The 57671-nt window shown below is 71.3% G+C and carries 47 protein-coding genes, 1 tRNA gene and 2 pseudogenes (1 of these 50 running past the window's edge); 41 read left to right on the plus strand and 9 right to left on the minus strand.

Annotated features, from left to right (window positions below; all coding sequences use genetic code 11):
- A pseudogene (locus QCZ28_RS23645) lies at positions 1-219 on the minus strand (phytochelatin synthase); the annotation flags it as partial.
- 756 nt (positions 220-975) lie between these two features.
- A complete protein-coding gene (locus QCZ28_RS23650; RefSeq protein WP_279518702.1) occupies positions 976-2703 on the minus strand; it encodes a beta-N-acetylhexosaminidase in 1728 nt (575 codons plus the stop codon).
- 317 nt (positions 2704-3020) lie between these two features.
- Between QCZ28_RS23650 and ppdK the strand changes: the two genes are divergently transcribed.
- Complete coding sequence (gene ppdK, locus QCZ28_RS23655; protein WP_279518703.1) at positions 3021-5729, plus strand: pyruvate, phosphate dikinase; 2709 nt, start codon at positions 3021-3023, stop codon at positions 5727-5729.
- A 44-nt stretch (positions 5730-5773) separates the two neighbouring features.
- On the opposite strand, the gene QCZ28_RS23660 is transcribed toward ppdK, so the two are convergent.
- The gene (locus QCZ28_RS23660) at positions 5774-6274 is read right to left on the minus strand and encodes a roadblock/LC7 domain-containing protein (protein WP_279518704.1); all 501 of its coding nucleotides are present in this window, start codon (positions 6272-6274) and stop codon (positions 5774-5776) included.
- 253 nt (positions 6275-6527) lie between these two features.
- On the opposite strand from QCZ28_RS23660, the gene QCZ28_RS23665 reads away from it, so the two are divergent.
- From QCZ28_RS23665 to QCZ28_RS23675, 3 genes are read left to right on the plus strand one after another with little or no spacing between them, the layout of a single operon-like run.
- Positions 6528-6875 (plus strand): VOC family protein, encoded by a 348-nt coding sequence (locus QCZ28_RS23665; protein WP_279518705.1) that lies wholly within the window; start codon positions 6528-6530, stop codon positions 6873-6875.
- Positions 6872-8122, plus strand: a complete 1251-nt coding sequence (locus QCZ28_RS23670; RefSeq protein WP_279518706.1) for a deoxyguanosinetriphosphate triphosphohydrolase — start codon at positions 6872-6874, stop codon at positions 8120-8122. The genes QCZ28_RS23665 and QCZ28_RS23670 overlap by 4 nt, the downstream gene beginning before the upstream one ends.
- A gap of 21 nt (positions 8123-8143) precedes the next feature.
- Positions 8144-8992: a siderophore-interacting protein gene (locus QCZ28_RS23675; protein ID WP_279518707.1), complete on the plus strand. Its 849-nt coding sequence runs from the start codon at positions 8144-8146 to the stop codon at positions 8990-8992.
- An 8-nt stretch (positions 8993-9000) separates the two neighbouring features.
- On the opposite strand, the gene QCZ28_RS23680 is transcribed toward QCZ28_RS23675, so the two are convergent.
- Positions 9001-10206 carry a low temperature requirement protein A gene (locus QCZ28_RS23680; protein WP_279518708.1) on the minus strand — a complete coding sequence of 402 codons (1206 nt, stop codon included), beginning with the start codon at positions 10204-10206 and terminating at the stop codon, positions 9001-9003.
- 113 nt (positions 10207-10319) lie between these two features.
- Here QCZ28_RS23680 and dnaG point away from each other — a divergent pair.
- Together dnaG and QCZ28_RS23690 are read left to right on the plus strand one after the other, a co-directional pair.
- A pseudogene (dnaG, locus tag QCZ28_RS23685) lies at positions 10320-12222 on the plus strand (DNA primase).
- Entirely contained in the window at positions 12223-12759 is a 537-nt protein-coding gene (locus tag QCZ28_RS23690; RefSeq protein ID WP_279518709.1) for a hypothetical protein, read from the plus strand.
- Positions 12760-12768: 9 nt separating this feature from the next.
- Here QCZ28_RS23690 and QCZ28_RS23695 read toward each other — a convergent pair whose 3' ends face one another.
- On the minus strand, positions 12769-13788 hold the full coding sequence (locus QCZ28_RS23695) for a TAXI family TRAP transporter solute-binding subunit (RefSeq protein ID WP_279518710.1): 1020 nt from the start codon (positions 13786-13788) through the stop codon (positions 12769-12771).
- The gene (locus QCZ28_RS23700; protein ID WP_279518711.1) at positions 13785-16169 is read right to left on the minus strand and encodes a TRAP transporter fused permease subunit; all 2385 of its coding nucleotides are present in this window, start codon (positions 16167-16169) and stop codon (positions 13785-13787) included. Before QCZ28_RS23700 ends, QCZ28_RS23695 begins: the two co-directional genes overlap by 4 nt.
- A 196-nt stretch (positions 16170-16365) precedes the next feature.
- Here QCZ28_RS23700 and QCZ28_RS23705 point away from each other — a divergent pair, with 196 nt between their 5' ends.
- Positions 16366-17298: an ABC transporter ATP-binding protein gene (locus tag QCZ28_RS23705; RefSeq protein ID WP_279518712.1), complete on the plus strand. Its 933-nt coding sequence runs from the start codon at positions 16366-16368 to the stop codon at positions 17296-17298.
- 280 nt (positions 17299-17578) lie between these two features.
- Positions 17579-18118, plus strand: coding sequence for a hypothetical protein (locus tag QCZ28_RS23710; RefSeq protein ID WP_279518713.1), 540 nt, complete (start codon positions 17579-17581; stop codon positions 18116-18118).
- Positions 18119-18215: 97 nt separating this feature from the next.
- On the opposite strand, the gene QCZ28_RS23715 is transcribed toward QCZ28_RS23710, so the two are convergent.
- Positions 18216-18452, minus strand: a complete 237-nt coding sequence (locus QCZ28_RS23715) for a flavin reductase (RefSeq protein WP_279518714.1) — start codon at positions 18450-18452, stop codon at positions 18216-18218.
- A gap of 267 nt (positions 18453-18719) precedes the next feature.
- Between QCZ28_RS23715 and QCZ28_RS23720 the strand changes: the two genes are divergently transcribed.
- The 22 genes from QCZ28_RS23720 (at position 18720) to QCZ28_RS23825 (ending at position 45561) form a co-directional block, all read left to right on the plus strand.
- A complete protein-coding gene (locus QCZ28_RS23720; RefSeq protein WP_279518715.1) occupies positions 18720-19508 on the plus strand; it encodes a helix-turn-helix transcriptional regulator in 789 nt (262 codons plus the stop codon).
- Positions 19499-19690 carry a DUF397 domain-containing protein gene (locus QCZ28_RS23725; RefSeq protein WP_279518716.1) on the plus strand — a complete coding sequence of 64 codons (192 nt, stop codon included), beginning with the start codon at positions 19499-19501 and terminating at the stop codon, positions 19688-19690. Before QCZ28_RS23720 ends, QCZ28_RS23725 begins: the two co-directional genes overlap by 10 nt.
- A 330-nt stretch (positions 19691-20020) precedes the next feature.
- Entirely contained in the window at positions 20021-20809 is a 789-nt protein-coding gene (locus QCZ28_RS23730; protein ID WP_279518717.1) for an ABC transporter permease, read from the plus strand.
- 33 nt (positions 20810-20842) lie between these two features.
- Complete coding sequence (locus QCZ28_RS23735) at positions 20843-21652, plus strand: ABC transporter permease (protein ID WP_279518718.1); 810 nt, start codon at positions 20843-20845, stop codon at positions 21650-21652.
- A gap of 229 nt (positions 21653-21881) precedes the next feature.
- The gene (locus tag QCZ28_RS23740; protein WP_279518719.1) at positions 21882-22907 is read left to right on the plus strand and encodes a YihY/virulence factor BrkB family protein; all 1026 of its coding nucleotides are present in this window, start codon (positions 21882-21884) and stop codon (positions 22905-22907) included.
- A 261-nt stretch (positions 22908-23168) separates the two neighbouring features.
- On the plus strand, positions 23169-24347 hold the full coding sequence (locus tag QCZ28_RS23745) for an ROK family protein (RefSeq protein ID WP_279518720.1): 1179 nt from the start codon (positions 23169-23171) through the stop codon (positions 24345-24347).
- Between the two features lie 133 nt (positions 24348-24480).
- Entirely contained in the window at positions 24481-25989 is a 1509-nt protein-coding gene (locus QCZ28_RS23750; protein WP_030330410.1) for a sugar ABC transporter ATP-binding protein, read from the plus strand.
- Positions 25986-27113 (plus strand): ABC transporter permease, encoded by a 1128-nt coding sequence (locus QCZ28_RS23755; RefSeq protein WP_279518721.1) that lies wholly within the window; start codon positions 25986-25988, stop codon positions 27111-27113. Before QCZ28_RS23750 ends, QCZ28_RS23755 begins: the two co-directional genes overlap by 4 nt.
- Before the next feature lie 97 nt (positions 27114-27210).
- Positions 27211-28263 (plus strand): substrate-binding domain-containing protein, encoded by a 1053-nt coding sequence (locus QCZ28_RS23760; protein ID WP_279518722.1) that lies wholly within the window; start codon positions 27211-27213, stop codon positions 28261-28263.
- A 21-nt stretch (positions 28264-28284) separates the two neighbouring features.
- Entirely contained in the window at positions 28285-29493 is a 1209-nt protein-coding gene (locus QCZ28_RS23765) for a Gfo/Idh/MocA family oxidoreductase (protein ID WP_279518723.1), read from the plus strand.
- Positions 29494-30137: 644 nt separating this feature from the next.
- Positions 30138-31301, plus strand: coding sequence for an inositol-3-phosphate synthase (locus QCZ28_RS23770; RefSeq protein ID WP_279518724.1), 1164 nt, complete (start codon positions 30138-30140; stop codon positions 31299-31301).
- Entirely contained in the window at positions 31285-32262 is a 978-nt protein-coding gene (locus QCZ28_RS23775) for an SCO3242 family prenyltransferase (protein WP_279518725.1), read from the plus strand. The genes QCZ28_RS23770 and QCZ28_RS23775 overlap by 17 nt, the downstream gene beginning before the upstream one ends.
- A complete protein-coding gene (locus tag QCZ28_RS23780) occupies positions 32259-33212 on the plus strand; it encodes a sugar phosphate isomerase/epimerase (protein ID WP_279518726.1) in 954 nt (317 codons plus the stop codon). Before QCZ28_RS23775 ends, QCZ28_RS23780 begins: the two co-directional genes overlap by 4 nt.
- 53 nt (positions 33213-33265) lie before the next feature.
- The gene (locus tag QCZ28_RS23785) at positions 33266-33874 is read left to right on the plus strand and encodes an EboA domain-containing protein (RefSeq protein WP_279518727.1); all 609 of its coding nucleotides are present in this window, start codon (positions 33266-33268) and stop codon (positions 33872-33874) included.
- 1 nt (position 33875) lies between these two features.
- Positions 33876-34733 carry a TatD family hydrolase gene (locus tag QCZ28_RS23790; protein ID WP_279518728.1) on the plus strand — a complete coding sequence of 286 codons (858 nt, stop codon included), beginning with the start codon at positions 33876-33878 and terminating at the stop codon, positions 34731-34733.
- The gene (gene eboE / locus QCZ28_RS23795) at positions 34733-35932 is read left to right on the plus strand and encodes a metabolite traffic protein EboE (RefSeq protein WP_279518729.1); all 1200 of its coding nucleotides are present in this window, start codon (positions 34733-34735) and stop codon (positions 35930-35932) included. The genes QCZ28_RS23790 and eboE overlap by 1 nt, the downstream gene beginning before the upstream one ends.
- Positions 35929-37344, plus strand: a complete 1416-nt coding sequence (locus QCZ28_RS23800; RefSeq protein ID WP_030330400.1) for a nucleotide pyrophosphatase/phosphodiesterase family protein — start codon at positions 35929-35931, stop codon at positions 37342-37344. Before eboE ends, QCZ28_RS23800 begins: the two co-directional genes overlap by 4 nt.
- Positions 37341-38408, plus strand: a complete 1068-nt coding sequence (locus tag QCZ28_RS23805; protein ID WP_279518730.1) for a polyprenyl synthetase family protein — start codon at positions 37341-37343, stop codon at positions 38406-38408. The genes QCZ28_RS23800 and QCZ28_RS23805 overlap by 4 nt, the downstream gene beginning before the upstream one ends.
- 217 nt (positions 38409-38625) lie before the next feature.
- On the plus strand, positions 38626-41484 hold the full coding sequence (locus tag QCZ28_RS23810; RefSeq protein ID WP_279518731.1) for a PQQ-dependent sugar dehydrogenase: 2859 nt from the start codon (positions 38626-38628) through the stop codon (positions 41482-41484).
- Positions 41485-41559: 75 nt separating this feature from the next.
- The gene (locus QCZ28_RS23815; RefSeq protein WP_279518732.1) at positions 41560-43674 is read left to right on the plus strand and encodes a ThuA domain-containing protein; all 2115 of its coding nucleotides are present in this window, start codon (positions 41560-41562) and stop codon (positions 43672-43674) included.
- A 163-nt stretch (positions 43675-43837) separates the two neighbouring features.
- Positions 43838-44341, plus strand: a complete 504-nt coding sequence (locus QCZ28_RS23820) for an ATP-binding protein (protein WP_279518733.1) — start codon at positions 43838-43840, stop codon at positions 44339-44341.
- Between the two features lie 212 nt (positions 44342-44553).
- Entirely contained in the window at positions 44554-45561 is a 1008-nt protein-coding gene (locus tag QCZ28_RS23825) for a sugar phosphate isomerase/epimerase family protein (RefSeq protein WP_210865393.1), read from the plus strand.
- Between the two features lie 64 nt (positions 45562-45625).
- On the opposite strand, the gene QCZ28_RS23830 is transcribed toward QCZ28_RS23825, so the two are convergent.
- Positions 45626-46030 (minus strand): hypothetical protein, encoded by a 405-nt coding sequence (locus QCZ28_RS23830; protein ID WP_030330394.1) that lies wholly within the window; start codon positions 46028-46030, stop codon positions 45626-45628.
- A 297-nt stretch (positions 46031-46327) separates the two neighbouring features.
- Between QCZ28_RS23830 and QCZ28_RS23835 the strand changes: the two genes are divergently transcribed.
- Both QCZ28_RS23835 and QCZ28_RS23840 read left to right on the plus strand, forming a co-directional pair.
- A tRNA-Asn gene (locus QCZ28_RS23835) sits at positions 46328-46400 on the plus strand.
- A 376-nt stretch (positions 46401-46776) separates the two neighbouring features.
- Complete coding sequence (locus tag QCZ28_RS23840; protein ID WP_279518734.1) at positions 46777-48894, plus strand: MMPL family transporter; 2118 nt, start codon at positions 46777-46779, stop codon at positions 48892-48894.
- An 18-nt stretch (positions 48895-48912) separates the two neighbouring features.
- Here QCZ28_RS23840 and QCZ28_RS23845 read toward each other — a convergent pair whose 3' ends face one another.
- Positions 48913-50061 carry a class I SAM-dependent methyltransferase gene (locus QCZ28_RS23845; protein ID WP_279518735.1) on the minus strand — a complete coding sequence of 383 codons (1149 nt, stop codon included), beginning with the start codon at positions 50059-50061 and terminating at the stop codon, positions 48913-48915.
- 530 nt (positions 50062-50591) lie between these two features.
- Between QCZ28_RS23845 and lxmK the strand changes: the two genes are divergently transcribed.
- The 9 genes from lxmK to QCZ28_RS23890 all read left to right on the plus strand — a co-directional run.
- Positions 50592-51674, plus strand: a complete 1083-nt coding sequence (lxmK, locus tag QCZ28_RS23850) for a class V lanthionine synthetase subunit LxmK (protein ID WP_279518736.1) — start codon at positions 50592-50594, stop codon at positions 51672-51674.
- Complete coding sequence (locus QCZ28_RS23855) at positions 51671-52630, plus strand: T3SS effector HopA1 family protein (protein ID WP_279518737.1); 960 nt, start codon at positions 51671-51673, stop codon at positions 52628-52630. Before lxmK ends, QCZ28_RS23855 begins: the two co-directional genes overlap by 4 nt.
- Before the next feature lie 102 nt (positions 52631-52732).
- Positions 52733-52915: a hypothetical protein gene (locus QCZ28_RS23860; protein ID WP_030330389.1), complete on the plus strand. Its 183-nt coding sequence runs from the start codon at positions 52733-52735 to the stop codon at positions 52913-52915.
- A gap of 71 nt (positions 52916-52986) precedes the next feature.
- Entirely contained in the window at positions 52987-53175 is a 189-nt protein-coding gene (locus tag QCZ28_RS23865) for an LxmA leader domain family RiPP (RefSeq protein ID WP_030330388.1), read from the plus strand.
- Positions 53176-53260: 85 nt separating this feature from the next.
- Complete coding sequence (locus QCZ28_RS23870; protein ID WP_279518738.1) at positions 53261-54277, plus strand: methyltransferase; 1017 nt, start codon at positions 53261-53263, stop codon at positions 54275-54277.
- Positions 54278-54301: 24 nt separating this feature from the next.
- The gene (locus QCZ28_RS23875) at positions 54302-56071 is read left to right on the plus strand and encodes an ABC transporter ATP-binding protein (RefSeq protein ID WP_279518739.1); all 1770 of its coding nucleotides are present in this window, start codon (positions 54302-54304) and stop codon (positions 56069-56071) included.
- Positions 56068-57033 (plus strand): LLM class flavin-dependent oxidoreductase, encoded by a 966-nt coding sequence (locus QCZ28_RS23880; RefSeq protein WP_279518740.1) that lies wholly within the window; start codon positions 56068-56070, stop codon positions 57031-57033. The genes QCZ28_RS23875 and QCZ28_RS23880 overlap by 4 nt, the downstream gene beginning before the upstream one ends.
- Positions 57030-57665, plus strand: a complete 636-nt coding sequence (locus QCZ28_RS23885; RefSeq protein WP_279518741.1) for a flavoprotein — start codon at positions 57030-57032, stop codon at positions 57663-57665. Before QCZ28_RS23880 ends, QCZ28_RS23885 begins: the two co-directional genes overlap by 4 nt.
- On the plus strand, positions 57662-57671 hold the beginning of the coding sequence (locus QCZ28_RS23890) for a phosphotransferase (protein ID WP_279518742.1). 887 nt of this gene lie beyond the right edge of the window; the window shows 10 of its 897 coding nt (coding positions 1-10); its start codon is at positions 57662-57664; the stop codon falls past the right edge of the window. The genes QCZ28_RS23885 and QCZ28_RS23890 overlap by 4 nt, the downstream gene beginning before the upstream one ends.

Below are 57671 nucleotides of genomic sequence, written 5' to 3' on the forward strand. Positions count from 1 at the left end.
GGTGGCGGCGGGGCCGCAGTAGTAGAAGTTCGGCTGGGCTTCGTAGCGCACGCCGAGTTGACGCTCGCCGTGGCCCTTGCGGTCGGTCTGGGTCTGCGACGCCGGCTTGCTGGTGTTCGGGGCGGCGAAGGCGGTGGTGACGGGTCCGGCGATGGCGCCGCCGGTGAAGGCGAGGCCGGCGGCGGTCAGGGCGGTCTTGCGGATCAGATCGGTACGCATGATGGCGTGCTCCTCTGCATCGGGGGAAACCGCACGGGCACTCAATACGCGGGGGTGTGGCCGTGCGGGGACGTTCGCGGCGACGCCGGCGATCCGGGGGGACCTGCTCGGGCGGTGCCGGGGGGTGCAACGGTGGCGGCCTGGCGGGTGTTCCCGGCGGCTGCCGCACCGGCCGGCGGGGGCGAGGTGGTCTGCCAGGTATAACGACCCGGCCCGGCCCCCGATTCCGCCGTCGGGGTGGCCCCGACCACCCGACACCCCCATCCAAACCGGACACCCCGTCCGTCGGGTGACCCCGACACGACGGCCAGCGCGGCGTGATCGACTCGGGTTCCTGAAAACTGCGGTGTCCCGGAGCCAGGGATACCGCGACATCATGAAACCCGAGTGGATCAACCCCGTCTGCGCCGTTTCGTGCCTGGGGCGGTCCGCGCCGGGCGGGTCCGGGTCGGGGCTGGGCTGGGCGGTCCGGGTCGGGCGTTCCGGGCTGGGCTGGGCCGGGGCGGTCCGGGCCGGGCGGGTCGTTCGTGCCGCCTGCGGCGGACCGCGCCTGGGGACCGTGCCCGGGCGGGCCGTGCCTGGGCGGGCCGTTCCTGGGGACCGTGCGTGGGCGGGCCGTTCCTGGGGACCGTGCGTGGGCGGACGGCGGACCGCGCCGGGAGGACCGTGCTTGGGTGGGTCCGTCCTTGGGCGGGTCCGTGCCTGGGTCGACCGCGCCTGGCGGGCCGCGCCGGGTGGACTGGGTCGGGGTGGAGGTCAGGGCTTGGCGGGGTCGGTTTGTGAGACGTTGCGCTGTGTCGGGATGGTCGGTGCGCTGGACCAGGGGATCTCGGGCGCGCGGTGGAAGGTGATGCCGGCGGTCTCCCAGCGAGGGCCCTGGCCGGCCAGGCGGTCGCGGAAGCCGTTCCAGTCGTGGGTCGCCCGGGGCGACCAGCCCAGCTCGGCGATGGCGGGGAGCCGGGGCAGCAGCAGGAGTTCGATGTCGGCCAGCGAGGTGACCGATTCGGTCCAGAGCGGGGCCTCCACGCCGAGCACCGCCTCGGTGGGTACGTCGGCAACGTGTGTACCCGGATCCCAGTCGTACGCCTTTCGTACGTCGATGAGTCCGGCCCAGTCGTGTCCGATCGGGGTGTCCGGGGCGTACTTCATGTCCAGGTAGGCATGGTTGCCGGGGGAGATGATCAGCCGGGCGCCACGGCGTACGGCCTCGGCGGTGGCGGGGTCTTCGCCGTTCGTGCCCCACCACTGCAGCACCCGCCCGTCGAGGTGGGCGGCCGGTGCGAGCTGGTGCCAGCCGACGACGGTCTTGCCGAGGCCGGCCACGATGCGCTGGACCCGCTCGACGAAACCGGTGTAGACCTCGCCCTTGACCTTGAACGCCTCGTCGCCGCCGACGTGCAACCAGGGGCCGGGGGTGAGCGCGGCCACCTCGCCCAACACGTCGGCGACGAAGTCGTACGTCCGCTCGTCGGCTGGGTCGACGTAGCTGAAACCGACCTCGGTGCCGGTGTACGGCGGCGGCGCGATCTTGTCGGGTGCCAGTTCGGGGTACGCGACCAGCGCCGCGTTGGTGTGCCCCGGCAGGTCGATCTCCGGGACGACGGTGATGTGGCGCTCGGCCGCGTAGGTGACGATCCGCGTGTAGTCGGCCTTCGTGTAGTGCCCGCCGGGGCCGCCGCCGACCTCGGTGGTCCCGCCGAGGGTGGTCAGCTTCGGCCAGGAGTCGACGGCGATGCGCCACCCCTGGTCGTCGGTGAGGTGCAGGTGGAGATGGTTGAGCTTGTAGCGGGCCAGGTGGTCGACCACCCGCAGCACGTCCTCGACGGCGAAGAAGTGCCGTGCGACGTCGAGCATCGCGCCCCGGTAGGGGAACCGGGGTGCGTCGGTGATCGTCCCGCCGGGCAGCGCCCACCGTTCGGTGACCGGGTCAGGGCTCTCGATCGCCGCCGGCAGCAGTTGGCGCAGCGTCTGTACGCCGTAGAAGAGGCCGGCGGCGGTGCTGGCGGTGACGCGCACCCCGTCGGTGGTGATGTCGAGCCGGTAGCCCTCCGGGCCGAGGTCGACGGTGTCGTCCAGCGCCAACGCGATGCCACCCGCGGGCTCCGGCGTGGTGGCGTCGGTGACCGGCAGCGGGTAGCCGGTGGCCGGCCGCAGGAGGTGGGCGAGCTGCTCGGCGACCGCCAGCGCGGCGGGGTCGGCGCTGGCCACGATGACCGCTTCGACCGGCAGCACCCAGTCCCCGGTCGGGTCCGGCTCGACGTGCTGCGGGGCGGGGACGACGTCGGCCAGCCGGTGTGGGGCCGGCGGGGCGAGCAGGTCGCCCGCCGCCCGTTCGGCGGCCTGGGCCAGCGTGGCCGCGTCGGCTTGGGTCAGCGTGGCCGCGTCGGCTTGGGTCAGCGTGGCCGCGTCCGGTTCCCGCGTCGGCAGCGGCACCGCGTCGGCGGCGGGGACGGCGGTGGGGCCGGGGGAGGGGGTGGTCGACACGGCGGCGACTCCGGGGGTGTATTCGCGTCGGTTATGGCAAAAGTGAGGTTCACCGGCTGGCGTGGCGTCAAGCGTACGACGCTCGGCCGGGATGCGTGATGGTGCGCATGGAAGCGTTCCCAAAAACCGGTACGAACACGGATAGTCGTGATGGCTGTGCCAATTGTCACCGAACGGTCCCAGGTCACTCGATGTTCGCTTAACCTTCGCCCACCGACCGACGTTGACCCCGGGATTACCGGCGGTCCGTCTCGGGGAAGAAGAAAACTGAACCTTCGTTAAGTGTCAATCCCGGCGCGTGTGTTGTGGAGGCTCTGGTGGCAGCGCAAGAGACCGTCGATCACAAGTACGTCTACGACTTCTCCGAAGGCAACAAGGACCTCAAGGACCTGCTCGGCGGCAAGGGGGCGAACCTCGCCGAGATGACCAACCTGGGCCTGCCCGTCCCGCCCGGATTCACCATCACCACCGAGGCGTGCCAGGCGTACCTGTTGACGGGCCGGGAGCCGGACGGACTCGCCGGTCAGATCGAGGCGCACCTGGAGGCGCTGGAGCGCGCGATGGGCAAGCGCCTCGGCGACCCGCAGGACCCCCTGCTGGTGTCCGTCCGCTCCGGTGCCAAGTTCTCCATGCCCGGCATGATGGAGACCGTCCTCAACGTCGGCCTCAACGACCAGAGCGTGGTGGGGCTCTCCGCCCAGGCCGGACAGAACGACAGGTTCGCCTGGGACTCCTACCGCCGACTCATCCAGATGTTCGGCAAGACCGTGTGCGAGGTGCCGGGCGAGGAGTTCGAGCACGCGCTCGACGACGTCAAACACGCCAAGGGCACCCACAACGACCTGGACCTGGACGCCGACGACCTGCGCGGGCTGGTCGACGCGTACAAGAAGATCTTCTTGAAGCACACCGGGCGGGAGTTCCCGCAGCAGCCGCGCGAACAGCTCGACCTGGCCATCCGGGCGGTCTTCGAGTCGTGGAACGCCGAGCGCGCGGTGCTCTACCGCCGCCAGGAGCGGATCCCGGCCGACCTCGGCACCGCTGTCAACGTGGTGAGCATGGTCTTCGGCAACCTCGGGCCGGACTCCGGCACGGGGGTCGCGTTCACCCGTGACCCGGCCAGCGGAGCGCAGGGCATCTACGGCGACTACCTGGCCAACGCCCAGGGTGAGGACGTGGTCGCCGGCATCCGCAACACCGTGCCGTTGCAGGAGTTGGAGCAGCTCGACAAGTCCTCCTACGACGAGCTGCTCGGCATCATGGCCCGGCTGGAGGAGCACTACAAGGACCTCTGCGACATCGAGTTCACCATCGAGCGCGGCAAGCTGTGGATGTTGCAGACCCGGGTCGGCAAGCGCACCGCCGCCGCCGCGTTCGTCATCGCCGGGCAGCTCGTCGACGAGGGCCTGATCGACCTGGACGAGGCGTTGCACCGGGTCAACGGCGCGCAGCTCGCGCAACTCATGTTCCCCCGCTTCCAGCTCGACCACGAGTTCGAGGCGGTCGCGAAGGGCATCGGCGCGTCGCCGGGTGCGGCGTCCGGCACAGTCGTCTTCACCTCCGCCCGCGCGGTCGAACTGGCCGCCGAGGGGAAGTCGGTGATCCTGGTCCGCCGGGAGACCAACCCGGACGACCTGAACGGCATGATCGCGGCCAAGGGCATCCTCACCTCGCGCGGCGGCAAGACCAGCCACGCCGCGGTGGTGGCCCGGGGCATGGGCAAGACCTGCGTCTCCGGTGCCGACGAGATCGACGTGAACGTGCCGGCGAAGCGGTTCACGGTGGCCGGGCAGACCGTCAACGAGGGCGACGTGGTGTCCATCGACGGCACCACCGGCAAGGTCTACCTCGGTGAGGTGCCGGTCATGCCCTCCGAGGTCGTGCAGTACTTCGAGGGCAGCCTCGACCCCGAGCACATCGACAACGCGCTGGTCCGGGCCGTACACCGGATCATGACGCACGCCGACGGAAAGCGGCGGCTGGCGGTCCGCACGAACGCCGACACCGGCGCGGACGCGGCCCGGGCCCGGCGCTTCGGCGCCGAGGGCATCGGCCTGTGCCGCACCGAGCACATGTTCCTCGGTGACCGGCGGGAGTTGGTCGAGCGGCTGATCCTGGCGCGCGGCGCGGATGAGCGGGAGGCGGCCCTGGCGGCGTTGCTGCCGTTGCAGCGGGCCGACTTCGTGGAGATCTTCCGGGAGATGGACGGGCTGCCGGTCACCGTCCGGCTCATCGACCCGCCGCTGCACGAGTTCCTGCCGCCGTTGGAGCAGCTCGCCGTCAACGTGGCGGTCGCCCAGGAGCGCGGCGAGGACGTGGCCAAGGAGGAGGCGCTGCTCGCCGCCGTCCGGCGGATGCACGAGGAGAACCCGATGCTCGGGCTGCGCGGCGTCCGCCTCGGCCTGGTCATCCCCGGCCTGTTCGCGATGCAGGTCCGGGCCATCGCCGAGGCGGCCGTCACGTGCGCCCGGGAGGGCCGGGTGGCCAAGCCGGAGATCATGGTTCCGCTGGTCGGGGCGGTGCAGGAGCTGGAGACGGTCCGCACCGAGGCCGAGAAGATCATCGCGGAGGTGGTCGGGGACAGCGGCGTCGAGGTGCTGATCGGCACCATGATCGAGGTGCCCCGGGCGGCGCTGACCGCCGGGCAGATCGCCGAGGCCGCCGAGTTCTTCTCCTTCGGCACCAACGACCTGACCCAGATGGGCTGGGGTTTCTCCCGCGACGACGTGGAGGGCGCGTTCTTCTGGCGGTACCTGGAGCTGGGCATCTTCGGCATCTCGCCGTTCGAGTCGATCGACCGCGACGGCGTCGGCCGGCTGGTGCGGATCGCCGCCGAGGAGGGTCGGGCCGCCCGGCCCGGGCTGAAGCTCGGCATCTGCGGTGAGCACGGCGGTGACCCCGACTCGGTGCACTTCTTCCACGAGGTCGGCCTGGACTACGTGTCCTGCTCACCGTTCCGGGTGCCGGTGGCGCGGCTGGAGGCCGGTCGGGCGGTCGTGGAGAGCGGCGGGTCGGACAGCCGGTGACGCACGTCGACGGCGGCCCGGACGCCCCGGGCCGCCGTCGACGTTCAGATCGGCGGGCGACGCCAGGTGGGTCGGGACGAGCGGCGCAACTGCGCCGGCAGGGTCGCCATCGGGGTACGCGTGGCAAGCGGGGCGTGCGCGTCCGGCACGGAGGTGGCGCCGATGCCCGTGCCGCGGACGTCCAGGAACGATCCCGCCCGACGGGCCACCGCCCGCGCCTCCTCGTGCAACGCCTCCAGGTCCCCGACGGTCGAGCCGGTGACGACCGTCAGCAGGGCGCTGCGCCCGGCCGGGTAGGTCACCACGCAACCGGTGGTGGTGCACACCACCGACTCCCGGAACTCACAGTGCCCGACGGTGTCGGCCACCCGGTGACCGAGCCCGAAACTCGCGGCGGCGAGCGCGGCCAGATGGGTGGCGTCGGTGCGGGGCAGGTCGCTGGAGATGAGCAGCCCGTCGGTGCCGGCGAGCACCGCCCCGGCGATGTCGGGGCGGCGGTGGCGTAGCCCGCGTAGCTCCGAACCCATCACCGTGTCTGCGTCCACGAGCGTCACCCCTCATCGGTTGGCTCTGCGTGTCAGTGTGCTGGTCACTTTCCGCGCTGGGAACGCTACCGGTAGCCACTTCCGACCGCGAGCCCGTAACCCTCGGCGATCGGTTGGCAACTGGGGGCCAATCGGTGGTTGTGTGCCTTCCGTCGATGCGTCGTGGGTGCTTCGCGCGGTGGTGGCGGGCGTAATCTGGGCTCCCTCGCACACGGCCGATTGGGCGCCGCGTCGAACGGGAAGAGGTGACTGCATGACCAGTGTCTGGGAGAGCCTGACTGTCGACGCCCGCGATCCCGCCCGGCTGGCCCGCTGGTGGGCCGAGGCGCTCGGCTATCAGGTGGTCACCGAGAAGCCCGACGAGGTGGAGATCCGCCAGTCCGCCGACCGCCTGCCCGGCCTGGTCTTCGTGCCGGTCGCCGAGGGCAAGGAGCGCAAGAACCGCCTGCACCTCGACCTGCGCCCCGCCGACCAGGAGGCCGAGGTCGAGCGGCTGGTCGACATGGGCGCCCGGCACGTCGACATCGGTCAGGGAGACGTCGAGTGGACGGTGCTGGCCGACCCGGAGGGCAACGAGTTCTGCGTCCTGCGTCCTGCGTGAGCGGCAACCCGGAGGCGCGGTTGGTCGAGGAGCCGCCCAAGGACACCGGGCACCGCCGGTCGCCGTACGAGCGCGACCGGGCCCGGGTGCTGCACTCGGCGGCGTTTCGCCGGCTGGCCACCAAGACCCAGGTGCACACCGCCGGCACTGACGACTTCCTTCGTACCCGGCTGACGCACTCGCTGGAGGTGGCCCAGATCGCGCGGGAGATGGGTGCCCGGTTGGGCTGCGACCCGGATGTGGTGGACGTGGCGGGGTTGGCGCACGATCTCGGGCACCCGCCGTTCGGGCACAACGGCGAGGCGGCGCTCGACCTGCTCGCCACGCCGTGCGGCGGCTTCGAGGGCAACGCGCAGACCCTGCGGGTGTTGACCCGCCTGGAGGCGAAGGTGCTCGCCCCGGACGGCTCGTCCGCGGGGCTGAACCTGACCCGGGCGTCGCTCGACGCGATCGGCAAGTACCCCTGGCCGCGCCGGCCGGGTGAGCGCAAGTTCGGGGTGTACGCGGACGACGCCGCCGTCTTCGACTGGATCCGGGCCGGCGCGCCGGGTGAGCGGCGCTGCCTGGAGGCCCAGGTGATGGACTGGGCCGACGATGTGGCGTACTCGGTGCACGACGTGGAGGACGGCATCCACGGTGGTTACGTCACGCTGCGGCCGCTGTTGACCGACGCCGACGAGCGGGCGGCGCTCTGCGCGGACGTGGCCGCCGCCTATTCCGGGGAGTCCGCGTCGGACCTGGCCGAGGTCCTTGTCGATCTGCTGGCTGGTCCGTTGCTCGCCCCGCTCGCCGGGTACGACGGCAGCCACCGGGCGCAGGTGGCGTTGAAGGCGACCACCAGCGGGGTGACCGGGTTGTTCGTGTCCGCGGCGGTGGCTGCCACGGAGGAGCGCTTCGGCCCGGGCCCGCACCGCCGTTACGGCGCCGACCTGGTGGTGCCCCGACTGGTCCGGGCGCAGTGCGCGCTGCTCAAGGGCATCGCGTTGCGGTACGTGATGCGTCGCAGTGGCTTCCGGGGCCGCTACGAGCGGCAGCGGACGATGCTGGCCGAGTTGGTCGCCGCGTTGGTCCGGCACGCCCCGGAGGGGCTCGACCCGATCTTCGCCCCGCTGTGGCGGGCCGCCCCGGACGACGCGGCCCGACTGCGGGTGGTGATCGACCAGGTGGCGTCGCTCACCGACCCGGCGGCGGTGACCTGGCACACCCGCCTGGTCGGTACCGGTGCACCCCCGACCGGCCACCAGTGAACTTAGGCTAACCTAACTGGCATGACGGAACGCCCCAGGAACGTCACCTCGGCCCGGGTGCTGCGCACCGAGCGGCCCACCCCGCACCTGATTCGCCTCGTCCTCGGTGGGGACGAACTGGTCGGCCTGCCGGTGGGCGAGTTCACCGACCACTACATCAAGGTGGTGTTCCCGCAGCCGGGGGTGGCGTACCCGCAGCCGTTCGACCTCGCTGCGATCCGCCGGGACCTGCCCCGGGAGCAGTGGCCCCGGCTGCGCGCGTACACGGTGCGGCGCTGGGATCCGCTGGCCGGGGAGCTGACCGTGGACGTGGTGTACCACGGCGACGAGGGGTTGGCCGGCCCGTGGGCCGCCGCGCTGCGCACCGGCGACCCGGTGCGCTTCCTCGGGCCCGGCGGCGCGTACGCCCCGGACCCGGACGCGGACTGGCATCTGCTGGTCGGTGACGAGAGTGCCCTGCCGGCGATCGCCGCCGCCCTGGAACGCCTGCCGCCGGGCGCTCGGGCCCATGTCTTCGTGGAGATCTCCGACCCGGCGGAGGAGCAGAAGCTGCTCAGCCCGGGGGCGGTCGAGCTGACCTGGCTGCATCGCGGCGCACGCCCGGTGGGCGAGGCGCTGGTCGCGGCGGTGCGGGCGTTGGAGTTCCCGGCCGGCCAGGTGCACGCGTTCGTGCACGGCGAGGCGGCCTTTGTCCGGGAGTTGCGCCGGCTGCTGCGCGGCGAGCGGGGCGTACCAGTGGACCGGCTCTCCATTTCCGGCTACTGGCGGCGCGGGATGGACGACGAGGGCTGGCGCTCCACCAAGGCCGCCTGGAACCAGCAGGTGGCGGCCGAGGAGGCAGCGGTCCCGGCGGCGGCCGCGGCGGCCTGACGCGCCGGTCATCCCTCGGGCGTGTTCATCTCCTGACCGGCGCGGGCCAGGCGTCGGCTGAGCAGGACGGCGTACCCGACGATCGCCAAGGCGAGCAGCGACAGCATCAGCCTGGGTTGGTGCACCGTCGCGGTGATCAGCGAGACCGACACCACCCCGTAGGCGGCGATCGCCAACCGGGCGGCGCTCGGCCGGGTCCACAGCCAGTACAGGGCGAGCCCGCAGAGCGTCCACACGACCATCGAGGCGCCCAGCAGCAGCCGCAGCTCCAGCGGCAGCCGGTTGGCGTTGTCGTCGACCAGCCGGACCACCTGCCCGAGCGACCAGCCGAGCAGCAGCAGCGCACCGCCGAGCGGGATGTGCAGGTAGCTGTACGCCTGCCCGCCACGGAGCCGCCGCTGGAGCAGGCGGGTGGTGACGAAGGTGGTGTAGACCCACCAGACCGCCGCCGGGATCAGGAAGGCCAACGCGGCGGTGAGGATCATGTGCGGCGGGGGGTGGTCCGGCACGGCGAAGAGCAGGCTGGCTAGCGCGCTACCCAGCACGATGATGGTGAACTGGCCGATCCGTTCCGGCAGGTGCCGGTTGTCCACCGGCCAGCGGTTGAGCCAGCGCACCCCGACCCAGGGGGTGGCCAGTTCGATCACCATCGCGACGATCCACAGCACCGGGCGCAGCTCGGTGGGCGCGGCCAGCGACACCAGCCAGAGCGTCCAGCCCGACCCGAAACCGATCAGGTAGACCGTCGTGACCATCCGGGCCATCGGGCTGGTGGGGCGGGCGCGCAGGTACAGCAGGAGCAGCACGCCCCGCACGATCAGGTACCCGACCGGCAAAAGCACGCTCTCCGGCACCTCGTCGACGCCGAGGGTCATCGCGCCCGCGCCGACCAGCGCGACGAGCACCAGCACCCGGTGCAGGGCGTCGTCCGGGTCGAAGCGGGTGTCGTAGTAGACCTGCCCCAACCAGGCCCACTGGACCACCACGAAGAGCCCGATCACGGCCAGCACCGCCCTCGGCGACGGGCTCGGTTCGTCGCCCAGCCGGGCCACCACCGCCGCCAGCGCGTACACGAAGATGAGGTCGAGGAAGAGTTCCAACCAGGTGGCGTGCCGATGCCCGGCCTCGTCCCCGCCCGGGGTCTGGTCGGGTAGCCCGACCAGACCGGCCAGCCATCTCGGCAGGCGGGGGGCTTGGGTCCGTACCCGGCGCATCTGGTCATGGTCCCCGCGCGGACCCGGCTCGCGGGTCGGAACCGTCCAGCCGGCAGCGGCCGCCGCCACACCGGCGTCCCCCGGCCGGCGTGTCGTCGGTCCGGCAGGGCAGGATGTACGGGGAGGGGGTGGCGAATGGCTGGGCGGATCCGGGACGAGGACGTCGCACTGGTCCGGGAACGCACCTCGATCGGGGATGTGATCTCCGAGACGGTCACCCTGAAGTCCGCCGGCGGCGGCAACCTCAAGGGCCTGTGCCCGTTCCACGACGAGAAGAGTCCGTCGTTCAACGTGTCTCCGGCCCGCAACGTCTGGTACTGCTTCGGCTGCGGGGCCGGCGGCGACGCGATCAAGTTCCTGATGGACGCCGACCACCTCAGCTTCGTGGAGTCCGTCGAGCGGCTGGCCGGCCGCGCCGGCATCCAACTGCGCTACGTCGAGGACGACAAGGGCACCCCTCGGCCCCGCCCGCAGCAGGGTCAGCGGCAGCGTCTGGTCGCCGCGCACGCCGCCGCCGTCGAGTTCTACCGGGCGCAGCTCGGCACCGCCGGGGCCCGGCCGGCCCGGGAGTTCCTGGCCCGACGGGGCTTCGACCGGGCCGCCGCCGAGCGCTACGGCTGTGGTTTCGCGCCGGACGGGTGGGACCTGCTCACCAAGCACTTGCGCCAGCAGGGCTTCACCCACCAGGAGCTGGTCACCGCCGGGTTGTCCCGGGAGGCCCGCTCCGGCAGCCTGATCGACCGGTTCCGTCGGCGGCTGCTCTGGCCGATCCGCGACCTCGCCGGTGACGTGATCGGTTTCGGGGCGCGCAAGCTCTTCGACGACGACGACGGCCCGAAGTACCTGAACACCCCCGAGACGCCGATCTACAAGAAGTCGCAGGTGCTCTACGGCATCGACCAGGCCAAACGGGAGATCGCCAAGCAGGGGCGGGCGGTGATCGTCGAGGGTTACACCGACGTGATGGCCTGTCACCTGGCCGGGGTGACCACGGCGGTGGCGACCTGCGGCACCGCGTTCGCCGCGGACCACATCTCGGTGCTGCGGCGGCTCCTGTTCGACAGCGACGAGGTGGCCGGCGAGATCATCTTCACCTTCGACGGCGACGCCGCCGGGCAGAAGGCCGCGCTGCGCGCCTTCGAGGACGATCAGCGTTTCGTCGGGCGTACCTTCATCGCGGTCAGCCCGGACAACATGGACCCGTGCGACCTGCGGCTGGCCAAGGGCGACCTGGCGGTGCGGGACCTGGTCGCCCGCCGCGAACCGCTCGTCGACTTCGCGCTGCGCCACGTGATCGGCCGCTTCGACCTGGACACCGTGGACGGCCGGGTCGAGGCGATGCGGCACGCCGCGCCGCTGGTCGCCCGCCTCAAGGACCGGGAGAAGCGCCCGGAGTACGTGCGCAAGCTCGCCATGGACCTCGGCATGGAGATCGAGCCGGTGCAGCGGGCGGTGCTCGCCGCCGGCAACACCGCGTCGCCCGGCACCCGCGACGCCGCCCCCGCCGCCCGGCCCACCTCGGCCCGCCCCGAGCCGGCAGTGGACAGCCCACAGTCGATGGTCGAGCGGGAGGCGCTCAAACTCGCCCTCCAGCAGCCGGTCCTGGCCGGGCCGATGTTCGACGCGGTGGAGGCCACCGAATACCGCCACCCGGTGCACGTCGCGGTGCGTACGGCCATCGCCGCGGCCGGTGGTGCCGCGTCGGCGACCGGCGGCGCGGTCTGGATCGAGTCGGTCCGCGACGCCTGCGACGACCTGGCGGCAGCGGCGCTGGTCGGTGAGTTGGCCGTCGAACCGCTGCGGATCGACGGCGAACCGGACCCGCGCTACGTGTCGATCACCATGGCCCGGGTGCAGTTCGGGTCGGTGACCGGCCGGATCCGGGACCTCAAGTCACGCATCCAACGGATCAACCCGGTCAACAACAAGGACGAGTACTTCGCCGCCTTCGGTGAGCTGCTCTCCCTGGAGCAGCACGCCCGGGCGCTGCGCGAGCAGGCTGCGGGAGGCCTCTAGATGGGACTGTTCAGCCGAAAGCCGAAGCTGCCGCCGGCCGACCGGCCGCCGCTGACCTCCGACGAGCGGGTGGTGGCCTGGGCGGCCGTCGGCAACGGCGAGGGCGACGGGGTGATGGTCGCCACCAACCTCGGGTTGTGGCTGCCCGGTCGGGGGCAGCGGCTCGGCTGGCACACCATCCTCAAGGCGGTCTGGTCCGGCCGGGAGCTGACCGTCACACCCGCCGAGCCCGTCGCCGAGCGGGACGGCTACACGGTGGTCGTCGACGGTCCGGCGGAGACGTACCTGCTGCTCGACCCGGGAGAGCTGCCGCACCAGGTGCGAGCGCGGGTGACCCGCTCGGTCGCGTACACCGAGCACCAGCCGGTGCCCGGCGGCGCGGCGCGGGTCGCGGCCCGACGCGTGGCCGGAGTCGACGGTCTGACCTGGACGGTCCGACTCGACCCCGGCACTGCGGCCGACGACGAGGCCCTTTTCGCCGAGACCGACCGGCTGGTCGCCGTGGCCCGCGCCGCCACCGCGCCGGCCGACGTCTGAGCGGCCGGGTCAGCTAGCGCCGAGGTCCTGCAGCGCCTTCTCCGCGCCGCGGTGCAACGGCACCGGCAGGGTCCTGCGGGCCCTCTCCAGCGAGATCCCCTTGGCCGCCGGGTTGGCCTGGGCCAGCGCGTCGCGCTTGTCGAACACCGTCCGGGTGATCGCGCACGCGACGTTGGCGTCCAGGTCCTTGCGGACCAACAGCACGTTGGGTACGACGATGGTCGGGGTGTCGGTCGCCGTGCCGTACGCGTCCCGCCCGATCGTGCCCTCCTGGTAGCCGGGGCTCAGCGCGGCCATCTTCGGCAGCAACGGCGAGAGGTCGACGAACTTCACCGCGTCGCCGGCCGTGGTGAACAGGTCGGTGAGCCCCCCGGTGGGCAGACCGCCGGACCAGAAGAAGCCGTCGACGCTGCCGTCCTTGATCCCCTCGACCGTCTTGGTCAGGTCTAGTCGCTGGGCCCGGATGTCCTTCGCCGGGTCGAGGCCGGCGGCCTCCAACAGCCGGTTGGCGATCACCTCGGTGCCGGACTTCGGTGAGCCGGTGGAGATCCGCTTGCCCCGCATGTCGGCCACCGAGGTGATCCCGGAGTCGTTGCGGACCACCACCTGCGTGTAGTTGTCGTAGATGCGCGCCAGCGCCTGCACCGGCTGCGGCGCGGAGAAGCTGCCCTTGCCCTCGACCGCGTTCACCGCCGTGTCGAACAGCGAGAACGCCACGTCGTACTGGCCGCCGACGAGCTGCTCGACGTTCTGCACCGACGCGCCGGTCTCGGCGGCGGTGCCGGTGAGCTTGCCACCGGTCGCCCCGGACAACTGCCCGGCCAGGGCGTTGCCGACCACGTAGTAGACCCCTGTCGCGTTGCCGGTGGCGATGCCGACGCGGGTCTCCTTGGTCACCTCGCAGGTGACCTCACTGGCCGCGTCGTCAGTGGCCGCACCGCCCTGCTGACCTCCACACCCCGCAGCGCCGACCGCGACGAGGGCGAGCACGCTCAGGCTCGCGGCGAGCCGTACGTCGATTCGTCTCACAGTTTCTCCTCCACAGGATCGGACGGTTGTCGGTCGGCGGACCGGTGTCGGATGAACACACCCGCCGCCGCGACGGCGGCCAGCGCCGCGCCGACCGTGACCGGCACGGGTTCGAGCCAGAGCAGAGTGACGCCGGCGAGGACGCCCAGCAGCCGTTCCGGGGCGCCGACCGGCCCCACGCCGGGCAGCCAACCACCGGCGGCGACGGCGAGCACGGCCACGCTGAGCGCGGTGACCACGGCGGCGAAGGCGATGCGCCCGACGCCGCCGATGCCGAGCAGACCGAGCCCGGCCGGCGTGATGACGAAGGCGATCGGGGTCAGGTACGCCGGCAGCGCGTACCGCAGGGTCTGCCACATGGTGGGCACCAGCCGGCCGCCGGTGACCGCGGCGGCGGCCACCGCGGCGAGCGCGGTCGGCGGGGACACCTCGGACAGCACCGCGAAGTAGAAGACGAACATCGCCGCAGCCGGTGCGGCGACGCCCAGGTCGAGCAGCGCCGGGCCGACGATCACCCAACCGATCACGAACGACGCGGTGACCGGCACGGCCAGGCCCAGCAGGCTGAGCGCGACAGCGGCGAGCAGCGCGGTGAGCACCAGCACCAGCGTCGGGTCCGACGTGGCCGCCTTCGCCCCGCCGATCAGCAGCGCCGCCGCCTGCGGCCCCAGGCCGGTCTTCGTGGTGGTCGCCGTGATGATGCCGGCGGCGGCGCAGACGGCGGTGACGGCGAGGACGCCGCGTACGCCGGTGACGAGCGCTGTCACCAGCCTGCCCGGGGTGAGCCGGTGCGCGCGGTCCAGGAAGGAGAGCGCGACGGCCAGAACGGTGGCGAACACGACCGCCCTCGTCGCGGACATTCCCATCGCGAGGAACACGATGATGGCGATCAGCGAGGCGAAGTGGTAGCCGAACCGGCCCAGCAGACGCCAGGGCGAGCCGACGTCGACCACCACCGGGCGTACGCCGGAGCGGCGGGCGTCGATCTCCACGGCGAGCAGGATGCCGAGGTAGTAGAGCACCGTCGGCACTGTTGCCCAGCCCAGCACCTGAAGGTACGAGACGCCCAGGTACTCGGCGATGATGAACGCCGCCGCGCCCAGGGTCGGCGGGGAGAGGATGGCGCCCACCCCGGCCGCGGCCAACATGCCGCCGGCCCGCTCCGGCGGGTAGCCGGCACGGCGCAGCAGCGGCCAGGTGACCGCGCCGATGCTCACCGTCGTCGCCGCCCCGGAGCCGGAGACGGTGCCGAGCAGGAAGCCGGAGGCCACAGCGGTCCGGCCGGCGGCGGTACGCGAGCGCCGGAACGCCGCGGCCGACAGGTCGACGAAGAACCGCCCGGCCCCGGACAGGTCCAGGACCGCGCCGTAGATGGTGAACAGCACGATGTACGAGGCGGCCACGTCGAGCGGCGTGCCGTAGAAGCCGCTGTCGGAGTTGTAGAACGCGTCGACCAGTTGACTGAAGTCCAGCCCGGCGTGCGCGACCGGCCAGGACTGCGGCAGCAACCCGCCGTAGTAGCCGTAGCCGAGGAACACCAGGCAGATGGCGGGCAGGATCCAACCGGTGGTCCGTCGACAGGCTTCGAGCAGCAGGAGCAGCAGGACGGTGCCCAGCACCAGATCCGTCGGCGACAGCAGGCCCTGCCGGTCGAGGAACGCGTTGTAACCGCCGCCACCGTCGCCGATCCGGATCGGCACGACGGGGTAGAGGCAGGCCGCGACGGCCAGCGCGACGAGCACCCAGTCGGTCACTGTGGGCCGCGTCGACGCGGGTCGCCGCCGGATCCGGAGGCGGGCCGGCAACCGCAGGTCGGCCGGATAGGCGAGGAAGACCAGCGGGAGTACGCCGGCCAGGAAGATGATCAGGTAATACTTGCTGCCCTGCGACAGGGGTTGGAACACCTGCCACAGGGCGAGCGCGCCGACCGCCAAGGCCGCGATGGTGAGAAGCAGCCCGGTCGGCCCGGAGAGCACCCGTCCCGGCTTCTCGTCCTCGAACTGGGCGGCCAGGTCCCGAGTCGCCTGCCCGGCGACGTCCGGCCCGGCCTGGTCGGGCTTGCCCGGGTCGGGCTTGCCCGGGTCGGGCTTGCCCTGGCCTGGTTTGCTCGGGTCGGGCTCGGTCTGGTCGGGCCTGGCCTGGTCGGGCTTGCCCGGGTCGGGCTTGCCCTGGCCTGGTTTGCTCGGGTCGGGCTCGGTCTGGTCGGGCTCGGTCTGGTCGGGCCTGGCCTGGTCGGGCTCGGTCTGGTCGGGCCTGGTCGCCGGGGTGGTGGGGTGGGGCGGGTGGGTGCCGTCGGATTCGGTGGGTTCCGCCGGCCCGGTTCCCGGTCGTGGTCGGGGTGGCCCGCCGCCGGCGCGCGCCGCGGTCTCGTCGGCGGGCAAGTTGGCTGGTCGGGTAGGTGACGACGAACCATCGGGCGAGCTGATGGGCGACACAGGGGGACGATACACGTCGATCAGCTGACGGGTGGGGCATCGATCGGTGTTTCGCCATCGCCGGCACGGGCACCGGCGCTACCGGCTGGTGCGGGCGGTATTTGCGTGGAGGTCTGTCGGACCCGGCGGTTAGTGTCGGGCGGTGACTTCGGGGCGACCACTGATTCAGGCTCGTGGGCTGGTGAAGCGGTTCGGCGATTTCACCGCCGTGGACGGCATCGACGTCGAGGTCCGCTCGGGTGAGGCGTTCGGCTTCCTCGGGCCCAACGGCGCGGGCAAGTCGTCCACCATGCGGATGGTGGGCTGCATCTCCCCGCCCAGCGGTGGCGAGCTGCGCATCCTCGACATGGATCCGGTGGCCGACGGGCCGGCGATCCGCGCGCGCCTCGGAGTGTGCCCGCAACTGGACAATCTCGACCCGGAGCTGACCGTTCGGGAAAACCTGACCGTCTACGCCCGCTACTTCGGCATCTCCCGCCGCACGGCTCGGGAGCGGGCCGCCGAGCTGCTCGACTTCGTGCAGCTCACCGAGCGTGCCGACAGCAAGGTCGAGCCGCTGTCCGGTGGCATGAAACGTCGACTGACCATCGCCCGTGCGCTGGTCAACGACCCGGAGATCGTGTTGCTCGACGAGCCGACCACCGGGCTCGACCCGCAGGCCCGGCACCTGGTGTGGGAGCGGCTGTTCCGGCTCAAGCAGCAGGGCGTCACGCTGGTGCTCACCACGCACTACATGGACGAGGCCGAGCAGCTCTGTGACCGGCTGGTGGTGATGGACGGCGGGCGGATCGTCGCCGAGGGCTCGCCCCGGGCGTTGATCGAGCAGCACTCGACCCGCGAGGTGGTCGAGCTGCGCTTCGCCGCCGAGTCGCAGGAGCCCTTCGCCGGCAAGCTCGACGGGCTGGGAGAGCGGGTCGAGGTGTTGCCCGACCGGGTGCTGCTCTACGTGCCCGACGGTGACACGGCGGTCGCCGAGGTCGCCGCGTTGGGGCTCCAGCCGGCCAACGTGCTGGTCCGGCGCAGCGGCCTGGAGGATGTCTTCCTGCATCTGACCGGCCGCACCCTGGTCGACTGACCGCCCACGCCTGATCGGCCGCACCCTGGTCGACTGACCGCCCACGCCTGATCGGCCGCACCCTGGTCGACTGACCAGCCCCGCAGGGTCGCCGCCAGCTCGGCCGCGACGTCTCCGGCGTACCGACGCGGCCCGCGAAGATCCACTCGGATTCCTGAAAGTCGGGGTGACGCGGCGGGTCCGACCGCCCGACTTCCTGAAACCCGAGTCGATCATGGAACCTGCGGGGAGCGGGTCGCCGTAGGGTGACCGGCGGTATGTCGTATCCCGAAGGAGCTTCATGTCTGATCTGGTGACCGCCAACCGACGTCAGGCCGGGCTCACCGCGCTCTACCTCGGCTTCTTCGCGATGGTCTGGTTCAGTGTGCCGGCAGCGGAGCAACCGCTGCGCGCCCTGCTCGTGGCGGGCAGCATCGCCGCGCTGCTCACCGCCGTGCTGGGCGGCGTGTTGTCCGCCCGACTCCGGGGGGCCGGCAGCCCCCGGGACCGGGCAGCCGACCGCCCGTACCTGCTCATCGTCGTCGCCGAGTTCGCCGCCGCCGGGCTGGGTGCCGCTGTGCTGGTCGCCGCCGACTGGTCCGAGTACGTTCCGGTGCTGGTCTGCCTGGTGGTCGGTCTGCACTTCTTCCCACTCGCGCCGCTGTTGCGCGACCCGCTGCTTCGTCCGCTCGGTGTCGCGCTGTGCCTGGTGGCGGCGGCAGGGCTCGGCATCGCCCTCGCCTCGGCGGTCTCCGCCGGTCTGGTGGTCGGCGTCGGCGCGGGAGTGCTGCTGCTCGGTTACGCCGTGCAGGCGCTGGTCCGCGCGTACCGACCGGCCTGACCGGTGGCGGCCGGCGAGGTCGACCCGTTCGGATCGTTGGCAGCTCAGCAGCGCGACACGCGGCAACGGTTGCTGCTCAGCTGCCAACGATCACCGCTCAGCGGGCTCTGGCCCCGGTGAGGAACCGGTCGCACAGCCGGTCGTTGTCGACCTGGCCGGCGAGGTCCCCGGCGGCCTCGTGGTGCACCGTGGCGAGGTAGACGAGCAGGCTGATCCGGTCCTCGCGGTACTCGCCGAGCAGCGCCAGACGGGCCGGCGAGCAGGGCCACGCCGCACCGCAGACCCGGCAGCGCCAGGACGGCCGGGCCGCCACGTGCGGGCGGTACCGGGGCATCAGTGCCCGCCACCGTCATGAGTCGACCGGGTGAGTGGCACGAGGGGACCTCCGTCGGGTGGGTGGGAGCGCCCCGGATCGGGGGGTCACGGGGCGCTCCCGGCCTGGTTCCGCCCGCCGTCCGATCCCGTGAGCGGTTCCGCTGCGTGACAGTCTGCTGAGGATCCGACTACGGTGGGAGGTTCCGCACGCCGACGACCAGCGCGTACGGCGGCCGGCCCGGCACGGTACGAGGATGTACGGGGGTTGTCCGTGGAGAGTTCGTCCATGCTGGAGCACTTCGCCGAGGAGCTTCGGTTGGCCCGGGCAGCCAGTGGCATGTCGCAGACGGCGCTGGCCGAGGCGCTGAGCTACTCCGGGGCGCTGGTTGCCAAGGTGGAGACGTCCGAACGACGGCCGAGTCTCGACTTCGCCCGCCGGTGTGACGCCGTGTTCTCAGCTGACGGACGGTTCGAACGCATCCAGCGGCGGATCAGCCGCGAGGCCGTGGTGCCGTGGTTCCGCGACTGGGCCGCCATCGAGCAGGAGACAACGGCACTGCGCTCGTTCGAGCCGCTGTGTGTGCCAGGTCTGTTGCAGACCCAGGGGTACGCCCGCGCCCTACTGACCGGCGGCGGGTTGTTCGCGCCGGACGAGGTAGAGCAACAGGTGGCGACCCGGCTGGACCGTCAGGGACTGCTCACCCGCGACCGGCCTCCACTGCTCACAGCCGTGATCGATGAGCACGTGCTGCGCCGCTCGGTTGGTGGGCCGGCAGTGATGGTCGAGCAAATTCAGCACCTCGTGAAGCTCGGTTCGGCGTTTCCCAGGGTCCGAATACAGGTGGTGCCGACCGCTGCCGGTGCTTACGTTGGGCTCGGGGGGCCCTTTGTGATCGCTACCTCGACGCAGGGGGAGGACCTCGTTTACCTCGCCGGACAGCGCCATGGGCAGGTGATCGACCGTGCCGAGTACATCCGGCAGATGGTCGAGGTGTGGGAGTCGATCCGCGGTGAGGCACTATCGCACAGGCAGTCCCTCGATCTGATGGCGGAAGTAGCGGAGACATGGATTTAACCGGCGCCCGGTGGCGCAAGACCATCCGTAGCGGCCCCGATGGCGGCAACTGTGTGGAGGTTGCCGACAACCTTCCTGGTGTGGTCGCCGTTCGCGACTCCAAGGACCCGGGCGGCCCCGTGCTGCTCTTCCCGCCTGGCGCGTGGCGGGCGTTCGTCGGGTCCGACCCCGTCGGCCGGTAGGTTGCGGTCGTCGCTCCGATCGGTTCCGCGGCCGAACTCGGGTGGACGCTGGCCGGGGGAGTTCCCGATGCCGGTCGACGCCGTCGGCACCGACCCGTCTCGGGTGCGGGTCGCCCCGCTGATCGACTCGACTTTCAGGAAGTCGGGCCGACGCGCGGCCGTTGACACCCCGACTTCTTGAAACCCGAGTTGATCAACGAACGGGCCTCGGGTGGCGCGCGGCGAAACCCGGGCGACACGTCGGCGGGCCCGTCGTAGGGTGACCGGCGGTCTGTCGTACCCCAGGGGTAGACAGGTCGTGGTGGACGGCGCGGTGGGCGGGGTGATCGGGTGAGTGTGGCGGGATCGGCGCGGTTCCCCTGGGTGCCGGCCTATGCGGTGTTCGAGCACTACCTGGTGGGTCTGCGACGCACCTGGCGGGCCGGCGTGTTCTCCTCGTTCCTGCTGCCGGTGCTGACAGTGCTCGGCTTCGGGCTGGGCGTCGGCGCCTACATCGACCAGGGCGTCGGCGGGGTGCGTTATCTCGACTGGCTGGTCCCCGGGCTGATCGCCTCGACCGCGCTCCAGGTGACCGTCGGTGACTCCACCTGGCCGGTGTTCAGCAACTTCCAGTGGGTCAAGACCTACGTCGCGCAGGGCGCGTCGCCGCTGCGGGTGGGTGACATCGTGGCCGGGCACCTGGCCTTCGTGCTGTTCCGGGTGCTCACCACCATCGCGGCGTTCCTGCTGGTCACCGGGGTGTTCGGGGCGTTGCGCTCGCCGTGGGCGGTGGCCACCCTGCCGGTGGTGGCGTTGCTCGGGTTGGCCGTCGCCGCGCCGACCTTCGCGTACGCCGCGTCGGTGTCGAGCGACAGTTGGCTGGCGATGCTGTTCCGGTTCGCGGTCATTCCGATGACGCTCTTCGCCGGGGTGTTCTTCCCGGTCGAGTCGTTGCCCGACGCGCTGCGCTGGCTGGCGTACGTGACGCCGTTGTGGCACGCCGTGGACCTGTGCCGGGCGGCCACGCTCGGTGTCGCCCCGCAGTGGTCGATCGTCGGGCACCTGCTCTACCTGACCGCCTGGGCGGCCGCCGGCTGGTTGCTGGCGGTGCGCGCGTTCCGCCGCAAGCTCGTCGTCTGAACAGCAACCCGAAGCACAAGCAGAGAGGGTGTCGTGGTCACGCTGATCCTGCCCCGGCTGGTCGACGTCTCCGCCGCGTCCCGGCGGTCGGCGTCGGTGCTCGGGCGCAACGTCGCGGCGCTGAAGTCGGTCTACTGGCTGCTGCTGCTCTCCGGCTTCGTGGAGCCGCTGCTCTACCTGCTCTCCATCGGGGTGGGCGTCGGAGCGCTCGTCGGCGACCTGCCGCTGCCCGACGGGCGGCTGGTCTCGTACGCCGGGTTCGTGGCCCCGGCGATGCTCGCCGCCTCGGCGATGACCGGGGCGCTCGCGGAGACCACCTTCAACTTCTTCGGCAAGATGAAGTACATGAAGCTGTACGACGGGATGATCGCCACCCCGGTACGGCCGTTCGAGATCGCCGTGGGCGAGCTGGGTTGGGCGATGCTGCGGGGCGGCGCCTACTCGGCGGCGTTCCTCGGGGTGATGGTCGCCCTGGATCTGACCAGCGTCGCCCGCGCGCTCACCGCCTTCCCGGCCGCGGTGCTGGTCGGGTTCGCGTTCGGGGCGCTCGGCATGACGATCGCCACCCTGATGCGCAGCTGGCAGGATTTCGACCTGATGGGCTCCGCGCAGTTCACCCTCTTCCTCTTCTCCGGCACCTTCGTGCCGGCGCAGGCCTATCCCACGGTGCTGCACTGGCTCGTCGAGATCACCCCGCTGTACCGCTCGGTGCACCTGATCCGCGGGGTCACGCTGGGCAGCGGCGGCTGGCTCTGGTTGCTCGACGTGCTCTACCTGCTGGCGATGGTGGTGCTCGGTCTGCTGGTGGCTTCCCGGCGAATGGCCAGGTTGCTCTACACGTAGGGCCTGTTTCGTAGGAACTGGCCGGCCTGCGGCGGGCCCGGACGACGACCGGCGGCGTTGGGGTTTCGTCCGGATACAACACCGGTATCCGGACGAAACCCCGCCTTGCCGGATCGCCGCCCGGACTCCGCCTCGGCTCGACCGCCCCTACGAAACAGGCCCTAGGGGTTATCCGCGCCCGTCGACGGGGCATGACCGGAGGTGACACCGCCGACCAGGAGGAGGGGCGATGGCCTCGGACGAGTCTTCCGCCCAGCGCGAGCGTGAGCGCGATCCCGCCACCACGCCCGTTGGCCCCGACGCGGGCCCGGCCGGCCCCACCGACCTGCCCGGCAGTGGCTGGAAGGCGGCGTTCCGCCGGACGATCACCGAGTTCCAGGACGACAGCCTGACCGACTGGGCGGCGGCACTGACGTACTACGGGGTGCTGTCGATCTTCCCCGGCGTGCTGGTGCTGATCTCCCTGCTCGGCCTGCTCGGTGAGAGCGCCACCGAGGGCGTCAAGGACACCGTCAACCAGGCGGTGCCGAACGACAGCATCCAGAAGATCATCGAGGGTGCGATCGACACCGCGAACCGCAACGGTGGCCTGGCCAGCATCGCCGCGATCGTCGGTCTGGTGGCCGCGTTCTGGTCGGCCTCCGGTTACATCGGCGCGTTCATGCGCGCCTCCAACAGCATCTACGACGTGCCGGAGGGGCGGCCGATCTGGAAGACGCTGCCGATCCGGCTCGGCGTGACGGCGGTGATCGGGGTGCTGCTGCTGGCCAGCGCGGTGATCGTGGTGTTCACCGGCCGCCTCGCCGAATCGGTCGGTGACGTGATCGGGGTCGGCTCGACGGCGGTGGCGGTGTGGGACGTCGCCAAGTGGCCGGTGCTGCTGGTCCTGGTCAGCCTGATGTTCGCGATCCTCTACTGGGCCTCGCCCAACGCGCGGCACGGCGGCTTCCGCTGGGTCAGCCCGGGTGGGGTGCTGGCCGTGGTGATCTGGCTGGTGATCTCCGGCCTGTTCGCCTTCTACGTGAGCAACTTCGGTTCGTACGACAGGACGTACGGGACGCTGGCCGGGGTGATCATCTTCCTGGTCTGGTTGTGGCTGAGCAACATCGCGATCCTGCTGGGGGCGGAGTTCGACGCGGAGTTGGAACGCGGTCGCGCGATCTCCGCCGGCCACCCGGTGGACGACGAGCCGTACGTCGAACTGCGCGACGATCGCAAGCTCCGCAAGAAGCGCAACTCCGCCAGCCGCCGCTGACGACCCGGCGCCAATCGCCCCGCCACCGAGGATCGGCTGGCGGGGCGATTGCATGCCTGTCGATGAAACTGGTGGCGAGGGGTCGCCGGCCGTCCGTGATCCTTTCCTTGATCGACTAGTAGCTTTTGTTCTTTCGGACAAAAGTTGGTCTCGGAACGGTTGAAGCTCTGGACAGGCGGCGCTGAGCGCTCTTACTGTGTCGGACACAACACATCGGCATTGCGTCGATGTGAACGCTGCCAATGAAGAGGGGGCTCCCCGGTGCGCACCGTCGACCCCCTGCACGTGCGACTGTTGCGGTTGCTCCGCGACGAGGGGGCCGTGTCCCGCGCCGAGCTGGGTGACCGCCTCCAGATGCCGCGTCCGCGCATGCTGGCCGAGCTGGATCGCCTGGTGGCGTTGGGTTACGTCGCCGAGGCGGGGCTCGCCGCGTCCCGAGGTGGGCGTCGCTCGACGCTCGTCGAGTTGAACCCGAAGCTGCGCTTCGCCGCCGTCGACCTCGGCGCCAGTTCGATGGACGTCGAGGTGGTCAACGGTCGCCTCGAACCGGTGGCGCACTACGCCGAGGCGGCGGACATCCGCAACGGGCCGAAGGTGACTCTGCAACGGGTCAACGAGCTGCTGCACAAGGCCCGGGTCGACGGCGCGTACGAGCGACTGGACGCGGTGGGCATCGGCGTACCCGGCCCGGTCAGCTTCCGTGACGGCGTACCGGTCTCGCCGCCGATCATGCCGGGCTGGGACCGGTTCCCGGTGCGTGAACTGCTCAGCCGGGAGCACGGCTGCCCGGCGGTCGTCGACAACGACGTCAACATCATGGCGATCGGCGAGCGGCACGGCGGTGTCGCCCACTCGGTGGACGACTTCCTCTTCGTGAAGATCGGCACCGGCATCGGCTGCGGCATCTACCTCACCGGCGAGGTCTACCGCGGCACCGACGGCTGTGCCGGCGACATCGGCCACATCCAGGTCGACTCGCACGGTCCGATGTGCTCGTGCGGCAACGTCGGCTGCCTGGAGGCGCTGTTCAGCGGCGCCGCGCTGGCCAAGGACGCGGCAGCCGCCGCCCGCAGTGGCACGTCGCCGGCGCTCGCCGAGCGGCTGGCCCTGCGTGGTGCGGTGACCGCCCTGGACGTCGCCGAGGGCGCCGTCGAGGGCGACGTGACCTGCATCCAGTTGATCCGCGACGGCGGACGGCGGGTCGGCGGTGTGCTCGCCGGCCTGGTCAGCTTCACCAACCCGTCGATGATCGTGATCGGCGGCGGGCTGGCCCAGCTGGGTCACATCCTGCTCGCCGAGATCCGCAGTGTGGTCTACCGCCGGTCACTGCCGCTGGCCACCGGCAACCTTCCCGTCGTCCTGTCCGAGCTGGGCGGCCGGGCCGGTGTCACCGGCGCGGCGGTGCTCGCGAGCGACGTCGCCTTCGGGGAAGCCGCATGAAGCTGTTCGAGATTCCGTCGTGAGCGAGGAGGAGACTGTGGCCCTGCCCGAGGATGACCCCGCCACCGCGTCGGCCGAGGCCGTCGCCGAGGCGCCGCTGGTCGAGGCTCCCGCCGACACCGTCGCGGGCGAGGTGGTCCTGCGCCTCACCGATCTGGTCAAGACCTTCCCCGGCGTACGCGCGCTCGACGGCGTGCAGCTGGAGGTGCGTGCCGGCGAGGTGCACTGCCTGCTCGGGCAGAACGGCGCCGGCAAGTCCACTCTCATCAAGGTGCTCGCCGGGGTGCACCAACCGGATTCCGGGCTGGTGGAGTGGCGCGGTGAGCCGACCACGTTCGCCAACCCGCAGGCCGCCATGAAGGCCGGCATCGCCACGATCTACCAGGAGCTCGACCTGGTCGAGGATCTGTCGGTGGCGGAGAACGCCTTCCTCGGGCACGAGTACCGCCGCTTCGGGTTCGTGCGGCGCGGCCGGATGGCCCGGCACACCCGGCAGATCCTCAGCCGGCTCGGGCACGGCGAGATTCCGCCGGGGCGGATGGTCAGGTCCCTGCCGGCGGCGGGCAAGCAGATCGTCAGCATGGCCCGGGCGCTGTCGCACGAGGCGCGACTGATCATCATGGACGAGCCGAGCGCGGTGCTGGCCCACGACGAGGTCGGCAACCTGTTCCGGATCATCCGTGAGCTGACCGCGCAGGGCATCGCCGTCATCTACATCTCCCACCGGTTGGAGGAGATCCGCGAGATCGGCGACCGGGTCACCGTACTCAAGGACGGCCGGACCACGGCGGCGAACCTGCCGGCGCGCGACACCCCGACCCGCGACCTGGTGAGCCGGATGACCGGCCGCACCATCGAGTACGTCTTCCCGGACCGGCCGGCCGACGACCCGGCGGGTGCCGACCTGCTCCAGGTGGAGGGGTTGACCCGCGAGGGCGAGTTCGCCGACGTCTCGCTGAACGTGCGGGCCGGGGAGATCGTGGGCATCGCAGGGCTGGTCGGCTCCGGTCGTTCCGAACTGCTGGAGACGATCTACGGTGCCCGCCTGCCGGAGGCCGGCACGGTGCGGATGGACGGCAAGGTCCTGCGGCCCGGCGTCGGCGCTGCGGTTCGCGCCGGCATGGGGATGGCCCCGGAGGAACGCAAGAGCCAGGCGTTGCTGCTCGGCGAACCGATCTACCGCAACGTCACGCTGGCCACCTTCGGCCGGTACGCGCGGCTCGGCTTCACCAACGCGGCCAAGGAACGCGCCGAGGCGGACCGGATCGCCGAGACCCTGGAGCTGCGTCCCCGCGACGTCGACCGGCCGGTCCGCACACTGTCCGGCGGCAACCAGCAGAAGGTGGTGGTGGGGCGGTGGCTGCTCGGCGGCACCAAACTGCTGCTTCTCGACGAGCCGACCCGGGGCGTGGACGTGGGCGCGCGGGCTGAGCTCTACCAGGTCATCCGGGCATTGGCCGCTCAGGGCGTCGGGGTGCTGCTGGTCTCCAGCGAGGTGCCCGAGGTGCTGGGTCTGGCCGACCGGGTGCTGGTGATGCGGGAAGGGCGGGTCGTCCGCGAAGCCGCGGCCGGCGAACTCGACGAGAACACTGTGCTTGACCTCGTGATGGCGGGGTCCTTGATGGAAGGCGCACCGGCATGAGCGACGCGACTCCCACTCCCACCGCGACACCGGAGCGCCCGCAGCTTCCGGCACAGTCGCCGCCGGTGGACCCGGCGGAGACTGCGGTGGCCAGCGACAAAGCATCCTCCGGGGGGAAGCTCTCCTGGTGGCGGGGTGACGGCGGCGACGGCGCGAAGCGCAACCTCGGTCTGATCGGGGTGCTGGCCGCGCTCATCGTGGTCGGCGCGGTCACCAAGCCCGACCTGTACGGCGACCCGAACTGGGTCTGGAACAACGTGCTGGCCATCCTCCAGTTGGCCTCCGTCGTCGGCGTGGTCACGGTCGGGATGACCTTCGTGATCATCGGTGGTGGTATCGACCTGTCGGTCGGTGCGATCGTCGCGCTGGCCGGGGTCTGGTGCACCACTGTGGCCACCCAGAGCTACGGCGCCGGCGGCATGATCTTCACCGCCCTGGTGGTCGGCATCTGCGTCGGCCTGGTCAACGGTGTGCTCATCTCGTACGGGCGGCTGGTGCCCTTCATCGCGACGCTGGCGATGCTGGTGGCGGCGCGCGGCCTCGCCGCGTCGATCTCCAACAAGCAGACCCAGGTGTCGAGCAGCACCTTCATCAACGACATCGCGGCGCGCAAGGTGATCGGCATCCCGATCCTCGTCTACATCCTCGGCGCGGTGGTGCTGGCCGGGTGGGTGGTGCTCAACCGGACGACCTTCGGCCGGCGGACCATCGCCGTCGGCGGCAACCCGGAGGCGGCCCGGTTGGCCGGCATCAACGTCCGGCGGCACACCATGCTGCTCTACGCGCTCTCCGGTCTCTGCTGCGGCATCGCCGCCATCATGCTCACCTCGCAGGCCACCTCGGCGCAGGCGGCGATGGCCAACCTGTACGAGTTGGACGCGATCGCCGCGGCGATCATCGGCGGGACGTTGCTCAGCGGCGGCCGGGGCACGATCGTCGGCTCGCTGCTCGGCGTCATCATCTTCGCCACGATCACGAACCTCTTCGCCATCAACGGCCTCTCCATCGAGGCGCAGAACATGGTCAAGGGCGGCATCATCGTCGCCGCCGTCCTGATCCAGCAGTTCCAGTTCAAGTCCGTCACTCGGCTCCTCGCGCGGAACAGGGTCACCACCGCAACCTGACGCACCGCACCGTTGTCCTGGCGACGTCGAGACATTCGACGGTGGCCGGGCCCCGCACACCCTCACAAAGTCAAATCCCGCTCCCAGGAGGTCATTCATGACCCAGCACAGTCGCGACCTGTCGCGCCGCCGGTTGCTCTTCGGTGGGGCCGCAGTGGGCGCTGCCACCCTTCTCACCGCGTGCACCAGCAACGAGACTCCGGCCGCCAGCACCCAGACCAAGGCCGCCGGAAACGCCGAAGGCAACAACGCCCCGGGCAAGAAGGTCGTCATCGGTTTCTCCGCGCCGGCCGCCGACCACGGCTGGATGGGCGCCATCCACGCCAACGCCAAGGCGCAGGCCGCTGCCTACTCGGACGTGGAGTTCAAGGAGGTCGACGGCGGGTCGAACTCCGAGGCCCAGCGCTCCACGCTCGGCACGCTGATCGCCCAGAAGCCGGACATCATCGTCGTGCTGCCGCACGACGGCAAGGAGGTCAACGCCGTTGCCCTCCAGGCGATGCAGGCGGGCATCCCGATCGTGAACCTGGACCGGGCGTTCCCCGACGCGCTGGCCTCGCGGCTGGTCATCAAGGGCGACAACTACGGCATGGGCGTCTCGGCCGGGCACTTCATCGGCAAGATGCTCAAGGACAAGGGCGTCGCCAACCCGGTCATCGGTGAGATCGCCGGTCTGGAGATCCCGCTGACCGTCGAGCGCAGCGAAGGCTTCAAGGCCGCCCTGGCCACCTACGGGTTCACGGTGAGGAACCGCCGTTCGGCCGAGTTCACCTCGGACAGCGGCCAGCGCGAGGCGTCCCAGCTGCTCCAGGCGCTGCCGAAGATCGACGCGATCTGGAACCACGACGACGACCAGGGCATCGGTGTGCTCGCGGCCATCAAGCAGGCCAACCGGTCGGAGTTCTTCATGGTCGGCGGCGCGGGCTCCAAGCTCGCGATCGACGCGATCAAGGCCGACAACAGCGTGCTGAAGGCCACTGTCACCTACAACCCGTCGATGGCCTCGTCGGCGATCTCACTCGCGCGGCTCATCGCGCAGGGCCGGGGCCTGGGCGACCTGACGGAGCTGCAGGTGCCCAAGGAAGTGACCCTGGCCTCGGAGACGATCACCAAGGAGAACGCGAGCAGCTACGACAAGCTCGGGTTCTGACATACCGGGGGGAGACCCACCTTGTCCACGAACGACAAAGAACTGCGGGTCGGCATGATCGGCTACGCGTTCATGGGCGCCGCGCACTCGCAGGCGTGGCGCACCGTGAACCGCGTGTTCGACCTGCCGGCACGGGCCCGGATGGCGTTGATCTGCGGCCGAGACACAGCGAAGGTGGCCGACGCCGCCGACCGGCTCGGCTGGGACGCGTACACCACCGACTGGCGTGACCTGATCAACCGGGACGACATCGACGTCGTCGACATCTGCACCCCGGGCGACAGTCACGCCGAGATCGCTCTCGCCGCATTGGCCGCCGGTAAGCACGTGCTGTGCGAGAAGCCGTTGGCCAACACGGTGGAGGAGGCACGGGCGATGACCGCCGCGGCGGACACCGCCCGTGCCGCCGGAGTGCGGTCGATGTGCGGGTTCAACTACCGCCGGGTCCCCGCGGTCACGATGATGCGCCAGTTGGTCGCCGACGGACGGCTCGGGGTGATTCGACACGTCCGTGCGACGTACCTGCAGGACTGGATCGTGGACCCGCAGTTCCCGCTGGTCTGGCGGTTGCAGAAGGACAGGGCGGGCTCCGGCGCGCTCGGGGACATCGGGGCGCACATCATCGACCTGACCCAGTACGTGACGGGTCAGCGGATCAGTGGCGTCAGCGCGGTCACCGAGACGTTCGTCAAGGAGCGGCCGTTGCCGGCCGAGTCGAGCGGCCTGGCGGCCACGGTGGACGGCGGCAGTGCGCCCACCGGGCCGGTCACCGTCGACGACGCCGCGGTCTTCGTGGCCCGGCTCGACGGTGGGGCGTTGGCCACGTACGAGGCCAGCCGCTTCGCGACCGGCCGCAAGAACGGCCTGCGCGTCGAGATCAACGGATCGCTGGGGAGCGTGGTCTTCGACCTGGAGCGCCTCAACGAGCTGGAGTTCTACGACGCCACCCGACCGGCCGCGGAGCAGGGCTTCAGCCGCATCCTGGTGACCGAGGGCGAGCACCCGTACATGTCGGCGTGGTGGCCCCCGGGCCACATCATCGGCTACGAGCACTCGTTCACGCACGAGATGCGCGACTTCATCGAGGCGGTCGCCACCGATGTCGACCCGACTCCCTCCTTCGCCGACGCGTTGCAGGTCCAGCTGGTGCTGGACGCGGTGACGCGCTCGGCGGAGCTCGGCTCCTCCTGGGCCGAGGTGGCGCCGACGCTGACCGCGGCGGCCGTCTGACCTTTGACCATCCGCGACGGCGGTGAACGCGCCGCCGTCGCCCGACGGGCTTTCCGACGCCGACCGGCGAGGGACCAGCCACGGATTGCGCCCCGTGGCCGGGACAGAGGTCGGCATCGGGGAGCGTGCAGCCGGGCCGTACGGCCCGGTGGCGCACGAGCAGGACGGTCGTCCGGTGTGACCGGACCGGGATTCCCCGGTCGCACCGGAGGACCGCCACCACCGGTGAGGATCCACAGGACCTGATGAGACCGTCCGCCGCTACCCCGAGCCCTGCCGTACCCGCCCGCCGCTTTCCGGCGGGTCGTGGTCCGGTCGGTGTTCCGGTGGGCGCGGCGGCCTGAGGCGCCCGGCCGGGGCATGCCAACGCCCCGACCGGCCGGATGCGGGGGAGGCAGGGTCGAGACGCCGACCCGACCCTGCCTACCAGCCCCGTCTGCTCGCACCTGCCGGAACCGGTCCGGCGTCGTCGCCGCCGACGCCGACGTCGGAAGCCGGTGTTGTTCCGGTGCGGGACGGGCGGACGGGGCCCATCCACCCGGCCCGAAAACTTTACGAAACAAGCCCGTATCTTTCCGAAACATATTCTGATATTCCTATATTTAGCGGTACCGACGGTTCCTCGTGAACGGGGAAGGAGCACCATGCGAACAGGTGTCTGGCTGGTAGGAGCGCGCGGGTCCGTTGCGACCACCAGCATCGTCGGGGGGCTCGCGCTGCGGGCCGGCCTGGCCGGGCCGACCGGCTGCGTCACCGAGCTGCCCGAGCTGCGCGGCCCGGCCCTGCCGGCCTTCGCCGACCTCGTCTTCGGCGGGCACGATCTGGCCACCACCCCGCTGTGCAAGCGCGCCGAGGCCCTCGCCGACGCCGGTGTCATCCCCTGGCGGCTGGTCGCCGCGCTCCGCGACGAGCTGGGCGTGGTCGAGCAGGAGCTGCGCCCCGCACCGCTGGGCGACACCCAGGCCGACCGGGCCGCCGTCGTGGTCCGCGATCTCACCACCTTCCGGGAGCGGCACGAGCTGGACCGGGTGGTGGTGGTCAACGTCTCCGCCACCGAGCCGGCCCCTCGACCGCACCCCGGGCACGCCGACCCGGCCGCGCTGCGCGCCGCCCTCGACGGCCCGGACGAGGTGCTGCCGGTCAGCTCCCTCTACGGCTACGCGGCGCTGCTCGCCGGTTGCCCGTACGTCGACTTCACCCCGTCCACCGGGCTGCGGCTGCCGGCGCTGGCCGCGCTGGCCGAGGAGGCCCGCCTGCCGTACGCCGGGCACGACGGCAAGACCGGCGAGACCCTGGTCAAGTCGGTGCTCGCGCCGATGTTCGCGATGCGCAACCTGGCCGTGGGCTCCTGGTCCGGGGTCAACCTGCTCGGCGGCGGCGACGGCGCGACTCTCGCCGACCCGGCCGCGAACGCGGCGAAGGTGCAGAGCAAGCAGCGGGTGCTCGGTGAGACGTTGGGCTACGTCCCGCAGGGCGGCACCCGCATCGAGTACGTCGAGGAGCTGGGCGACTTCAAGACCGCGTGGGATCTGATCACCTTCACCGGTTTCCTCGGCACCGGCATGCGGATGGAGTTCACCTGGCACGGCTGCGACTCGGCGCTGGCCGCGCCGCTGGTGCTCGACCTGGCCCGACTCACCGCCGCCGCGCACGCCGCCGGGCAGGTGGGACCGCTGGTCGACCTGGGCTTCTTCTTCAAGGACCCACTGGGCGCGCCCACCCACTCGCTCGGCGAACAGTGGGCCCGGCTGACCGCCTTCACCCGGCAACTGCACGGCGGGGACGGTGCCCATGACAACGTTGGCTGATCTTGCCGAACTGGTCCGCGCTCCAGCGGCGCTCTCGGTGCCCGGTGACGTGATCGCCGGGGCCGCGGCGGCCGGCGCGTTGAGCCCGCGTACCCCGGCTCTGGCCGGCGCCTCGGTGTTGCTCTACTGGGCCGGCATGGCCGCCAACGACTGGGCCGACCGTCGCCTGGACGCCGAGGAGCGGCCCGAACGGCCGATCCCGAGCGGGCGGGTCACCCCGGCCGCCGCGGTCGGTCTCGCGGCGGGCCTCACCGCCGCCGGCGTGGGCCTGGCCGCCGCCGTGGGCGGTCGCCGCGCCGCCGCGCTCGCCGTGCCGCTGGCCGCCACCATCTGGGGGTACGACCTGCTGGCCAAGAACACCGCAGCCGGCCCGGCGGTGATGGCCGCCTGCCGGGGCCTGGACGTGTTGCTCGGCGCGTCCGGCGGCCGGCTGACCCGGGCGTTGCCGGCGGCGGCGACAGTCGCCGCGCACACCTGGACGGTCACCGCGCTGTCCCGCCGGGAGGTCACCGGCGCCGACGCCACCCTGCCGATGCGCACCCTGGCCGGCACCGCGCTGGTCGCCGCCAGCGCCGCCGTCGCCGCGCCGGGGGCCCGCCGCGCCGCCGCTCGTACCGCTGACCAGGCCGGAGTCACCGACCGCGCCGGAGCCACCGACCGGGCCGGGGCCGTCGGCGAGATCGGGATGAGCGCGGGTCGCCGCCGCGCGGCCGGGATCGCCGCGGCGCTGCCCGCCGTGCTGGCCGGCTGGTACGCCGCCCGGTACGGCGCGGCCCAGGCCCAGGTTGTCCGGGACCCGTCGGCCGGACGGGTCCGCGCCGCCGTCGGCGCCGGGATCACCGGGCTGCCGGCCCTCCAGGGGGCCCTCACCGCGCGGGGTGGAGCAGGTCTGCTCGGGGTGGCCGTCGCGGCTGCCGCGCCGCTGGGTCGGCGGCTGGCCCGGAGGGTCTCCCCGACATGAGCGTCCCCGAGCCCCGACCGGGCGCGCCGGCCGCCGACGCCACCACGCTGCGCCTCGGGTACGGCACCAACGGTTTCGCCAACCACCGGCTCGACGACGCGCTCGCCGTCATCGCCGAACTCGGCTACGACGGGGTGGCGCTCACCCTGGACCACGACCACCTCGACCCGTTCGCGCCTGGGCTCACCCGCCGGGTCGCCGCCGTCGGTCGCCGGCTGGAGTCGTTGGGCCTGGCCGTGGTCATCGAGACCGGGGCCCGTTACCTGCTCGACCCGTGGCAGAAGCACGCCCCCACGTTGCTGCACGACGACCCGACCCGGCGCATCGAGTTCCTGCGGCGGGCCGTGCGGATCGGTGCCGACCTGGGTGCGGAGGCGGTCTCGTTCTGGGCCGGCGTCCGACCCGAGGCGGTGCCGCAGCAGTGCGCCTGGGACCGGCTGGTGGCCGGGTGCGCCACGGTGGTCGACGCGGCCGACGCCGCCGGCGTCACAGTCGGTTTCGAACCGGAGCCCGGCATGCTGGTGCAGGACATCGCCGACTGGCGTCGGCTGTACGCCGCCCTTGGCAGCCCGGCCCGCTTCGGCATCACCCTCGACATCGGCCACTGCCGGTGCCTGGAGCCGTGGCCGGTGCCGCAGTGCGTCGCCGAGGTGGCCGATCACCTGGTCAACGTGCAGATCGACGACATGCGCCGGGGCGTGCACGAGCACCTGGAGTTCGGGGTCGGCGAGATCGACTTCCCGCCGGTGCTGGCCGCGCTGCGCGACGCCGGCTACCGCGGCCTGGTCGCCGTCGAGCTGCCCCGCGACTCGCACGCCGCACCCGCCGTGGCCGCCCGGTCGATCGAGTTCCTGCGCGCCGCCGGGGCTACCGATCGCCACCCTGCCAGCCCCCTTTGCTCTGCACCCGCCGAGGCGACACCCACTGGAGAGGCCCCGGCGCATATGTAGGTGCAGAGCAAAGGGTGGTGGGGCGCCTGGAGCAGCAAGAGGGAGGAGACGGGATGACACCGGATTCACTACGGGCCGCGCTGGGAGGCGTACCCGATCCCGACTGGCTGGACACGGCGTTGCGCCGGGTCACCACCGAGCCCACCGCGATCACCCGGCTCTTCCCCGCCGCCGGCCGACGCTGCGGTCGGGCCGCGCTGCCCGACGCCCCCGGCTGGACCGCCGACGACGCCGCCCGGGTGTTGCTGCTGACCAGCCTGCCCGGCGAGCACGCCGAGTACGCCGAGCGCCTCTACCAGCACGGTGACGCGGCCGAGCGGCGAGCCGTGCTGCGGGCCCTGCCGCTGCTGCCGATCGGCGCCGCCGGCGTGCCGTTGCTGCACGACGCGATCCGGACCAACGACACCCGGCTGGTCGCCGCCGCGCTCGGCCCGTACGCCCGGCACCTCGACCCGGCCGCCTGGCGACAGGCGGTGCTCAAGTGCGTGTTCAGCGGCGTCCCCCTGGCCGCGGTGGCCGACCTGGACACCCGGGCCGACGGCGAACTGGCCGCGATGCTGGCCGCGCTCGCCGCCGAACGGCACGCCGCCGGACGGGACCTGCCCGCCGACGCCACCGACCTGCTCCACCGGCTCACCGCCGCACTGCCCCGGGAGGCGTGACATGCGCATCTTCGACCCCCACATCCACATGACCTCACGCACCACCGACGACTACGAACGGATGGCCGCCGCCGGCGTGCGCGCGGTGGTGGAACCGGCGTTCTGGCTGGGTCAACCGCGCACCAGCGCCGCCTCGTTCACCGACTACTTCGACTCGCTGATCGGTTGGGAGCCGTTCCGGGCCGGGCAGTTCGGGGTGCGGCACTTCGCCACCATCGCGCTGAACCCCAAGGAGGCCAACGACCCGCGCTGCCGTCCGGTCCTTGACCTGCTGCCCCGCTACCTGGACAAGGACGCGGTGGTCGCGGTCGGCGAGATCGGGTACGACTCGATGACGCCCGAGGAGGACGAGGCGTTCGCCGCGCAGCTCGCCCTCGCGGTGGCGTACGACCTGCCGGCGCTGGTGCACACCCCGCACCGGGACAAGGCGCGCGGCTGCGAGCGGACCCTCGCCGTGGTCGCCGAGTCCGGCATCGACGCGGGTCGCGTGGTGGTCGACCACCTCAACGAGGTGACCGTCAAGCTCGTCAGGGACAGCGGCTGCTGGCTGGGCTTCTCGATCTACCCGGACACGAAGATGACCCCGCAGCGGATGGTGGAGCTGCTGCGCGAGTACGGCACGGACCGGATGCTCGTCAACTCGGCAGCCGACTGGGGGCGCTCCGACCCGCTGCTGACCCGGGCCACCGGCGAGGCGATGCTGCTGGCCGGCTTCAGCGACGACGACGTCGACAAGGTGTTGTGGCGCAACCCGGTGGAGTTCTATGGACAGTCCGGGCGGCTCGACCTCAGCGACCTGGACGTCAGCGCCGCCGTGGACCCGCAGACCGGCAACTCGATCCTGCGCGGCGGTAGCTGATGCGGCTGCGACATGCCGGCGGTGAGACCGTCCACCTCGGCTACTGCACCAACGTGCACCCCGCCGAGGACCTCGCCGGCATCCTCGGCCAACTGGACACGTACGCCGTGCCGGTGCGTCAGGCGCTCGGCAGCGACCTGCTCGGGCTCGGCCTGTGGCTGGCCGCCCCGGTCGCGGCCGAGCTGGCCGCCGAGGAGACGCTGCGCCGCCGGCTCCGCGCCGAGCTGGACGCGCGCGGGCTGGAGGTGGTCACCCTCAACGGCTTCCCGTACGCGGCCTTCCAGGCGCCGGTGGTGAAGCAGGACGTGTACCACCCGGACTGGACCACCGAGCAGCGTCTGACGTACACGCTGGACCTGGCCCGGGTGCTCGCCGACCTGCTGCCCGACGACGCGGCCCGGGGCTCGATCTCCACCCTGCCGCTGGCCTGGCGGCAACCGTGGGACACCGGCCGCGCGGACGCGGCGCGACAGCGACTGGACCAGCTGGCCGCCGGCCTTGCCGCGGTGCAGCGGGACACCGGCCGTGAGGTGCGCATCGCCTTCGAGCCGGAGCCCGGTTGTGTCGTGGAGAGCACCGCTCAGGCCGCCACGCTGCTGTCCGGAGTGGACACCGAACGGTTGGGTGTCTGTGTCGACCTGGCCCATCTGGCCTGCGCCTGGGAGGAGCCCGCCGAGGCGCTCGACCGGCTGCGGGCCGCCGGCCTTCCGGTGGTGAAGGTGCAGGTGTCGGCCGCCGTCGAAGCCGCCGACCCGGAGGGTGGGGCCGAGGCGCTGCGCCGATGGGTGGAGCCCCGCTTCCTGCACCAGACCCGGGGTGCCGGTTGTGCCGGTCTGGCCGATCCGGCCGACCCGACGTACGCGGCCGACGACCTGGACGAGGCGCTGGACCGGGCGCTCCCCGGCCCGTGGCGGGTGCACTACCACGTGCCCCTGCACGCCCCGCCCGAGGAACCGCTCGGCTCGACCCTGCCGGTGCTCCGCGCGGCCCTGAGAGCGCTCTTCGACGGCCCGAGCGCCGGCTGCGACCACCTCGACGTCGAGACGTACACCTGGGGGGTGCTGCCGGCCGCCCGACGGCCCGGCACCGACGCGGAGCTGGCCGCCGGCATCGCCGCGGAACTGGCTTTCGCCCGCGACGAACTGGTCGGCCTCGGCCTGACCGCAGAGCGATCCGTGAGTATGGGAGTGACGCGATGAGCCGGCGACTGGTGGTCCTCGACGTGGTGGGGTTGACGCCCCGACTACTGGCGCACATGCCGCGACTGCGGGGAGTCGCCGACGGCGGCTTCCGGGCCGAGCTGGGCACCGTGCTGCCCGCCGTGACCTGCTCGGTGCAGTCCACCTTCCTCACCGGCGAGCCGCCCAGCGGGCACGGGATCGTCGGCAACGGGTGGTACTTCCGGGAACTGGGCGAGGTTTTGCTGTGGCGGCAGCACAACGCGCTGGTCGGCGGGGACAAGCTCTGGCAGGCCGCCCGCCGGGCCGAACCCGGCTACACGGTGGCCAACGTCTGCTGGTGGTACGCCATGGGCGCGGACGTGAACTGGACTGTCACGCCCCGGCCGGTCTACTACGCCGACGGGCGCAAGGAGCCGGACTGCTACACCGACCCGCCGGAGCTGCACGACGCGCTCACCGGGCGGTTGGGCACGTTCCCGCTGTTCACCTACTGGGGGCCGACGGCCGGGTTGCCGTCGTCGCGGTGGATCTGCCAGGCGGCCGAGCAGATCCTCGCCGACGTGTCACCCGACCTGACGCTGGTCTACGTGCCGCACCTGGACTACGATCTGCAACGCTTCGGCCCCTCGTCGGCCGAGGCCGCTGCGGCGGCGGCCGAGCTGGACGCGGTCCTCGGCCCGCTGCTGGACGCCGCCCGGGCCCGCGACGCCACGGTCGTGGTGCTGTCGGAGTACGGCATCACCGACGTGTCCCGACCGGTGGACGTCAACCGGCTGCTGCGCGCCGAGGGGCTGTTACGGGTGCACACCCAGGCCGGCATGGAGTACCTCGATCCGTGGACGTCGAAGGCGTTCGCTGTCGCCGACCACCAGGTGGCGCACGTCTACGTCAAGGACCCGGCCGACGTCGCGGCGGTGGCGAAGCTCTGCGCCAACCTGCCCGGGGTGGCCGAGGTGCTCGACGCCGACGGCAAGGCCGCACACGGGCTGGACCACCCGCGCGCCGGTGAGCTGGTGCTGGTGGCCGAGCCGGACGCCTGGTTCACGTACTACTACTGGTTGGACGACGCCCGGGCACCGGACTTCGCCCGACTGGTGGAGATTCACCGCAAGCCGGGTTACGACCCGGCGGAGCTGTTCTTCGACCCGGCCAACCCCGGTGCCGCGAAGGCCCGGGCCGGGGTCGCGCTGGCCCGCAAGAAGCTCGGCATGCGCTACCTGATGAGCGCGGTCGGCCTGGACGCCGGCGCGCGGGCGGTGCGCGGTTCGCACGGGCGGCTGCCGGACGATCCGGCCGACGCCCCGGTGCTGCTCTGCTCCGACCCGACGGCGGCCCGCGACAAGATCGCGGCCACCGAGGTCAAGGCGCTGCTGTTGGAGCTGGCCGGATTAGGCGTCGACGGCGCGAGCGGTTCAGGGGAGCGGACATGACGGTCACCGTCGCGCCCACCGACACCAGCGGGCTGCGGGCACGCTTCGACGCGGAACTGGCCGGGTTCCTGGAGCGGCAGGGCCCGGACTGGCCCGACGGCGCACCGCGTGGCGTGTTCACCGCCCTGCAACGGTTCGTCCTGGCAGGTGGCAAGCGGTTACGACCGCTCTTCTGCTACTGGGGCTGGCGTGGCGCGGGGGCGGCCGACGGCACCCCGATCGTGGTGGCCGCGGCGGCGCTGGAGCTGTTCCACGCGTTCGCGCTGATCCACGACGACATCCTGGACGGCAGCGACCGCCGCCGCGGTGAGCCGTCGGTGCACCGGCTCTTCGCCGACCTGCACGCCCGCTCGTCGTGGCGGGGTGACCCCGAGGCGTACGGCCGCAACACCGCGCTGCTCTGCGGGGACCTCTGCGCCGCGTGGTCGGATCAGATGTTCCACGAGTGCGGGCTGAGCACCGAGCAGGTGCACCGGGGTTACGGCGTGTTCGCGCTGATGCGTACCGAGGTGATCGCGGGGGAGTACCTGGACCTGGTCTCGGGCGTCGGGGACGGCTCGGTGGCCAGCGCGCTCACCGTGATCCGGATGAAGGCCGCCCGGTACACGGTCACCCGACCCTTGCAGATCGGCGCGGCCCTGGCCGGCGCGGGACCGGAGCTGATCGCCGCGCTGGGCGAGTTCGGTGACCCGCTGGGTGACGCGTTCCAGCTCCGAGACGACGTGCTGGGCGTCTTCGGTGATCCGGCGGTCACCGGGAAGTCGATCCTGGACGACCTGCGTGAGGGCAAGCCGACGGTCATGATGGCGCTGGCCCGCAGCGCCGCCGACCGGTCGCAGACCGTCCGGCTGCGGGAGCTGTTCGGCAACCCGGCGTTGGACGCCGAGGGCGCGGCGGAGTTGCGCGAGATCATCGAGGCGACCGGCGCGCGGGAGCGGATCGAGCAGATGATCCGGGTCCGGACGGCGGCCGCGCTGTCCGCCCTGCAGAGCGCGGTGGTGGCCGACGAGGCCCGCGCGGCCCTGGTCGAGCTGGCCGGACAGGCGATCGACCGACGCGCCTGACCGGCGACTTTCGATCAAATCGACGAAAGTTGATGCTGAACCACCGGAAGATATAGACACATCGACACATGGGACTTAGTGTCGTGGCCAACACGACAATGTTTCGTCGAGGTGAACCGGCGGCGCGGTAACCCATCGACCCCCACCACCGCTACGGCATCCGGCGCGACGGCGCGCGCCCGGCCTGGCAGTCACTCGTCAGGAAGGGGCAGCACAGATGTCCAAGAAGGACGTTTTCAGACAACGGTTCCGACGATGGTTCTCCACCGGATCGGCACTGCTGCTCGCGGTCGCCGCCGGCACTGTCACACTCGCCGCCGGGTCGGCCCCCGCACAGGCGCACACCATCGTCGCCAGCGACTTCCAGCAGGTCGAGCTGGCCCGCGGCGTGACCGACATGGGTGAGCCGATGTCACTGGCGGTGCTGCCGGACCGCTCCGTCCTGCACACCGCCCGCAACGGCACCCTGCGCCGCACCGACGCCAACGGCACCACCAGCGTGATCGGCACCCTGTCGGTCTACACCCACGACGAGGAGGGGTTGCAGGGCGTCGGGGTCGACCCGGGCTTCGCCAGCAACCGGTACATCTACCTCTACTACGCCCCGCCGCTCTCCACCCCCGGCGGTGACGCGCCGGCCACCGGCACCGACTTCTCGGCCTGGAACGGCGTCAACCGGCTCTCCCGGTTCACCCTCAACGCGGACTTCACGCTCAACCAGTCCAGCAAGGTCGACGTGCTCGACGTGCCGGCCAACCGGGGCCTGTGCTGCCACGTCGGTGGGGACATCGACTTCGACGCCGCCGGCAACCTCTACCTGTCCACCGGCGACGACACCAACCCGTTCGAGTCCGCCGGCTACTCGCCGCTGGACGAGCGGACCAACCGCAACCCCGCGTACGACGCGCAGCGCAGCGCCGGCAACACCAACGACCTGCGCGGCAAGATCCTGCGGATCAAGGTGAACGCCAACGGCACGTACTCCATCCCGTCGGGCAACCTGTTCGCTCCCGGCACGGCCAGGACCCGGCCGGAGATCTACGCGATGGGGTTCCGCAACCCGTTCCGGATCAGCGTGGACAAGGCCACCGGGGTGGTCTACGTCGGTGACTACGGGCCGGACGCCGGCTCCACCAGCTCCACCCGGGGGCCGTCCGGCCAGGTCGAGTTCAACCGGGTCGCCGCACCGGGCAACTACGGCTGGCCGTACTGCACCGGCACCAACACCACCACCGAGACGTACAACGAGTGGGACTTCGCGACGAACACCAGCGGCGCGAAGTACAACTGCACCGGCGGGCCGACGAACAACTCGTTCCGCAACACCGGCCTGACCACCCTGCCGCCGGCCCAGCCGGCCTGGATCCGGTACGCCGGCGACGCCGGCACCCCGACCGAGTTCGGCGGCGGCTCCGAGTCGCCGATGGGCGGCCCGGTCTACCGGTACAACGCCTCGTCGACCTCCACCACCAAGTTCCCGCAGTCGTTCGACGGGCAGTTCTTCGCCACCGAGTTCGGCCGCGGCTGGATCAAGCCGATCCACGTCAACTCCGACGGCTCCCGGGGCGCCATCGACACCTTCCCCTGGGTCGGCAAGCAGGTGATGGACTCCGCGTTCGGCCCGGACGGCGCGTACTACGTGCTCGACTACGGCACCGGCTACTTCAACGGTGACGCCAACTCGGCGCTCTACCGCTTCGACTACGTCGGCGGCGGCAACCGGGCGCCCACCGCTAAGGCCAGCGCCAACCGCACGTCCGGGGCGGCCCCGCTCACCGTGGCCTTCTCCTCGGCCGGCTCGTCCGACCCCGAGGGCGGCGCGCTCACCTACTCGTGGGCGTTCGGTGACGGGACCACCTCCACCTCGGCGAACCCGTCGAAGACGTACAACGCCAACGGCACCTACACCGCCACCTTGACGGTGCGGGACCCGCAGGGCGCCACCGGCAGCAGCAGCGTGCAGATCAGCGTCGGCAACACCGCGCCCACGGTCACGATCAACAACCCGGGGAACGGTCAGCTGTTCAGCTTCGGGGACACCGTGCCGTACAGCATCACGGTGACCGACCCGGAGGACGGCACCATCGACTGCACCAAGGTCAAGATGACCTACGTGCTCGGGCACGACCAGCACGGGCACCAGATCACCTCGAACACCGGATGCTCGGGATCGATCACCATCCCGGTCGACGGCGAGCACGACGACGCGGCGAACATCTTCGCGATCTTCGACGCCGAGTACACCGACGCCGGTGGGCTGACCACGCACACCCAGCACACGCTGCCGCCGCGGCACCGTCAGGCCGAGTTCTACGCCACCTCGTCGGGGATCAACGTGTTCAGCAAGACCCCGGCCGAGGGCGGCAAGACCGTCGGTGACATCAACAACGGCGACTGGATCGCGTTCCAGCCGTACCGGCTGGGCAACGTGACCTCGTTCACCGCCCGGGTCTCCTCGGCGGGTTCCGGTGGCACCCTCCAGGTGCGGGCCGGCTCGGCCACCGGCACGGTGCTCGGCTCGGCCACGGTCCCGGTGACCGGCGGCTGGGAAACCTTCACCACGGTCACCGGGACGATCACCAACCCGCCGACCGGCACGACCACGCTCTATCTGACCTTCGCCGGGTCGGGCACCGGTGCCCTCTACGACCTGGACGCCTTCACCTTCGTCACCGGGACGCCCCCGGCCGGCGGGACCGGGCCGATCAAGGGCCTGGGCGGCAAGTGTCTGGACGTGCGGAGCGCCGCCACCGCCGACGGCACGCAGATCCAGATCTACACCTGCAACGGCAGCGCGGCGCAGACCTGGGCGGTCACCCCGAACTCGACGATCAAGTCGTTGGGTAAGTGCCTGGACGTCTCGGGTGCCGGCACCGCCGACGGCACCAAGATCCAACTCTGGACCTGCAACGGCACGGCCGCGCAGAACTGGGCCGCCCAGGCCGACGGCACGCTCCGCAACCCGTCGTCCGGCAAGTGCCTCGATGTCTCCGGTAACAGCTCCGCCGACAGCACCGTGGTCCACCTCTGGACCTGTGTCAGCGGTGCCGCCAACCAAAAGTGGACCCTGCCCTGAGCTGGCGGGAGGGGCCCTTCGACAACGCCTAGTGTGGTGCGAGGGGCCCCTCCTAACCGCAATTAGGAGAGCGATATGCGCAGACGCCTGCGACCCGTCCTCGGTGCGGCAATGGCCGCACTCGCCGTCATCGCCTGCACCACCCCCGCCACCCCGGCCAGCGCCGCCGACGCCCCGTACGACGTGCTGGTCTTCTCCAAGACCGCTGGGTTCCGGCACGACGCGATCCCGGTCGGCATCCAGACCATCCGCGACCTGGGCGCGGCGAACAACTTCACCGTCACCGCGACCGAGGACGCCGCCGCGTTCACCACCAGCAACCTGAACCAGTACGAGGCGGTCGTCTTCCTCAACACCACCGGCGACGTGCTCAACGCCAGCCAGCAGACCGCCTTCGAGTCGTACATCGGCTCCGGTCGCGGGTACGTGGGTGTGCACGCCGCAGCCGACACCGAGTACGACTGGCCGTTCTACGGCAACCTGGTGGGCGCGTGGTTCGCCTCGCACCCGGCGATCCAGCAGGCCAACATGAAGGTGGAGGACCGGGGCCACGCGGCGACCGGGCATCTGCCGCAGACCTGGACCCGCACCGACGAGTGGTACAACTACCGCACCAACGCCCGGTCGAGCGCCCACGTGCTGGCCACCCTCGACGAGTCGTCGTACTCCGGCGGCGGCATGGGCGCCGACCACCCGCTGAGCTGGTGCAAGAGCTACAGCGGCGGCCGGTCCTTCTACACCGGCGCCGGCCACACCCAGGCGTCGTACGCGGAGCCGGCGTTCCGCAACCACCTGCTCGGCGGCATCCGGTACGCCTCCGGTCGGAGCAAGGCCGACTGCCGACCGGAGACCGGCTACACCCCGCTGTTCAACGGCTCGACGACCGGCTGGTCGCAGGCCGGCCCGGGCAGCTTCACCAACTCCGACGCCACCCTGACCTCGGTCGGTGGCATGGGGTTGTTCTGGTACAACGCCAAGCAGTTCACCAACTACTCGCTGAAACTGGACTGGAAGATGGCCGGGGACGACAACTCCGGCATCTTCATCGGCTTCCCGCCGTCGAGCGACCCGCAGTCAGCGATCGACAACGGCTACGAGGTCCAGATCGACGCCACCGACGCGGTCGACCGCACCACCGGCGCGATCTACTCGTACAAGGCCGCCGACATCGCCGCCCGGGACGCGGCGCTGAACGCGCCGGGGGAGTGGAACACCTACGAGCTGCTGGTCGAGGGGGAACGGCTACAGGTCTTCCTGAACGGTGTGAAGATCAACGACTTCACCAACACCAACCCGGTGCGATCGCTGGCCGGTCACATCGGCATCCAGAACCACGGCAACGGTGATGACGTCTTCTTCCGCAACATCCGGATCAAGGAGCTGGGCACCACGCCGCCGCCGACCGGCAACACCACGATCCAGGCCGAGACGTTCAGCGCGGCCAACGGCGTCTCCGCGTTCACCAAGGCGGGCGCCAACGGCGGGCAGACCATCGGCTACATCGACCCGGGCGACTGGGCCGCCTACAACGGCGTCAACCTGACCGGGGTCACCTCGTTCACGGCCCGGGTCGTCTCCGGCGGCGCGGGCGGCACCATCCAGGTGCGCACCGGTTCGGCCACCGGCCCGGTGCTCGGCTCGGTCGCCGTGCCCAACACCGGCAGTTGGACGACCTTCGCCAACGTCACCACTGCGTTGTCCAACGTCCCGTCCGGCACCCAGAACCTGTACCTCACCTTCACCGGTAGCGGCACCGGGCTCTTCGACGTGGACGACTTCACACTGGTCAAGGGGAGCGGCGGCAGCACCGGGGTCGGCCCGATCAAGGGTCTCGCCGGCAAGTGCCTGGACGTGCGCAACGGTGCCACCGCCGACGGCACCCAGATCCAGATCTACACCTGCAACAGCAGCGCGGCGCAGACCTGGACGGTGACGCCGAACTCGACGATCAAGGCGCTCGGCAAGTGCCTGGACGTCAACGGCAGCGGCACCGCCGACGGCACCAAGATCCAGCTCTGGACGTGCAACGGCACCGGCGCGCAGAACTGGGCGGCGCAGTCCGACGGCACCCTGCGCAACCCGTCGTCGGGCAAGTGCCTGGACGTCTCCGGCAACAACTCCGCCGACAGCACCATCGTGCACCTCTGGACCTGCCTCAACGCCGCCAACCAGAAGTGGACCCTACCCTGACCGACTGATCCCGGAGGGGCTGCGACCCACGTCGTCGGCCCCTCCGCTTCGCCCGCCGGCCCGCCATCACCGCTTCACCGGGCCGCTGCCGGGGCATTCGGATGCGGCACATCGCGTGGACGCCGCCGACCGGTTCACAGCTGGCTGCCGTACCTTGACCAGCATGGGGTTGTTCGCGCAGTGGCGTGGGACGGTGCTGGCGCGAGGCCATCAGCTGCTCGGTGCGCTGGGCCGGGCGGAGGAGCCCGACGACCCGTCCGAGCCGACGCCCAGCCTGAACCGTCTCGACGCGCTGGTGGACGGCTTCACCGCCGGCCAACCGGTGCGCTGGAGCATGGCCGGGCAACCCCGGCCGCTGCCCGGCCCGGTCGACGTGGTGGCGTACCGGATCATCGAGGAGGCGCTGACCAACGCCTGCCGGCACGCCCCGGGCGCTCCGGTCGGGGTCCGCCTGCGCTACGACCCCGCGGGCATCACCATCGAGATCCGCGACGAGGGCGCCGGGCCCGCCCCGGCAGGCGGCGGCAGCCAGGTCGCCGGGCAAGGTCTGCTCGGGGTACGCAGGCGCGCCGAGCGGCTCGGCGGCACCTTCTCCGCCGGCCCGCGCGCCGGAGGGGGCTTCACCGTACGGGCGGTCCTGCCCGCGCCCGAGGAAATGATCGGATGAACTGTCGACTCCAGGGCTTCCCCGATCGGGCACCTCGGAAATAGGCTGAGGGCGGCGACCGTGCTGGTGGCCGGTGACCCGGTGGGAGGCGCAACCCGCCGGGCCCAGGTGTGCTCCGCACCCACCGGTGACCGCGCGAACGCCGCGTACGTCCGGTCACCCCTCGCCCCGGTCCGCACAGGGAATCCCCATCACAACAGGGGAGAAGGACAATGGCGCGACCCATCACGCTCTTCACCGGCCAGTGGGCCGATCTTCCGTTCGAGGAGGTCTGCCGGCTCGCCTCCGAGTGGGGCTACGACGGTCTGGAGATCGCCTGCTGGGGCGACCACTTCGAGGTCGACAAGGCGCTCGCCGACGACTCGTACGTCGAGCGTAAGAAGGAGACCCTCGCGAAGTACAACCTCCAGGTCTTCACGATCTCCAACCACCTCGTCGGCCAGGCGGTCTGTGACCACCCGATCGACGAGCGGCACCAGGACATCCTGCCCGGCCGCATCTGGGGCGACGGGGAGCCCGAGGGGGTTCGTCAGCGGGCCGCCGAGGAGATCAAGGACACCGCGCGGGCGGCGGCGAAGCTCGGGGTGAAGACCGTTGTCGGCTTCACCGGTTCGTCGATCTGGCACACCCTGGCGATGTTCCCGCCGGTGCCGCCGGCGATGATCGAGCGCGGCTACCAGGACTTCGCCGACCGGTGGAACCCCATCCTCGACGTGTTCGACGAGGTGGGGGTGCGGTTCGCCCACGAGGTGCACCCGAGCGAGATCGCTTACGACTACTGGACGACGAAGCGGACGCTGGAGGCGATCGGCAACCGGCCCGCGTTCGGTCTGAACTGGGACCCGTCGCACTTCGTGTGGCAGGAGCTGGACCCGGTGAACTTCATCTTCGACTTCGCCGACCGGATCTACCACGTGGACTGCAAGGACGCGAAGGTGCGTACCGGGGATGGCCGGCGTGGCCGGCTCGCCTCGCACCTGCCCTGGGCGGACCTGCGCCGCGGGTGGGACTTCGTCTCCACCGGTCACGGCGACGTGCCCTGGGAGGACTGCTTCCGCGCGTTGAACGCGATCGGCTACACCGGCCCGATCTCGGTCGAGTGGGAAGACGCGGGGATGGACCGGCTGGTCGGCGCCCCGGAGGCGTTGCAGTTCGTCCGCCGGCTCGCCTTCGACGCACCGAGCGCCGCCTTCGACGCGGCGTTCAGCAGCAAGGACTGAGCGCACCCCGGACCGACCACGGGCCGGTCGCCCTGCGGCGACCGGCCCGTGTACGTGCGTGTGGTCAGAGCGTGCTGGCGTTCGTGCCCGAGCCGGACGGCTTGGTGCGGGGGTTGGTGGACGACGGCGACCCGGAGGTCGTGCCGACCGTGCTGGTGCCCGCCTTGGCGCCCACGGTGGCGGGCGTGCCGGCGAACGCGTCGTCGGCGGCGGTCAGCTCCTGCTTGCCGGTGCTGCCGTTGCCGGTGCCCAGCTTCTCGGCCAGTTTGGTCTGGCCGAGCTTGTCCTTGCCCTCGCTGTAGAGCTTGTTGGCCTGGGCCTGCGCGACCCCGGCCGCCTCCTGGACGGTCGGGTGGTCGAGCACCTTGCGGCCCCGGACCACGAGCTCTTCGTACTTCTCCCGGCCGGCACGGGCGCCCAGGACGAATCCCGCAGCCAGCCCGCCAAGAAACATGATCTTTCCGCGCATGGCGGCTCCTTCCGTACCTGACGCGCCGTCATCCTCCCGGCGAGTTGCCCCGTCGGAAGGCGACCTGTTCGCGCCTGCGTCCTCTGTCCGCAGCTAACTACCCATCCTGCTCCCCGCTCAAGCATGTCTGGGCCGGGATGGCGATTTACCCTGTATGTCGATGTGTCGTGGCACCTGACCTGCACATGTCGATCATCAGGCGCCCGGGTGGAACCCACTGGACCGCCACGGGGGAAAGTCCTGTACTCTTGTCCCGTCGCACGGCGTCGGCGAGATCCGATTCCGGGCGGTGCACGATCCCCTGTAGCTCAATTGGCAGAGCAGCCGGCTGTTAACCGGCAGGTTATTGGTTCGAGTCCAATCGGGGGAGCTTCTCCACCCAACGCCCGTCGGCCTGATGTCGACGGGCGTTCTCGCGCGCCGCCGCGCCGCGCCGCCGCGCCACCCGTGGCAGCAATATCGGGGATGTTGCTGCCACCAGGCCGTTTGAGGCAGCAACATCCGGGATGTTGCGCGGATCTTCTCACCGCGCAACGAGCACGATCTTGGGCGCGGGGCGCGGGGCGCGGGGCGCGGTGCGGCGGTGCGGGGCGCGGTGCGGCGGTGCGGGGCGCGGTGCGGCGGTGCGGCGGTGCGGGGGAACGGGAGGTTTCGGCCGCTTGGGGGCCTCGTGCCCGGCAGGATGGTCGCTGTCGAGCCTCCGCTGCGTCGAGCGACGCGCCGATCTCCTTGGAGGGTGAGTGCGGATGTCCGGACGAGGCGGCAAGGCCACGCTGATCGCGGTGGCGGTCGTGCTGGCCTGGTTGGTGATTGGCGGTGTGTCCGGCCCGTACGCGGGACGTCTGAGCGAGGTCGCCACCAACGACAACGCGGCCTTCCTGCCCACCGACGCCGAGGCGACCCGCGCCCAGGATCTCGCCGGCGAGTTCGTCGACCGGCAGACCACCCCGGCGCTGGTCGTCTACGAGCGGCGCTCCGGGATCACCGACGCGGACCGGCAACGGGTCAGCGCCGACGCCGCCCGGTTCGCCCAGATCCCCGGCGTGGTCACCCCGCTGCCCCCGCCCATTCCGAGCGAGGACGGCCAGGCGCTCCAGGTCGTCGTACCGGTGGACGACGCCGAGGGTGAGGAGATCGGCGCGGTCGTCGAGCAACTGCGCGACATCACCGGCGGCGACCGGGACGGCCTCACCGTCGACGTCTCCGGCCCGGCCGGCCTGCTCGCCGACCTGATCGAGGTCTTCTCGGCGATCGACGGCCCACTGCTGCTGGTCACCCTGGTCGTGGTGCTGATCATCCTGCTGGTCATCTACCGCAGCCCGGTCCTCTGGATCTTTCCGCTGCTTGCCGCCGGCATGTCGTACGCCCTCGCCTCGGTCTTCGTCTACCTGCTCGCCGACGCGGACGTGCTCAAGCTCAACGGGCAGGCCCAGGGCATCCTCACCGTGCTGGTCTTCGGCGCGGGCACCGACTACGCGCTGCTGCTGATCGCCCGCTACCGGGAGGAGCTGCACCGGCACGACCGGCCGTGGGCCGCCATGCGCGCCGCCTGGAAGGGTGCCGCACCGGCCATCATCGCGTCCGGCGGCACCGTCATCGTCAGTCTGCTCTGCCTGCTGCTGTCCAGCCTCAACTCCAACCGGGCGCTCGGCCCGGTCGCCGCCATCGGCATCGGCGCCACCCTGCTGGTGATGCTCACCTTCCTGCCCGCGCTGCTGGTGCTCGGCGGGCGGTGGGCGTTCTGGCCCCGACGGCCCGAAGCCGACCAGGCCGACCCACGGGCCGAACACGGCATCTGGAGTCGCATCGCCGGCTTCGTCGCCAGGCACGCCCGGCCGATCTGGCTGAGCACCGCCGTGGTGCTGGCAGTGCTGACGCTCGGCCTCACCCAGCTCGGCGCCACCGCCCTCGGCCAGTCCGACCTCTTCACCCAGCGCACCGACTCGGTGGACGGCCAGGAGGTGATCTCCCGGCACTACCCGGCCGGCACCGGCAGCCCGGCCATCATCTTCACCACCGAGCAGACCGCCCGGCAGGTCGCCCAGGTCGCGAAGGACGTGCCCGGCGTCGCCGACGTCCGCCCCCTCACCACCGGGCCGCAGACCGGCCCACCCGAGGCGAACGCCGCCCCGAAGGTCGTCGACGGGCGGGTGCAGTTGGAAGCCACCCTGGCCGATCCACCCGACAGCGACGGCGCCGAACGGACCATCCGCGAGCTGCGGGTCGCCGTACACCAGGTGCCCGGCGCGGACGCGGTGGTCGGTGGCTTCACCGCGATCAACGTGGACACCTCGGATGCCGCGAAGCGCGACCAGAACGTCATCATCCCGGTGGTGCTGGTGGTCATCGCGGTCATCCTGGCCCTGCTGCTGCGCGCGCTGCTCGCCCCGGTGCTGCTGATCGCCACCGTGCTGCTCAGCTTCGCGGCGACCCTCGGCCTCTGCGCGCTGCTGTTCCGCCACGTCTTCGACTTCCCCGGCGTGGACTCGTCGTTCCCGCTGTTCGCGTTCGTCTTCCTGGTCGCGCTCGGCATCGACTACAACATCTTCCTGATGAGCCGGGTCCGCGAGGAGTCGGTGAAGCGCGGCACCCGCGCCGGGGTGCTCTCCGGCCTCGCCGTCACGGGTGGCGTGATCACCTCCGCCGGCATCGTGCTCGCCGCGACGTTCTCCGCCCTCGCCGTCCTGCCGCTCGTGGTGCTCGTCGAGTTGGGTACCGCTGTCGCGATCGGGGTGCTGATCGACACCATCGTCGTCCGCTCGCTGCTGGTGCCCGCGCTCGCGTACGACATCGGGCCGAAGATCTGGTGGCCGGGCCGGTTGTCCCGGGCGAACGGCGGGCGGGAGGCGCGCGACGCTGGTTGAGACGTTCGCGCGCCGCTGTCAGTCCGGCACGCCGGCGCGTTGCCGCACTCCCCGGGGAATCCAGGACGGCGCTCCGCCGTCCAGGTTGCGCTCCTTCTCGACGAACGCCAGGTTGTGGTAAAAGTGCACGCCCCCGATGTCCGGGTCGGTGAAGGCCGGGGTCCGTCCGACGATCTCCTCGTGGTGCAGGCCGTCGACGAGCGTCTTGAGGAACCCGAGGCTCGTCGCCGGGTCGTCGTAGGTCCCGGCCCGACCGCCGAAGGTCGGCCAGTACGACGTCTGCAGGTCCTCCATGACGTACAGGCCACCGTGGCGCAGGACGGGGAAGAGGGACGCGAACGAGGCGAGCAGGTGGGCGCTGACGTGGCTGCCGTCGTCGATGACGATGTCCGGCCGGCCCATCACCTCCACCACCCGGGCCAGGTCGGCGGGGGACGACTGGTCGCCCTGCAGCACTGTGACCCGCTGGTCGGTGAGGTGCGACTTGTCGACGATGTCGAGCCCGTAGACGAGCGCCCGGGGAAAGTAGCGCCGCCAGACCTCCAGTGACGCCCCACCGCGGTGCTGGTCACCGAACCCGCCCACCCCGATCTCCAGGATGGTCAGTGGCTGGTCGCGTAGCGGGCCGAAGTGCTGCTCGTACCGGCGGGGGTAGGTGTGGTGGCCCCACTTGTCGGAGCCGTAGCGGACGCAGAGTTCGGCCAGGCCGATGTCGTACGGCCGGTCGAGGGCGTCCACGAGTCGGCGGACCACGTCGTAGGCGGGCAGTGGGCGGTCGAACGCCGACGGGTCCTCCAGGTGCCCCCAGTGGACCATTCGGCTGGCGCTGGACTGCGCACCGCGCGGCCCGAACAGGCTGCGGACCACCTCGGTGAGGTCCTGGGTCAGCGTCGCGTCGGGCGTCCCGACGGGCTCGGGGAGGTGCGCGATCCCCGTCGACCCGACCTGGAGCCCGTACCGGATCGTCGCGTCGCCGTGCCGCAGTCCCACCTGGACGGCGACGTCTGGGCCCGCCGGCACGTCCGCCCGGTGCAGCAGCTCGCCGACCACGGTGGCGGCGACGGCGTCCGCCCCGAGGTCGTCGATCACCGCCGTGATGCCGTCGGCGCTGCCCCCGGCCGCGGAGATGAGTCTGCCGAGTCCCGCCCGATCCACAGTCGTCTGCATCAGAAGATCATAAATGTCTACAGCAGTGTTTCGGGGGTACGTGGCAGACCCCGCCACCGGTGTAGCGCCACTGTTCCGCGGACCGCTGGACGGGCCCTGACCAGCTACTTTGGCGCATCCGAGCGGGCCGTTGCGGCGGCCTTGCCGCCGCTGGGCCAGCGGACTGCCCAGTTGCGAAAGTTGGAACCCGGGAAATTCCGGGGGTGAACCCCCATCGATCCGCGCTGACCTGGGGTTTCGCCGGCTGCCCGGCCGTCCTGTTCGGTTCGGCCAACCGGTACATCGGACAAAATGCCGCGGCCCGTAGAAACGAATTTAATACGGCCCGACATCGATGCCTTGCCGGGTCCTACCCGGTCGTGATTATCTTCAACCACGCCGCTCGCCGGTACGACAGAAAGACAGTCGCAAAGGCAGGCGGAAGACCGGGTCCGGCACCCTCGCCGGAACATTCAACTGAACGTTGGCTGCGCCTTGGCGTGCCCGTCCGAGAATTGTTGGAGGTGGCGACGGTGGTCACGAAACACGTGATGCCGATCGACTTGGACTCGGTCCCCGAGGTTGACGAAGTGCTGGTGGAGCTGGGTGTCGGCCCGTTCGTACGGGACACTGTCTCTGCTCCAATCGGCCGTAACGACGCCTGGTCAGGAGTCACCGAAAGCGGCCGGGACGTTTTCGTCAAGCGCCTCACCGGACAGGTCGAAGACACCAAGAACAGAATGCGCAGGCTGCTCGACTTCGAAGCCTACGCCGCGAAGGCGAATTTCAAGAATGTGCACTGGCCGCAATTCATCGGCAGCCACCCCGACCATCGGATCGTCGTTTTTGAACGAATCAACGACGCGGTGAACGGTGCCGCGCTGATGGTCGACGAGACCTTCAGCCTGGCCCACGCGCAGCAGGTCGGCCGGGCGATCGGCCACCTGCACGCGACCCCGCCACCGGAGGGCCTGCGCCTCGACGAGTCGCCGCCCGGGTTTCCGCCGGTCACGTTCCTGCAGGGCCTGCCGCTCTCGGTGTTCCTCAAGTCGAGTGCCGGCGAGATCGAGGCCTGGCGGTTGTTGCAGAACGACCCCGAGCTGATCGCCGCGGTGCAGCGCCTGCGCGACGCCGAACGGGACGCTCCCCGCGTTCCCTCGCACTGCGACCTGCGGGTGGACCAGTTCCTGGTCGCCGAGGACGGGTTGTTCCTCACCGACTGGGAGGAGTTCCGACTGGCCGACCCGGCCCGTGACGTCGGCGCGTTCGCCGGGGAGTGGGTCTACCGGTCGGTGCTCGACCTGGTCACCAACCGGGGCGACGAGGCGTTCGTCGACACCGAGTTCACCCACGAGCTGGTCCTGCAACGCGGTGTCGAGAAGATGCGCCGACTGCTGCCGCTGGTGCACGAGTTCTGGCGGGCGTACACCGACGTCCGGCCGGACATCGATGCGGGCCTCGCGGTCCGCGCGACCGCCTTCGCCGGCTGGCACCTGCTGGACCGGCTGGTCGCCGGCGCCCTGTCCTCGTCGCGGCTGTCCGCCATCCAGCGCGCCGCCGCCGGCGTCGGCCGCGCCGCGCTGGTCAACCCCGAGAAGTTCGCCACCACCCTCGGCTTTGGAGGTGCCCGATGACGTTGCAAGCCCAACCACTGGCCGGGGAACTGGCCCCCGCGATCCGGGACGCGGTCCGTCAGATCCGGGTCTCCCCGGACCGGACCACTGCCGTGATCGGTGGTCGCGAGGTCGTCGCCGACTTCCCCCGCGAGCTTCGCCGGTTGCTCGCCGAATCCATCTACAACGTGCTGCACTCGGGCCAGCCGGACGGCAAGGTGCCGACCCGGTTGCGGGAGGACGCACTCGAGGAACGCTTCACCGCGGCTGTGCCGCACCGGCAGATCCAGGTCGGGGCGGTCGTCCGGTCCACCGTGCAGCGCGACGCCGCCGGACGCGGACGGATCCTCGTCGAACGTGAGGGCCTGCGGATCTGGGCGCCGATCGAAGCGATCACCACGACCGGGTACGCCCCGGGCGAGCCGGTGCGGTTGGCCGTGCCGCCGTGGCGGGCCGCGCTGTCACCGGGCTTCTTCCTGGTCGACGGTTCCCGGCAACGGGACACCTCCCGGGGTGTGCTGCGGGTCTACCTCAACGTCCTCGACGTGGATCACGCGGTCGAGGCCTGGCGCGAGGTGCTCACGTTCCTCGAGGAGCACCAGGTGCCGTACCGGGCGAAGGTGCTCTCGGCCCGGGAGCTCTATCCCCGACGCGACGCGATAGTGGTCTACCTGGGCAGCGACTGGCAGCACGTCGCCGCCGACCTGGCGGAGCTGGCCCAGGGTCTGCGCGGCACCGGCCCCGAGACGTCGGTGTTCGTCGAGCGGATCGCCCCCGGCGTCGGCACGGCCTGGGAGCCGGTCGACGGCAGGTCCGGCAGGCAGGGGCTGAGCTTCGGCCAGCACCGCGCCACCGTCCTGGCCGCGGCACTGGTGGAGGCCGCCGACGACCTCCAGCGGGTCGACTCGCTGATCGTCTCGCGCTTCCGGGAGGCCGGCATCGACCCCACCAACCCGGCCCGCAACACCACCGTCTGAAACCGACCGACAACACATCGCCAAGACCTGAGCTCGCTTGCTGGGAGGGTCAACAGGGGCGTTCCCAGTTTGGAGCTCAGTGCTTCCCCGAAGGAGAGAGAAGTGAACACGGACATCACCAAGAGCGACAACATCATGGAGCTCGTGTCCAGCTACGAGACCTACCTCGAGGCGGACGACGACCTGGGTGTCTCCGCCGTCGCGGACGCCCCGGCGACCACCTGGTACTGCGCGAGCGCCGCGGTCAGCTTCCTCACCGCCGCCACCTACGAGGCGACCTGCTGACCAGCTCTTCCCCGATCCCGTCCGCACTTGGGCGGACGTCAGGTAACACCACGCACACAGAGGAGAGGTACATGCAGGAGAAGGCGAACAACATCGAGGAGCTGCTGGCGGGCTACGAGACGTACAGCACCGCCGAGGACATCGACCTCTCGGCCGTCTCGGACGCTCCCGCCACGACTCCCGGCTGCGCCATCGTCAGCGCCGGCGTCAGCTGGATGAGCGGCCAGGTGGTCTCGAAGACCATCGACGACGGCTGCTGAAACGAGTACCAGGTCCGGAGCGGCGGGCCGGAATCCCGCCGGCCCGCCGCTCGGACCCTGACGACCCCTAGCGAGGTGCACCGCGATGACTGAGATCCCGCCCTTCCAGCAACTGTTGACCATGACCGACCTTCTGGTCCCGGCCGCCGTCCGCGCGGCCGCCACGCTCGGCATCGCGGACCACATCGCGGCCGGCGCCACCACCGCTGCCGAGATCGCCCACCGCGCCGGCAGCGCCCCCGACGTGACCGGGACGCTGCTGCGCTACCTGGTCGAGATCAAGATCCTGGAGAGCGGCCCCGACGGGGAGTACGCGCTGACCCCGCTGGGCGACCCGCTGCGCTCCGACCATCCGCAGAGCGTGCGTCAGGTCCTGCGCAACGACGGCATGATCGGCAGCATCACGCTGAGCCTGCTGCGCCTCGACCACACGGTGCGTACCGGCCGGCCGGGCTACGCCGCCGAGTTCGGCCGGGACTACTGGGACGCGGTGAACACCGACCCGGCCTTCGCCGCCGAGTGGCGCGAGCAGGGCGAGGCCGCCGACGAGCTGGACAAGCAGGTGCTCCGCTGGGACGCCGGAAAGATCATTTCCGAGTACGACTGGAGCGGCGTCGACAGTTTCATCGACGTCGGCGGTCACCTGGGCAGCCTGACCATGGCCCTGGCCCGGGCCCACCCGCACCTGCACGGCACCCTGCTCGACCTGCGGAACGTGTCGGCGGAGGCCGGTCGACGCTTCGCGCGCAGCGACGTCGCGGACCGGGTGGCGGCGGTGCAGGGCAGCTTCTTCGACCCGCTGCCGCCCGGCAAGGACGTGTACCTGCTCTCCGCCATCCTCGCGGACTGGTCCGACGACGAGGCGGTCCTGATCCTGAAGCGTTGCCGGGAGGCGGCCGGGGCCACCGGCCGGGTGCTGGTCGCCGACATCGCCATGCCGGTCTCCGGCCCCGGCTCGGAGCTTCAGCTGCGGTCGATGATGCCGGCGCCCACGCGGACGGCCGAGGCGATCGAGCGGCTCGGCGCCGAGGCCGGCCTCCGGGTCTCCTGGCGCGGCCCCGCGACGGCGGTCCGGACCCTGATCGAGTTCACCGCCCACTAGCACAGCTGCCGAACGGAGAATCCCATGCGACACCATCCGCCGGAGGCGCGGCGACAAGCGGACCGGCCGCTGCGCATCCTGCGCGACCTGGCCACCGGGCACCCGGGCACGATGCTGCTGATCGGCCTGCTCGCCCTGGCGTCCACCGCCGGCACCCTGGCGCTGCCCTGGGCGGTCGGTCGGCTCATCGCCACGCTGGGCGACGGCGCCGCCGACCGGTGGACGGTCTGGCTGATCGTCTTCGGGCTCGGCGCGGCACTGGCCAACACGCTCGCCACCTTCCTGCTCTCCCGGCTGGGCCAGCGGATGATCTGCCGGCTGCGGGTCCGCACCATGGGCCACGCGCTGCGTCTGCCGCTCGCCGAGGTACGACGCGAGGGCAGCGGCAACCTGGTCACCCGGATCACCGCTGACACCTCGCGGGTCAAGAAGCTGATCGACGTCGGCCCGATCCAGCTCCCGATCGCCGGGCTCACCGCCATCGGCACGTTGGTGATCATGGGCTTCCTGGACTGGCTCCTGCTGGCCGTGACGGTGGGCGCGTTCGCGGTCGCCGGCGGCCTGATCACCCTGGTGGTCAAGCGACTGCGGCGCAGTTACGTCGCGGTGCAGGAGTCCACCGGCCTGCTGGCCCAGCGGTTCGTCGCGGCCGTCGACGCGGTCAAGGTGATCAAGGCGTACCGGGCTGAGGAGTCGGTGAGCGAGGATCTGGCCACCCACGCCGAGGCCGTCGCCCGCCGCGAGATCGACGCCGCCCGGATGGAGGCCCTGATGACCCCGGTGGTCAACCTGGGCCAGCAGATCGCACTGGTCGCGGTGATCACCGGGGGCGGCGCGCGGTTGGTCGCCGGCACCCTGTCGCTGGCCGACTTCGTGGCGTTCCTGCTCTACCTGCTTCAGCTCACCGGCCCGTTCATGATGATCGCGGCAGGTGTCACGGCACTGAAGATGGGCACCGTCGCCCGGGAACGCTTCACCGGCCTCTTCGAGAAGCCCCAGGAGTCCGGCGGCGAGAACGCGCAGCCGGTCACCGCCCCGGCCGGTCCGGTGCCGGCGGTGCAGTTCGACCACGTCGACTTCAGCTACGGCAGCACGCCGGTGCTGCGGGACGTCTCCTTCGAGGTGCCGGCCCGGGGGCTGACCGCCATCGTCGGCCTTTCCGGAGCGGGGAAGACCACCGCTGTGGAGCTGATCCAGCGCTTCGCCGACGTCACCTCGGGCAGCATCCGGGTGCAGGGCCGGGACACCCGCACCTGGCCACTAGCCGACCTGCGCGCCCAGGTGGCCTACGTGGACCAGGCGGCCAGCTCGGTGCAGGACACCGTGCGCCGCAACCTTACCCTGGGCCGTGGCGACGCGGCGTTCTCCGACGGGGAGCTGTACGCGGTGCTGCACCGCGTCGGCCTGGCCGACGAGATCCGCCGCAAGCCGCAGGGCCTGGACACCGTCCTGGCCGGCGACGTGGACCTCTCCGGCGGTCAGCGTCAGCGGCTCGCCATCGCCCGGGCCATGCTGACCGACGCCCCACTGGTGCTCCTCGACGAACCGTCGTCGCACCTGGACAGCATCAACGAGCAGAAGCTCCGTGACCTGGTCGACGACCTGGCCGCCACCCGCGCCGTACTGGTGGTGGCGCATCGGATCTCCACGATCCAGCACGCCGACCACGTGGTCATCCTCCAGTCGGGCGAGGTCGTCGGTCAGGGACCGCACGACGAGCTTCTGCGCAACTGCTCGAACTACACCGATCTGGTCCGTGGCCAGATGCTGGTCGGAACAGGAGCCCTGGCATGACGCACTACTCGATCATGATGCCGTTCGCGCCGCGCCGCCCCGAGCAACTGCTGCCGTTCGCCGCGCTCACCCAGTGGAGCGAGGCATCCTGCCTCTGGCAGGGGCAGGGCAACGTCGGCGACACCCACATCAGCTTCTCGTACGCCGCGGCCAGCGGTTTCCGGGTCCCGATGGGCACCTCGGTCAACCTCATGCCGTTCCTGCACCCGTACGACGCCGCGCTGCGCGCCCAGACCCTGGCGGTGGCCACCGGGCACCGCGTGGTGGCCGGCTTCGGCCCCGGTGGCGCGTCGTTGCAGCGCGGCACGCTCGGTGCCCCGTACCGCAGCCAGCTCGGCGCGGTCCGCGAGTACGTGACGATCGTCCGGTCCCTGTTGGAGACCGGCAAGGTCAACCACCAGGGCGAGTTCTTCTCCTGCGGCATGGAGCTGGGCACGTTCCCCCGCCCGGCCGTCGAGATCGGGCTGGGCGTGCTGCGGCCCCGGATGGCGGAGCTGGCGGGTGAGGTCGCGGACGTGGCGATCACCTGGCTGACGCCGGCCTCGTACCTGCGGGACACGGTGGTGCCCGCGCTGCGCCGGGGTGCGGAGCGGGCCGGGCGGCCGATGCCGCGCGTGGTCGCGATCGTGCCGATGGCGCTGCGCACGTCCGACCGCGACCCGGTCGACCTCGCCCTGAACAGCAACTCCGGGCACATGCGCCTGCCGCACTACATCGACATGCTGAGCCGCTCCGGCATCGACGTGGACATGGCCGACGACCCGCGGGCCAGCGGTCGGGCCCTCGTCGAGGGTGGCGCCTTCCTCTACGGCGACCAGGAGGAGCTGACGCAGGGCATCAAGGAGTTCAGTGCCGCGGGCGCCGACGAGGTGGCGTTCAACCTGGCCGGGGTCTGCGTGACCTACGGGGCCAAGACCACGCTGCGTGAGCTGGAGACCATCCTCGGGAACGTGGCGCGATGAGTGCCGGGCCACCGCTGGAGTTCCTGGAGACACCGGAGTTGGAGCTGAGGCGGCTGCTGCTGGTGATCACCGGCTCGGCCGCGGCCAGCAACGTGCCGACCTGGCTGAACTGGCTCCGGGAGACGTACCCCCGGCTGGAGGTGGCAGTGGTCGCCACCCCCAGCGCCCTGCGGTTCGTGACCCGGCAGGCGCTGAGCCTGCGGACCGACCACGAGGTGCTCGTCGACACCTGGGAGGACTGCGAGCGGGCCCGGCACGTCGAGCACGTCGAGTGGGCGGACGCCATGCTGGTCTACCCGGCGACGTTCCACTTCGTCGCCCGGCTCGCCCTCGGGCTCGCCGACAGCCCCGCGCTGCTGGCGATGCAGTGCACCTCCGCGCCGGTCGGCCTGTCACCCGCGCTGCCGCCCGGTGGCCTGGACAGCCCGGCGTTCCAGCGGCACTGGGCGACGCTGGCCGAGCGGCGCAACGTGGCCCTGATCCCTCCGCTGCCCGCGCGCAGCCTCACCACCGGCCGCGACGACGGCTGGGTGAGTCCACCACTGCCGGAGGCGCTGCGCAGGCTGGAGGCCCGCCGTCGTGAGCTGGCCGAGGTGGACGTGCCGGTCCTGACCGGGGGAGCGGCCCGATGACCACCG

Origin of the sequence: Micromonospora sp. DH14, assembly GCF_029809455.1 — a bacterium.
In the GTDB taxonomy this organism is placed as follows: Bacteria; Actinomycetota; Actinomycetes; order Mycobacteriales; family Micromonosporaceae; genus Micromonospora; species Micromonospora parva.

Bases quoted from the DNA above. Each gene is read 5' to 3' on its own strand.
- QCZ28_RS23690 (WP_279518709.1), top strand. From the start codon at position 12,223: ATGGGACTGTTCAGCCGAAAGCCGAAGCTGCCGCCGGCCGACCGGCCG.
- lxmK (WP_279518736.1), top strand. From the start codon at position 50,592: ATGCCGATCGACTTGGACTCGGTCCCCGAGGTTGACGAAGTGCTGGTG.
- QCZ28_RS23830 (WP_030330394.1), bottom strand. From the start codon at position 46,030: ATGCGCGGAAAGATCATGTTTCTTGGCGGGCTGGCTGCGGGATTCGTC.
- QCZ28_RS23855 (WP_279518737.1), top strand. From the start codon at position 51,671: ATGACGTTGCAAGCCCAACCACTGGCCGGGGAACTGGCCCCCGCGATC.
- QCZ28_RS23675 (WP_279518707.1), top strand. From the start codon at position 8,144: ATGACGGAACGCCCCAGGAACGTCACCTCGGCCCGGGTGCTGCGCACC.
- QCZ28_RS23880 (WP_279518740.1), top strand. From the start codon at position 56,068: ATGACGCACTACTCGATCATGATGCCGTTCGCGCCGCGCCGCCCCGAG.
- eboE (WP_279518729.1), top strand. From the start codon at position 34,733: ATGCGGCTGCGACATGCCGGCGGTGAGACCGTCCACCTCGGCTACTGC.
- QCZ28_RS23825 (WP_210865393.1), top strand. From the start codon at position 44,554: ATGGCGCGACCCATCACGCTCTTCACCGGCCAGTGGGCCGATCTTCCG.
- QCZ28_RS23725 (WP_279518716.1), top strand. From the start codon at position 19,499: ATGGATTTAACCGGCGCCCGGTGGCGCAAGACCATCCGTAGCGGCCCC.
- QCZ28_RS23710 (WP_279518713.1), top strand. From the start codon at position 17,579: ATGTCTGATCTGGTGACCGCCAACCGACGTCAGGCCGGGCTCACCGCG.
- QCZ28_RS23865 (WP_030330388.1), top strand. From the start codon at position 52,987: ATGCAGGAGAAGGCGAACAACATCGAGGAGCTGCTGGCGGGCTACGAG.
- QCZ28_RS23805 (WP_279518730.1), top strand. From the start codon at position 37,341: ATGACGGTCACCGTCGCGCCCACCGACACCAGCGGGCTGCGGGCACGC.
- QCZ28_RS23715 (WP_279518714.1), bottom strand. From the start codon at position 18,452: ATGCCCCGGTACCGCCCGCACGTGGCGGCCCGGCCGTCCTGGCGCTGC.
- QCZ28_RS23760 (WP_279518722.1), top strand. From the start codon at position 27,211: ATGACCCAGCACAGTCGCGACCTGTCGCGCCGCCGGTTGCTCTTCGGT.
- QCZ28_RS23775 (WP_279518725.1), top strand. From the start codon at position 31,285: ATGACAACGTTGGCTGATCTTGCCGAACTGGTCCGCGCTCCAGCGGCG.
- QCZ28_RS23810 (WP_279518731.1), top strand. From the start codon at position 38,626: ATGTCCAAGAAGGACGTTTTCAGACAACGGTTCCGACGATGGTTCTCC.
- QCZ28_RS23680 (WP_279518708.1), bottom strand. From the start codon at position 10,206: ATGCGCCGGGTACGGACCCAAGCCCCCCGCCTGCCGAGATGGCTGGCC.
- QCZ28_RS23870 (WP_279518738.1), top strand. From the start codon at position 53,261: ATGACTGAGATCCCGCCCTTCCAGCAACTGTTGACCATGACCGACCTT.
- QCZ28_RS23815 (WP_279518732.1), top strand. From the start codon at position 41,560: ATGCGCAGACGCCTGCGACCCGTCCTCGGTGCGGCAATGGCCGCACTC.
- QCZ28_RS23720 (WP_279518715.1), top strand. From the start codon at position 18,720: ATGCTGGAGCACTTCGCCGAGGAGCTTCGGTTGGCCCGGGCAGCCAGT.
- QCZ28_RS23755 (WP_279518721.1), top strand. From the start codon at position 25,986: ATGAGCGACGCGACTCCCACTCCCACCGCGACACCGGAGCGCCCGCAG.
- QCZ28_RS23820 (WP_279518733.1), top strand. From the start codon at position 43,838: ATGGGGTTGTTCGCGCAGTGGCGTGGGACGGTGCTGGCGCGAGGCCAT.
- QCZ28_RS23800 (WP_030330400.1), top strand. From the start codon at position 35,929: ATGAGCCGGCGACTGGTGGTCCTCGACGTGGTGGGGTTGACGCCCCGA.
- QCZ28_RS23740 (WP_279518719.1), top strand. From the start codon at position 21,882: ATGGCCTCGGACGAGTCTTCCGCCCAGCGCGAGCGTGAGCGCGATCCC.
- QCZ28_RS23790 (WP_279518728.1), top strand. From the start codon at position 33,876: ATGCGCATCTTCGACCCCCACATCCACATGACCTCACGCACCACCGAC.
- QCZ28_RS23885 (WP_279518741.1), top strand. From the start codon at position 57,030: ATGAGTGCCGGGCCACCGCTGGAGTTCCTGGAGACACCGGAGTTGGAG.
- QCZ28_RS23875 (WP_279518739.1), top strand. From the start codon at position 54,302: ATGCGACACCATCCGCCGGAGGCGCGGCGACAAGCGGACCGGCCGCTG.
- QCZ28_RS23770 (WP_279518724.1), top strand. From the start codon at position 30,138: ATGCGAACAGGTGTCTGGCTGGTAGGAGCGCGCGGGTCCGTTGCGACC.
- QCZ28_RS23665 (WP_279518705.1), top strand. From the start codon at position 6,528: ATGACCAGTGTCTGGGAGAGCCTGACTGTCGACGCCCGCGATCCCGCC.
- QCZ28_RS23840 (WP_279518734.1), top strand. From the start codon at position 46,777: ATGTCCGGACGAGGCGGCAAGGCCACGCTGATCGCGGTGGCGGTCGTG.
- QCZ28_RS23845 (WP_279518735.1), bottom strand. From the start codon at position 50,061: ATGCAGACGACTGTGGATCGGGCGGGACTCGGCAGACTCATCTCCGCG.
- QCZ28_RS23785 (WP_279518727.1), top strand. From the start codon at position 33,266: ATGACACCGGATTCACTACGGGCCGCGCTGGGAGGCGTACCCGATCCC.
- QCZ28_RS23780 (WP_279518726.1), top strand. From the start codon at position 32,259: ATGAGCGTCCCCGAGCCCCGACCGGGCGCGCCGGCCGCCGACGCCACC.